The 47776-nt window shown below is 73.2% G+C and carries 47 protein-coding genes and 1 pseudogene (1 of these 48 cut by a window edge); 29 read left to right on the forward strand and 19 right to left on the reverse strand.

The genetic code is table 11. The features are described from left to right. A protein-coding gene (locus tag RM779_RS31030; RefSeq protein ID WP_311621119.1) for a hypothetical protein crosses the window boundary here: on the reverse strand, nt 1–172 show its 5' portion. Its footprint begins 161 nt before the window's first position; 172 of the gene's 333 nt are visible here — the first part of the coding sequence; the start codon lies at nt 170–172; its stop codon lies off the left edge, out of view. A 71-nt stretch (nt 173–243) separates the two neighbouring features. Between RM779_RS31030 and RM779_RS31035 the strand changes: the two genes are divergently transcribed. Beyond that, nucleotides 244–423 (forward strand): hypothetical protein, encoded by a 180-nt coding sequence (locus RM779_RS31035; RefSeq protein ID WP_143659474.1) that lies wholly within the window; start codon nt 244–246, stop codon nt 421–423. 20 nt (nt 424–443) lie between these two features. Here RM779_RS31035 and hutH read toward each other — a convergent pair whose 3' ends face one another. The 5 genes from hutH to RM779_RS31060 form a co-directional block, all read right to left on the reverse strand. Then, complete coding sequence (gene hutH, locus RM779_RS31040; protein ID WP_394813434.1) at nt 444–1991, reverse strand: histidine ammonia-lyase; 1548 nt, start codon at nt 1989–1991, stop codon at nt 444–446. A 17-nt stretch (nt 1992–2008) separates the two neighbouring features. Then, nucleotides 2009–3178 (reverse strand): GGDEF domain-containing protein, encoded by a 1170-nt coding sequence (locus RM779_RS31045; RefSeq protein ID WP_311621121.1) that lies wholly within the window; start codon nt 3176–3178, stop codon nt 2009–2011. A 146-nt stretch (nt 3179–3324) separates the two neighbouring features. After that, nucleotides 3325–4119: an enoyl-CoA hydratase/isomerase family protein gene (locus RM779_RS31050; protein WP_311621122.1), complete on the reverse strand. Its 795-nt coding sequence runs from the start codon at nt 4117–4119 to the stop codon at nt 3325–3327. Between the two features lie 11 nt (nt 4120–4130). Next, entirely contained in the window at nt 4131–5159 is a 1029-nt protein-coding gene (locus tag RM779_RS31055) for an adenylate/guanylate cyclase domain-containing protein (RefSeq protein ID WP_311621164.1), read from the reverse strand. Nucleotides 5160–5448: 289 nt separating this feature from the next. Then, nucleotides 5449–6300, reverse strand: a complete 852-nt coding sequence (locus tag RM779_RS31060; protein ID WP_311621123.1) for a biotin--[acetyl-CoA-carboxylase] ligase — start codon at nt 6298–6300, stop codon at nt 5449–5451. Here RM779_RS31060 and RM779_RS31065 point away from each other — a divergent pair. The 5 genes from RM779_RS31065 (at nt 6299) to RM779_RS31085 (ending at nt 11790) form a co-directional block, all read left to right on the forward strand. After that, nucleotides 6299–7981: an acyl-CoA carboxylase subunit beta gene (locus tag RM779_RS31065; protein WP_394813430.1), complete on the forward strand. Its 1683-nt coding sequence runs from the start codon at nt 6299–6301 to the stop codon at nt 7979–7981. The genes RM779_RS31060 and RM779_RS31065 overlap by 2 nt on opposite strands. Nucleotides 7982–8006: 25 nt before the next feature. After that, entirely contained in the window at nt 8007–8216 is a 210-nt protein-coding gene (locus RM779_RS31070; protein ID WP_311621125.1) for an acyl-CoA carboxylase epsilon subunit, read from the forward strand. A 280-nt stretch (nt 8217–8496) separates the two neighbouring features. After that, nucleotides 8497–8622 (forward strand): morphogenic membrane protein MmpB, encoded by a 126-nt coding sequence (mmpB, locus tag RM779_RS31075; protein WP_311621126.1) that lies wholly within the window; start codon nt 8497–8499, stop codon nt 8620–8622. A 34-nt stretch (nt 8623–8656) separates the two neighbouring features. After that, a complete protein-coding gene (locus tag RM779_RS31080; RefSeq protein WP_311621127.1) occupies nt 8657–9274 on the forward strand; it encodes a nucleoside triphosphate pyrophosphatase in 618 nt (205 codons plus the stop codon). Between the two features lie 740 nt (nt 9275–10014). Continuing rightward, on the forward strand, nt 10015–11790 hold the full coding sequence (locus RM779_RS31085) for an ATP-binding protein (RefSeq protein ID WP_311621128.1): 1776 nt from the start codon (nt 10015–10017) through the stop codon (nt 11788–11790). A gap of 243 nt (nt 11791–12033) precedes the next feature. Here the strand turns inward: RM779_RS31085 and RM779_RS31090 are convergent, their stop codons facing one another. Beyond that, nucleotides 12034–12966, reverse strand: a complete 933-nt coding sequence (locus tag RM779_RS31090) for a DeoR/GlpR family DNA-binding transcription regulator (protein ID WP_394813435.1) — start codon at nt 12964–12966, stop codon at nt 12034–12036. A gap of 168 nt (nt 12967–13134) precedes the next feature. Then, nucleotides 13135–14574 carry an NAD(P)H-quinone dehydrogenase gene (locus tag RM779_RS31095; protein WP_311621130.1) on the reverse strand — a complete coding sequence of 480 codons (1440 nt, stop codon included), beginning with the start codon at nt 14572–14574 and terminating at the stop codon, nt 13135–13137. A 96-nt stretch (nt 14575–14670) separates the two neighbouring features. On the opposite strand from RM779_RS31095, the gene RM779_RS31100 reads away from it, so the two are divergent. The 6 genes from RM779_RS31100 to RM779_RS31125 all read left to right on the forward strand — a co-directional run bounded on the left by RM779_RS31100 (nt 14671) and on the right by RM779_RS31125 (nt 21154). Then, a complete protein-coding gene (locus RM779_RS31100) occupies nt 14671–15120 on the forward strand; it encodes a gamma-glutamylcyclotransferase (protein WP_311621131.1) in 450 nt (149 codons plus the stop codon). A gap of 133 nt (nt 15121–15253) precedes the next feature. Beyond that, complete coding sequence (locus RM779_RS31105) at nt 15254–16054, forward strand: purine-nucleoside phosphorylase (RefSeq protein ID WP_311621132.1); 801 nt, start codon at nt 15254–15256, stop codon at nt 16052–16054. 83 nt (nt 16055–16137) lie between these two features. Continuing rightward, nucleotides 16138–17895 carry a phospho-sugar mutase gene (locus RM779_RS31110; RefSeq protein WP_311621133.1) on the forward strand — a complete coding sequence of 586 codons (1758 nt, stop codon included), beginning with the start codon at nt 16138–16140 and terminating at the stop codon, nt 17893–17895. An 88-nt stretch (nt 17896–17983) separates the two neighbouring features. Further along, entirely contained in the window at nt 17984–18970 is a 987-nt protein-coding gene (locus RM779_RS31115; RefSeq protein WP_311621134.1) for a phosphotransferase, read from the forward strand. Nucleotides 18971–19371: 401 nt separating this feature from the next. Continuing rightward, nucleotides 19372–20667, forward strand: coding sequence for a Cmx/CmrA family chloramphenicol efflux MFS transporter (locus tag RM779_RS31120; RefSeq protein WP_394813431.1), 1296 nt, complete (start codon nt 19372–19374; stop codon nt 20665–20667). A gap of 10 nt (nt 20668–20677) precedes the next feature. Then, nucleotides 20678–21154: an HIT family protein gene (locus RM779_RS31125; protein WP_311621136.1), complete on the forward strand. Its 477-nt coding sequence runs from the start codon at nt 20678–20680 to the stop codon at nt 21152–21154. A gap of 24 nt (nt 21155–21178) precedes the next feature. Here RM779_RS31125 and RM779_RS31130 read toward each other — a convergent pair whose 3' ends face one another. Then, the gene (locus RM779_RS31130; RefSeq protein WP_311621137.1) at nt 21179–22039 is read right to left on the reverse strand and encodes an SDR family NAD(P)-dependent oxidoreductase; all 861 of its coding nucleotides are present in this window, start codon (nt 22037–22039) and stop codon (nt 21179–21181) included. Nucleotides 22040–22165: 126 nt separating this feature from the next. Between RM779_RS31130 and RM779_RS31135 the strand changes: the two genes are divergently transcribed. Together RM779_RS31135 and RM779_RS31140 are read left to right on the forward strand one after the other, a co-directional pair. Then, nucleotides 22166–22807, forward strand: coding sequence for a TetR/AcrR family transcriptional regulator (locus RM779_RS31135; protein ID WP_311621138.1), 642 nt, complete (start codon nt 22166–22168; stop codon nt 22805–22807). 110 nt (nt 22808–22917) lie between these two features. After that, complete coding sequence (locus RM779_RS31140; protein ID WP_311621139.1) at nt 22918–23034, forward strand: YciI family protein; 117 nt, start codon at nt 22918–22920, stop codon at nt 23032–23034. 161 nt (nt 23035–23195) lie between these two features. On the opposite strand, the gene RM779_RS31145 is transcribed toward RM779_RS31140, so the two are convergent. The 3 genes from RM779_RS31145 to RM779_RS31155 form a co-directional block, all read right to left on the reverse strand. Further along, entirely contained in the window at nt 23196–23834 is a 639-nt protein-coding gene (locus RM779_RS31145; protein WP_311621140.1) for a PH domain-containing protein, read from the reverse strand. Between the two features lie 43 nt (nt 23835–23877). Continuing rightward, nucleotides 23878–25017 (reverse strand): hypothetical protein, encoded by a 1140-nt coding sequence (locus RM779_RS31150; protein WP_311621141.1) that lies wholly within the window; start codon nt 25015–25017, stop codon nt 23878–23880. 300 nt (nt 25018–25317) lie between these two features. Next, nucleotides 25318–25839 (reverse strand): SigE family RNA polymerase sigma factor, encoded by a 522-nt coding sequence (locus tag RM779_RS31155; RefSeq protein ID WP_311621142.1) that lies wholly within the window; start codon nt 25837–25839, stop codon nt 25318–25320. Nucleotides 25840–25975: 136 nt separating this feature from the next. On the opposite strand from RM779_RS31155, the gene deoC reads away from it, so the two are divergent. The 3 genes from deoC (at nt 25976) to RM779_RS31170 (ending at nt 29358) form a co-directional block, all read left to right on the forward strand. Beyond that, nucleotides 25976–26929: a deoxyribose-phosphate aldolase gene (deoC, locus tag RM779_RS31160; RefSeq protein ID WP_311621165.1), complete on the forward strand. Its 954-nt coding sequence runs from the start codon at nt 25976–25978 to the stop codon at nt 26927–26929. 16 nt (nt 26930–26945) lie between these two features. Further along, the gene (locus tag RM779_RS31165; RefSeq protein WP_311621166.1) at nt 26946–28376 is read left to right on the forward strand and encodes an aldehyde dehydrogenase family protein; all 1431 of its coding nucleotides are present in this window, start codon (nt 26946–26948) and stop codon (nt 28374–28376) included. Nucleotides 28377–28473: 97 nt separating this feature from the next. Then, nucleotides 28474–29358: an aldehyde dehydrogenase family protein gene (locus RM779_RS31170; RefSeq protein WP_394813436.1), complete on the forward strand. Its 885-nt coding sequence runs from the start codon at nt 28474–28476 to the stop codon at nt 29356–29358. Nucleotides 29359–29538: 180 nt separating this feature from the next. Here the strand turns inward: RM779_RS31170 and RM779_RS31175 are convergent, their stop codons facing one another. Next, nucleotides 29539–30261, reverse strand: coding sequence for a SigE family RNA polymerase sigma factor (locus tag RM779_RS31175; protein WP_077059410.1), 723 nt, complete (start codon nt 30259–30261; stop codon nt 29539–29541). Between the two features lie 186 nt (nt 30262–30447). Between RM779_RS31175 and RM779_RS31180 the strand changes: the two genes are divergently transcribed. From RM779_RS31180 to RM779_RS31195, 4 genes are all read left to right on the forward strand, one after another. Continuing rightward, the gene (locus RM779_RS31180; RefSeq protein WP_171987700.1) at nt 30448–31125 is read left to right on the forward strand and encodes a response regulator transcription factor; all 678 of its coding nucleotides are present in this window, start codon (nt 30448–30450) and stop codon (nt 31123–31125) included. Next, nucleotides 31122–32687: a HAMP domain-containing sensor histidine kinase gene (locus RM779_RS31185; protein ID WP_311621143.1), complete on the forward strand. Its 1566-nt coding sequence runs from the start codon at nt 31122–31124 to the stop codon at nt 32685–32687. Before RM779_RS31180 ends, RM779_RS31185 begins: the two co-directional genes overlap by 4 nt. Beyond that, nucleotides 32684–33274, forward strand: a complete 591-nt coding sequence (locus RM779_RS31190; RefSeq protein WP_311621144.1) for a hypothetical protein — start codon at nt 32684–32686, stop codon at nt 33272–33274. Before RM779_RS31185 ends, RM779_RS31190 begins: the two co-directional genes overlap by 4 nt. 158 nt (nt 33275–33432) lie before the next feature. Further along, nucleotides 33433–34071 (forward strand): VanZ family protein, encoded by a 639-nt coding sequence (locus tag RM779_RS31195; RefSeq protein WP_311621145.1) that lies wholly within the window; start codon nt 33433–33435, stop codon nt 34069–34071. Nucleotides 34072–34122: 51 nt separating this feature from the next. Here the strand turns inward: RM779_RS31195 and RM779_RS31200 are convergent, their stop codons facing one another. Continuing rightward, complete coding sequence (locus RM779_RS31200; protein ID WP_311621146.1) at nt 34123–34512, reverse strand: winged helix-turn-helix transcriptional regulator; 390 nt, start codon at nt 34510–34512, stop codon at nt 34123–34125. 92 nt (nt 34513–34604) lie between these two features. Between RM779_RS31200 and RM779_RS31205 the strand changes: the two genes are divergently transcribed. Beyond that, nucleotides 34605–35000: a PPOX class F420-dependent oxidoreductase gene (locus RM779_RS31205; protein WP_311621147.1), complete on the forward strand. Its 396-nt coding sequence runs from the start codon at nt 34605–34607 to the stop codon at nt 34998–35000. A 90-nt stretch (nt 35001–35090) separates the two neighbouring features. Here the strand turns inward: RM779_RS31205 and RM779_RS31210 are convergent, their stop codons facing one another. From RM779_RS31210 to RM779_RS31220, 3 genes are all read right to left on the reverse strand, one after another. Beyond that, on the reverse strand, nt 35091–35468 hold the full coding sequence (locus tag RM779_RS31210) for an ATP-binding protein (RefSeq protein ID WP_311621148.1): 378 nt from the start codon (nt 35466–35468) through the stop codon (nt 35091–35093). A 178-nt stretch (nt 35469–35646) separates the two neighbouring features. Further along, nucleotides 35647–36825 (reverse strand): adenosine deaminase, encoded by a 1179-nt coding sequence (locus RM779_RS31215; RefSeq protein ID WP_311621149.1) that lies wholly within the window; start codon nt 36823–36825, stop codon nt 35647–35649. Nucleotides 36826–36902: 77 nt separating this feature from the next. Then, nucleotides 36903–37916: a LysR family transcriptional regulator gene (locus tag RM779_RS31220; protein WP_311621150.1), complete on the reverse strand. Its 1014-nt coding sequence runs from the start codon at nt 37914–37916 to the stop codon at nt 36903–36905. A 93-nt stretch (nt 37917–38009) separates the two neighbouring features. Between RM779_RS31220 and RM779_RS31225 the strand changes: the two genes are divergently transcribed. Next, complete coding sequence (locus tag RM779_RS31225; protein WP_311621151.1) at nt 38010–39296, forward strand: MFS transporter; 1287 nt, start codon at nt 38010–38012, stop codon at nt 39294–39296. 401 nt (nt 39297–39697) lie between these two features. Next, nucleotides 39698–40804 carry a methyltransferase domain-containing protein gene (locus RM779_RS31230; protein WP_311621152.1) on the forward strand — a complete coding sequence of 369 codons (1107 nt, stop codon included), beginning with the start codon at nt 39698–39700 and terminating at the stop codon, nt 40802–40804. 36 nt (nt 40805–40840) lie between these two features. Here the strand turns inward: RM779_RS31230 and RM779_RS31235 are convergent, their stop codons facing one another. Beyond that, the gene (locus RM779_RS31235; RefSeq protein WP_311621153.1) at nt 40841–42169 is read right to left on the reverse strand and encodes an aspartate aminotransferase family protein; all 1329 of its coding nucleotides are present in this window, start codon (nt 42167–42169) and stop codon (nt 40841–40843) included. 89 nt (nt 42170–42258) lie between these two features. On the opposite strand from RM779_RS31235, the gene RM779_RS31240 reads away from it, so the two are divergent. The 4 genes and pseudogenes from RM779_RS31240 to RM779_RS31255 form a co-directional block, all read left to right on the forward strand. After that, the gene (locus RM779_RS31240) at nt 42259–43227 is read left to right on the forward strand and encodes a LysR family transcriptional regulator (RefSeq protein ID WP_311621154.1); all 969 of its coding nucleotides are present in this window, start codon (nt 42259–42261) and stop codon (nt 43225–43227) included. A gap of 45 nt (nt 43228–43272) precedes the next feature. Beyond that, nucleotides 43273–43692 (forward strand): helix-turn-helix transcriptional regulator, encoded by a 420-nt coding sequence (locus RM779_RS31245; protein ID WP_311621155.1) that lies wholly within the window; start codon nt 43273–43275, stop codon nt 43690–43692. Between the two features lie 9 nt (nt 43693–43701). Further along, complete coding sequence (locus RM779_RS31250) at nt 43702–44115, forward strand: VOC family protein (RefSeq protein ID WP_311621156.1); 414 nt, start codon at nt 43702–43704, stop codon at nt 44113–44115. Between the two features lie 79 nt (nt 44116–44194). Next, nucleotides 44195–44369, forward strand: a pseudogene (locus tag RM779_RS31255) (RidA family protein); the annotation flags it as partial. A 33-nt stretch (nt 44370–44402) separates the two neighbouring features. Here the strand turns inward: RM779_RS31255 and RM779_RS31260 are convergent. Continuing rightward, entirely contained in the window at nt 44403–45851 is a 1449-nt protein-coding gene (locus tag RM779_RS31260) for an Nramp family divalent metal transporter (protein WP_311621157.1), read from the reverse strand. Between the two features lie 303 nt (nt 45852–46154). Between RM779_RS31260 and RM779_RS31265 the strand changes: the two genes are divergently transcribed. Continuing rightward, nucleotides 46155–47654 (forward strand): MFS transporter, encoded by a 1500-nt coding sequence (locus tag RM779_RS31265; RefSeq protein WP_311621158.1) that lies wholly within the window; start codon nt 46155–46157, stop codon nt 47652–47654. The last annotated feature ends 122 nt before the right edge of the window (nt 47655–47776 follow it).

The following is a 47776-nucleotide window of genomic DNA, read 5'->3' on the forward strand; positions in this document are numbered from 1 at the left end:
CCTGCGCCGCCTGGTCCCGCTCCTCCGGCGGCATCAGCGCGTCGCCCTCGATGCGCGCCCACGCGGCCCTGATCAACTCGTCGGGCTCCGTGATCTCCAGCACCATCTCCACCCGGACACGGACGCGCCGCGTCTCCTCGCCGGGTTCCCCACTGCTCAGTTCATCACTCATGCCCCGGAGGGTAAGGCGCCCGGCCGTCACCTCTTCCCCGCGACCCGCACGGGCCCGTAACATCGCTCCCCATGGACGGTCACCCTCACCGCCCGGACCGCCGCCCGCTGATATGCAGCGCCGTGGCGGCCGGCGTGCTCGGCCTCGTCTGGCTGCTGCCTTCGGCCCACGCCGACGGGGACGACGCCGACGGCACCTCGGGCGTCATGCCGGTCGAGCACACACAGCCGCACGTCGAGCCGGATCAGTAGCCGACCCGCCGCCCCCGCGTTCAGGCCAGCGGCCCGGCCGCCGACTCGGCCGCCTCGATCAGCCCTCCGCCCCGCACGAAGCGCTCCGCGGCCGCCAAATCCGGCGCCAGATAACGGTCCTCCCCCCGCCCGGCCACCCCCGCGGCGCGGGCCGCGCCGATGACCGCGAGCGCCGCGGGCCCCGGGCGCAGTCCCCGGCCCGCCAGGCCCTCCCTGAGCTCCAGCGCCCGCGTCGCCGCGTACAGCTCGACGGCCACCACCCGCCCGAGTCCGTCCACCGCGGTCCGCAGCTTGCGGGCGGCGGCCCAGCCCATGGACACGTGGTCCTCCTGCATCGCCGAGGACGGGATCGAGTCGACGGACGCGGGCACCGCCAGCCGCTTCAGCTCACCGACCAGCGCCGCCTGCGTGTACTGGGCGATCATCAGCCCCGAGTCGACCCCCGCGTCCTCGGCGAGGAACGGCGGCAGCCCGTGCGAACGGTTGCGGTCGAGCAGCCGGTCCGTGCGCCGCTCGGTGATCGAGGCCAGGTCGGCAGCCGCGATCGCCAGGAAGTCCAGCACGTACCCCAGGGGCGCGCCGTGGAAGTTCCCGTTGGACTCCACCCGCCCGTCCACCACCACCGGATTGTCGACGGCCGCCGCCAGCTCGCGCTCCGCTACGGTCCTGGCGTGCGCGAGGGTGTCCCTGGCCGCCCCCGCGACCTGCGGCGCGCAGCGCACCGAGTAGGCGTCCTGGACGCGGGGGGCGTCGTCCTGGTGGTGCCCGGTGAGACCGGAACCGGCCAGCACGCGCAGCATGTTGGCGGCGCTCGCGGCCTGGCCCGGGTGCGGGCGCAGGGCGTGCAACTCGGGGGCGAGCACGCGTTCCGTGCCGAGCAGCGCCTCCAGGGTCAGTGCGGCGGTCACGTCGGCCGAGGTGAGCAGGCGGCCGAGGTCGGCGCAGGCCATGATCAGCATGCCGAGCATGCCGTCCGTGCCGTTGAGCAGCGCGAGCCCCTCCTTCTCCCGCAGCTCGACCGGGGCGATGCCGTGCGCGGCGAGCAGCGGGCCCGCCGGGCCCACGGTGCCGTCCGGCCCCTCGGCCTCCCCCTCGCCGAGGAGGGTCAGCGCGCAGTGGGCGAGCGGCGCGAGGTCGCCCGAGCAGCCGAGGGAGCCGTGCTCGTGGACGACGGGGGTGAGCCCCGCGTTCAGCACGGCGGCCATCGTGGCGGCGACCTCGGGGCGCACGCCGGTGTGTCCCGAGGCGACCGTCTTCAGCCGCAGGAACATCAGCGCGCGCACCACTTCACGCTCGACGCGCGGCCCGAGCCCCGCGGCGTGCGAACGGACGATGTTGCGCTGGAGCCGCTCGCGCAGCTCGGGCCCGATGTGGCGCACGGCGAGCGCGCCGAAGCCGGTCGAGACGCCGTAGACCGGCTCGGGCCCGGCGGCGAGCCCGTCGACGACGCGCCGGGCCGCGGCCATGGCGGCGAGCGCCTCGTCTGACAGGCCGACCCGGGCGCCGTGCCGGGCCACCGCGATGACGTCGTCGAAGGAGGTGCCGGAGGGACGCACCAGGATCTGCATGGACATATTCAGGGAGCCTAAGGAGTGAATCGGCATCCGTCATCACCGGGGCGTGGGGAACGGGCCGCCGGCCGCCCGCGGAAGCGGCGGCGCTGCGGTCCGCCCGCGCCCGGAGCGTCCGCCAGGGCGACGACCACGTCGCGCGCCCCGCCCCGGCCCGCGACGACGGGCGCCGTGGAGCCCGCGGCCTTCGCCTGGTACTGCGCGGCGTCCGCGAGCCGGAACAGCCGGCGCGCCGAGCGCAGCGGCCCGATCGCGTCCCCCGTCGACGCCATTCCGCAGGCGACGCCCTCCCCGATGTCCAGCTCGCGCGCCCTGCGGCAGATCTCCGCCGCGGCCCGCTCCACCTCCGCGGCCTCCGGGCCCACCGCGAGCAGGCAGAACTCGTCCCCCCCGAGCCGCGCGGCCAGCGCCCCCGGCACCGCCGCACCGCACAGCGAGAGCACCGTGCCGAACCGTTCGAGCAGCCGGTCGCCCATGGCGTGGCCGTAGGTGTCGTTGACCCGCTTCAGGCCGTTGATGTCGCACACCACCAGGCTGACCCGGGCACCCGTGAGCCGGTGCTCCTCCAGGGCCTCGTCCAGGCGTATGTCCACCGCGCGGCGGTTGGCGAGGCCGGTCAGCGGATCGGTGAACGCCAGCCGCCGCGCCTCCGCCAGCCGCTCGTACTGGACGAGCCCGGCCGCGATCACGGCCGCGAGCACCGACGCGAAGTCGGCGTCCGCCCGCCCGAACACGGCGGCCCCCCGGCCGCGCTCCACATACAGCTCGCCCCACGCCCGCCCGTGCAGCACGATCGGCGCCACCACGCACGAACCGCGCCCGCGGCGGCGCAGCGCCGCCGCCCGGCGGCTGCCGCGCGGCCCGGACGCCGACTCCACCCAGGCCCGCTCCTCGCCGCCACGCGCCCAGCGCTCGTGCAAGAACTCGGTGATCTCGGGGAAGTCCCGCACCGGATACGACTCGTCGGCCGGGAACTCCTCCTCCCCCTCCCCCAGCTCCCCGGTGTTCACCAGGACCCGCAGCCGCCCGCGTTCGCGCTCCCAGACGGACATCGCCGCGAACGTCCCGCCCAGCGCCTCCCTTGCCCCCGCGGCGGCGGCCTGCGCCACCTCGGGAAGACCGTGCGCGGCCGCCATGCTCTGCGCCAGCTCCAGGACGGCCCGCAGCCGGCTCTCGTCACCCATACGCCCAGGCTAGGAGCGTTCCGCGCGCTTTGGAGCCTTCAACTACTCCCTGCCCCTTTCGTACGAGCGCGAGCCGCCGCCCAGCGCGGCCCGGCGCCCGCGCGCGCCGGTGCGGCACCACCGGCACGTGCGCCGGAGCCCGCCCGCTACTCGCCCGGCCAGTCGGGCGTGCGCTTCTCGTTGAACGCCGCCACGCCCTCCGCCCGGTCGGGCGAAAAAGCCACCGTGCGCCAGGCCGCGTCCTCCACTTCGAGCCCCGCCTGGAGCCCGAGCCCCGAGCCGGTGCGCAGCGCGCGCTTCGCGGCGCGCAGGCCCACCGGCGAGTTGGCCGCGATCCGCGCGGCCAGGGCCAGCGCCGCCGCCCGCGCACCGCCCGGCTCCGTCAGCTCGTCGACCAGGCCGAGCCGCCGCGCCTCGTCCGCCGCCACGCGGCGCCCGGTGAAGATCAGCTCCGCCGCCCGCGCCGCCCCCACCCGCCGCGGCAGCAGCTGCGTGCCGCCGCCGCCCGGGATGACGCCCACGGTCACCTCGGGGAGCCCCACCACGGCCGTCGGGTCTGCGACGATCAGGTCGCAGGACAGCGCCAGTTCGAACCCGCCGCCGAGGGCGAAGCCCGCCACCGCGGCCACCGCGGGCACCGGCAGGTCGAGCACCGCCGTGAACGCGGCCCGCAGCACCGTACGGTGCCGGCCGAACTCGGCGTCGCTCAGCCCGTTGCGCTCCTTCAGATCGGCACCCACGCAGAACGCCCGCTCCTGCGTCGAGGCCAGCACCACCGCCCGCACCGAACGGTCGGCCGCGAGGTCGGCGCAGGCGGCCGTGAGGCGCCGGGCCAGCTCGGTGGAGATCGCGTTCATGGCCCGTGGCCGGTCGAGACGCACCTCCGCCACGTGACCGTCCCGCTGGACCACGACCCATTCCCCGTACCGGCGCGTCTCCATGGCCCGTCAGACTACCCCCGCCGGGCGAGCAGCCACGGCTCGACGATGCCGAGGCCGCGGACCGGGCGCTGGTACAGCGGCTGGAGCGCGAAGCGGTACGCGGCGGCGCGGCCCTCGTCCGTGTCCGCCGCCTTCTCCGACTGCGGCGCGAGCCCCGCAGCCGTCAGCTCGTCCCGCAGGGCGCCGTCCACCAGGACCATGTTCTTGGGCGCTATCGAGGTCAGCCGGCTGGCGAGGTTGACCGTGGTCCCGAAGACGTCGCCCATGCGCGTCGTCACCGTGCCGAAGGCGATGCCGACCCGCAGCTCCGGCATCATCGGGTCGTCCCCGAGCGTCTCCACCAGCCGCAGCCCGATGTCGGCCGCGGTGCCCGCATCGTCGGCCGCGAACAGCACCTCGTCGCCCAGCGTCTTGATCAGCCGCCCGCCCTGCGCGGCGACCTGGTCGGCCGCGGTCGTCTCGAACGCCTCCACCAGCTCGCCGAGCTGCTCCTCCTCCAGGCGCCTGGTCAGCCGCGTGAAGCCCACCAGGTCGGCGAAGCCGACGGCGAGCCGCCGGTCCACCATCTCGGCGTCATCCTGCGCCTGCACCACCCGGCCGCTGGCCGCGGCGAGCTGCCGCCGCCACACGTAGATCAGGAACTCCTCCAGCTCCGGCAGCAGCAGCTCGACCAGCGGATAGGTCACCTCGCTGCGCGTCATGCCGGGCTCGGGCGGCTCGGTCAGCCCTTCGAGGAACGAGTCGATCTGCCAGTCCGCGAGCCTGGCCGTCGTCTGGCCCGTCGAGCGGGCGACCTGGATGGCCATGGACTCGCTCAGCAGCCCGGCCTCCACCAGACCGGCCAGCCGCCGCAGGGCCAGGACGTCCGACTCGGTCAGCACCCGGGCCTGCCCGATGTCGGGGAAACCCATCGCCCGCCAGAAGCGCGAGGCGAGGTCCATGGGTACGCCCGCGGCGCGGGCCGCCTGGAACGGGGTGTACTGCCGTTCCGCACCGAGGATCAGCTCCTCGATGCGCAGTGCGATGTTCTCGGCGTCCACGGTGTCGTTCGTGTGCTCCGCGTCCGTTTGCGCGCCCGCGTCCGCGTCCGTATCCGTATCCGAGTCCCTGTCCGGGGCCGCCGCGGGCCCCGGCGCGGACGTGTCCGGATCACCCTCGGCCACGGCCACCCGCCCTAGGAGAAGAGAATCCTCCGCTGCGCACTGCCCTACCGTTCCGCTCAGCCGCGCCCGTCACTCGCGGACCTTCCCGCAAGCTTCTCCGCCCGGGCCACCGGGCTGGAGGCGTCGCTCGTCATGAGGCCCAACCCTACGGCAGGTGTGCCCTATGTCACGTCGCGCGGAGATGGATGATGTCGGCCGCTGCCACTTCCCGGCGGGCACCGTCGTCACCCTCGATGACCAGCCTGCCCTCGCCGTCGACCGCCGCCGCCGTGCCCCGCGCCTCGCCGCCGCCCGGCAGTTCGGCCCGCACCCGGCGGCCGAGCGTGGCGCAGCCCGCCGCGTACGCGTCGAGGAGGCCCGCGGCCGCCGGGTCGCCGCCGGCCGCGGTCCACCGCGTGTACCAGTCGGCCAGGGAACGCAGCACCGCGCGCAGCAGCGGGTCGCGGTCCGTCGAGACGGCTCCGGCCAGCAGCAGCGAACCGGCCCCGGGAACGGGCAGCTCCGCCGCGCCCAGCGACACGTTCAGCCCGATGCCGAGCACCACGGTGCCGCCCTCGGCGCGCTCCGCGAGGATGCCGCCGAGCTTGCGCTCCTCGCCGTCCACGGTCACCAGCACGTCGTTGGGCCACTTGAGCGCCGTGTCCACGCCCGCGGCGCGCGCCAGCGCGGTGGCGGTGGCCACGCCGGCCAGCAGCGGCAGCCAGCTCAGCCGCTCGTCCGGCACCTCGGGCCCGGTCCGCAGCAGCACCGAGAAGAACAGCCCGGAACGCGGCGGCGCGCTCCAGGTCCGGTCCAGACGCCCCCGGCCGCTGTGCTGCTCCTCGGCGACCAGCACGGTGCCCGCGGCGGCACGGCCGGCGCGGACGGCGGCGGTCAGGTCGGCGTTCGTCGACCCGGTGCGCGGCACGACGTCCAGGCGGGTCCACAGCCCGTCGGGCCGGATCAGCGCCCTGCGCAGGGCCCGCTCGTCGAGCGGGGGGCGGTCGAGGTCGGACCAGCGGCTCGACGGTGGAGTCATGCGGCCAGCCTACGGTGTGGCCAACGCCGCACCTGCGCCAGAACGCCGCGCCGCTAGCCTACGGATCAGCAGCCGCCGACTACATGGAGGAGCCGCTTCCGTGGCCGAGAACATCCACACCACCGCGGGGAAGATCGCCGACCTCGGGCACCGGGTCGCCGAGGCCACGCACGCGGGATCGGCGCGCGCCGTGGAGAAGCAGCACGCCAGGGGCAAGCTCACCGCGCGCGAACGGATCGGACTGCTGCTCGACGAGGGCTCGTTCACGGAGCTGGACGAGTTCGCCAGGCACCGGGCGACCGGCTTCGGCATCGAGCACAACCGCCCCTACGGCGACGGCGTGGTGACCGGCTACGGCACCGTGGACGGCCGGCCGGTGGCCGTGTACTCGCAGGACTTCACCGTGTTCGGCGGCTCGCTCGGCGAGGTCTACGGCGAGAAGATCGTGAAGGTCATGGACTTCGCGCTGAAGACCGGCTGTCCGGTCATCGGGATCAACGACGGCGGCGGGGCGCGCATTCAGGAGGGCGTGACGGCGCTGGGGCTGTTCGCGGAGATCTTCCGGCGCAACGTGCACGCCTCGGGCGTGGTCCCGCAGATCTCGCTGATCACCGGCCCGTGCGCGGGCGGCGCCGTCTACTCCCCGGCGATCACGGACTTCACGGTGATGGTCGATCAGACCTCGCACATGTTCATCACGGGCCCGGATGTGATCAAAACCGTCACCGGCGAGGACGTCGGCTTCGAGGAGCTGGGCGGCGCCCGCACGCACAACACCCTGTCCGGCGTGGCACATCACATGGCGGGCGACGAGAAGGACGCGTTCGAGTACGTGCGGGCGCTGCTGTCCTACCTGCCGTCCAACAACCTGACCGACCCGCCCGCCTTCCCGCGGGAGGCCGATCTGGCGGAGTCCGCGGAGGACGCGGAGCTGGACGTGCTGATCCCGGACTCGGCGAACCAGCCGTACGACATGCACGAGGCGATCGAGCACGTGCTGGACGACCAGGAGTTCCTGGAGACGCAGCCGCTGTTCGCGCCGAACGTCATCACCGGCTTCGGCCGGGTCGAGGGCCACCCGGTCGGCGTGGTGGCCAACCAGCCGCTCCAGTTCGCGGGCTGCCTGGACATCAACGCCTCGGAGAAGGCCGCCAGGTTCGTGCGGACCTGCGACGCGTTCAACCTGCCGGTGCTGACGTTCGTCGACGTGCCGGGCTTCCTGCCGGGCACCGACCAGGAGTACAACGGCATCATCCGGCGCGGGGCCAAGCTGATCTACGCGTACGCGGAGGCGACGGTCCCGCTGATCACCGTGATCACCAGGAAGGCGTTCGGCGGCGCCTACGACGTGATGGGGTCCAAGCACCTGGGCGCCGACCTCAACCTGGCCTGGCCGACGGCGCAGATCGCCGTCATGGGGGCGCAGGGCGCGGTGAACATCCTGCACCGGCGCACGCTCGCGGCGCTCGAATCGGACGAGGAGCGCGAGGCGACACGCGCCCGGCTCACGGAGGAGTACGAGGACGCGCTGCTCAACCCGTACGCCGCCGCGGAGCGCGGCTACGTGGACGCGGTCATCAGGCCGTCGGAGACCCGCCGGCACGTGGTGCGGGGCCTGCGCGCCCTGCGGAACAAGCGCGAGCAGCTGCCGCCGAAGAAGCACGGGAACATTCCGCTGTGAGCCCTGGCCGTCAGGAGGACGTCCGTTGATCAAGGTACTGCGGGGCAACCCCACCCCCGAGGAACTCGCCGTCGCCATCGCCGTGGTGCGGGCCAGGGCCGCCGCGGCGGCGGCCGCGGAAACGCCAGGGCCGCCCGCCGCGCGCGCCGCCTGGTCCGACCCGGCCAGGACCGTGCCGCGCGCCCCGCGCACGCCGGGGCCGCACGCCTGGCGCACCAGCTACTGGCCCGCATGACCGGGCGCCCGCCCAGGCGCCCGCGTCTGCACCGCGCCTGGAGCGCGGCCGGGCGCCCGCATGGCAGCGCGGTGGAGAACGGCGGGAGAACGGGGCGCCCGCCCGCGGGGAATCGCTGGAGCGCCTGTGGCCACCCTCCTGTCCGGCGCCCGGCATGGCACAACTGACGGGCGCAACCGACCGGCACAACTGACCGGCGCAACCGACCGGCACAACCGACCGGCACATCTGAGTACGTGTACTCAGGCGCGCGGCGGGTCCCCTGCCGCACCATGACCCCATGCGGTGGTCGGACATGCGGGAGAGGCCCGACGAGGAGGCCAGGGCAGCGCAGGCCATGCTGGCCCGCCTCGGCTGGGTGCTCGCGGCGGCGATGGGCCTCGTCGTGCTGCTGCTGGCCCGCTGACGCCGCGGCGCCGGGCGCCGTTACGCTGGCGCCCATGAGCCACGCGTCACCCACCCCGGCCAGGCGGCTGGTCCTCGCCTCCCAGTCCCCCGCGCGCCTCGGCCTGTTGCGGCAAGCCGGGCTCGCCCCCGAGGTGATCGTCAGCGGCGTGGACGAGGACGCGCTGACCGCGCCATCCCCCGCCGAGCTGGCCCGGGTGCTCGCCGAGGCCAAGGCCGCGGCCGTCGCGGAACGCGGAGCGGCCGCCGGGGCCCTGGTCGTGGGGTGCGACTCGGTGCTCGACATCGACGGGCAGGCGTTCGGCAAGCCCGCCGACGCCGAAGAGGCCACCACGCGCTGGAAGTCGATGCGCGGCCGGAGCGGGGTGCTGCACACCGGGCACTGCGTGATCGACACCTCGGACGGCGCGCGCGCCGCCGCCACGGCCTCGACGACCGTCAGATTCGGCTCGCCCTCCGACGCCGAGATCGCCGCCTACGTCGCCTCAGGCGAACCGCTGCGCGTCGCCGGGGCGTTCACCCTCGACGGCAGGTCGGCCCCGTTCATCGACGGGATCGACGGCAACGCCGGGACCGTCATCGGGCTGTCCCTGCCCCTGCTGCGCACCCTGCTCGCCCGGGTCGGGGTCGCCATCACCGACCTGTGGGCCTGACCCGGCCGCGGGGCCCGCGTCCTCGGGGGGCGGGTACAGCGTCAGCGTCAGCATGACCAGCCCGAACACCACGATCAGCACCGCGAACGCGGCCCAGCCCACGAGCCCGACCGCCAGCGCCCCGAGCACCGCGTGCAGCACCGCCGCCGCGGCCAGCGCCGCGCGGGCCACGCGGCGCGGCGCCACGTCGCGGATCGCCGTGCGGGCCAGCAGCGCCCCGCACAGCAGCAGGTAGGCGGCCAGCGCGGCGCCCGCCGACCAGGCGCCGGCCCTGATCGCCGTCGGCGACACCCCGCCGAGGGACATCTCCTGGCGGTCCGCCGCCAGTCCCAGAATCCAGTGCACCAGCCCGAGGACCGCCGCACCGCCCGTCACCACGACCGCCGCCACCGCGGCCACGCTTCGTCTGCCCCGGTTCACCCCGCGCACGCTACTGCCGGGTAACGCCCGCGACAACCCTGGTGGACAGCCCGCCGTCCGAAGAGCAAAGAATCTTTGACCTGTTTGTCAGGTCTCCACAACCACCCCCGGTACAGCCTGTGTCAGGCCACCGGAGGTGGAAGGCATCTGCCCACGTCTAAGGTGAACCTCAGCGAGGTGCGTACCTTGGGACAGCAAGGCAGCCGGACGACGAAGTGGTCGGCCCTCACAGTCCGTGTGGGCAAGGTCACCCCTGAGGGCGACTCGTTGCGGGGTGTCGCCAGTACATAAACTCGCCCTGTTCCAAGGAGGGAGCCATCGTGCGCAAGGTGCTCATCGCCAACCGCGGCGAAATCGCGGTCCGGGTCGCCCGGGCCTGCCGGGACGCCGGTATCGCCAGTGTGGCCGTCTACGCCGAGCCGGACCGGGACGCCGTGCACGCGCGCGCCACCGACGAGGCGTTCGCGCTGGGCGGTGACACTCCGGCCGCCAGCTACCTGGACTTCGACAAGGTCCTCAAGGCGGCGGCCGACGCCGGGGCGGACGCCGTCCACCCGGGATACGGATTTCTTTCCGAGAACGCCGACTTCGCGCAGGCGGTGATCGACACGGGTCTCACCTGGATCGGTCCGCCGCCCGCCGCGATCCGGGCGCTCGGTGACAAGGTCGCCGCGCGGCACATCGCGCAGCGCGCGGGCGCCCCCCTGGTCGCCGGCACCACCGACCCCGTCTCCGGCGCCGACGAAGTCGTCACGTTCGCCCGCGAACACGGGCTGCCGGTCGCCATCAAGGCCGCCTTCGGCGGCGGGGGCCGCGGCCTGAAGGTCGCCAGGACGCTGGAGGAGATCCCCGAGCTGTACGACTCGGCCGTCCGCGAGGCGCAGGTGTCGTTCGGCCGCGGCGAGTGCTTCGTCGAGCGGTACCTGGACCGCCCGCGGCACGTGGAGACGCAGTGCCTCGCCGACACCCACGGGAACGTGGTGGTGGTCTCCACCCGCGACTGCTCGCTCCAGCGGCGCCACCAGAAGCTCGTCGAGGAGGCGCCCGCGCCCTACCTGAGCGAGGCGCAGAACGCCGAGCTGTACGCGGCGTCGAAGGCCATCCTCAAGGAGGCGGGCTATGTCGGCGCCGGCACCTGCGAGTTCCTCGTGGGGCAGGACGGCACCATCTCCTTCCTTGAGGTCAACACCCGTCTCCAGGTGGAGCACCCGGTCACCGAGGAGATCAGCGGCATCGACCTGGTCCGCGAGCAGCTGCGCATCGCCGAGGGCGAGGAGATCGGATACGACGACCCCGCGCTGCGCGGCCACTCCATCGAGTTCCGCATCAACGGCGAGGACCCCGGGCGCAACTTCCTGCCCGCGCCGGGCACCGTCACCACGTTCGCCCCGCCGCACGGGCCCGGGGTGCGGGTGGACGCCGGTGTCGAGTCCGGCTCGGTGATCGGCCCCGCCTGGGACTCGCTGCTGGCCAAGCTGATCATCACCGGCGCGGACCGCAAGCAGGCGCTGGAGCGCGCGGCGCGCGCGCTGGCCGAGTTCCACGTGGAGGGCATGGCGACGGCGCTCCCGTTCCACCGCGCGGTGGTGCGCGATCCGGCGTTCGCGCCGGAGCTGGACGGCGGCAAGGGGCCGTTCAGCGTCCACACCCGGTGGATCGAGACGGAGTTCGTCTCGGCGATCCCGCCGTTCGACGCGTCGGCGGGTGCGGACGGCGAGGAGGGCCACGTCCGCGAGACGGTGGTCGTCGAGGTCGGCGGCAAACGGCTCGAAGTCTCGCTGCCCGCGACGCTGGCCATGCCGCTGGCGCGCGCCGCGGTCGCGGGGGGCGCCCGCCCGGCGCGGCGCAAGCCCGTCAAGCGTGCCGGCTCCGGCGCGACGGGTGAGGCGCTGGCCTCGCCCATGCAGGGCACGATCGTGAAGGTCGCCGTCGAGGAGGGGCAGCAGGTCGAGGAGGGCGAGCTGATCATCGTCCTGGAGGCGATGAAGATGGAACAGCCCATCAACGCCCACCGCTCGGGCACGATCGTGGACTTGAAGGCCGACGTCGGCGCCTCCGTCTCCTCCGGCGCCACCATCTGCGAGATCAAGGACTAGGGAAGTAGCAGGGAAGGGCCGAGGAAGGGCCGAGGGAGAACGCCGCCCGAGCAGCGAGCGGTCCCACCTCTCCGGGGGCACCTCCCCGGGGGTGCCAAGCCCCGAGGACCCCGTACCGCGAACGGGCCGCGCGGCACGGACGCGGCGAACCGCACCGGCGCGGGCCGGAGTCGGGTGGACGGCCCGGCTCCGCCCCGGTGGGGGGCGGAGCCGCCGGTGGCCTTCCCGACCGGCCTTGAGGCACTACCGACGGCGAGTCGGCGCCAGGTCGGTCATGCGCTGGCCGAGCGGCGCGGACGCCGCGAGGCCGGGGTGCACCGCGCCGCGCGGCGCGGGCAGCGGAACGTCCCGCCGCGCGGCCTCGGTGCCGCGGTCGGTCCGCTCGGCGCGGTCCGTCCGCTCGGCGGGCCCCGCCTTCCCCCCCGCCACGGCGGGGGCGGCCACCGAGATCCGCACGCCCTGGTCGGCCAGGGCCTCGATCTCCGTGCCCGCCCGTTCACACTCGGGCGGCGGCTGATCCGTCACGAGCTGCGTGATCAGGTCCGTGGGCACGGTCTGGAAGGCCGTCTCCGCGCCGAGCTTGGTGTGGTCGGCCAGGACGACCACCTCGGCCGCCGCCCGCACCAGCGCGCGGTCCACGCTCGCGGCCAGCATGTTGGACGTGGACAGGCCGCGGTCGGCCGTCAGTCCGGAGCCCGACAGGAACGCCCGGCTGACACGCAGCCCGACGAGCGACTGCTCGGCGCCGCTGCCGACCAGCGCATAGTTGGAGCCGCGCAACGTCCCCCCCGTCATCACCACCTCCACGCGGTTGGCGTGCGCGAGCGCCTGGGCCACCAGCAGCGAGTTGGTGACGACGGTCAGCCCCGGCACCCGGGCCAGCCGGCGGGCCAGCTCCTGGGTCGTGGTACCGGCGCCCACCACGATGGCCTCGCCCTCCCGGACCAGGCCGGCCGCGTACTCCGCGATGGCGGTCTTCTCCGCCGTCGCGGCCATGGCCCGCTGGGGAAAGCCCGACTCCCGGGTGAACCCACCCGGCAGGACCGCACCACCGTGTCTGCGATCCACCAATCCTTCTGCCTCCAAGGCGCGTACATCGCGCCGCACGGTCACTTCCGAGGTCTGGACAACGCGGGCGAGCTCCCGGAGCGACACGGCTCCGTTGGCGCGCACCATTTCGAGAATCATCTGACGACGTTCTGCAGCGAACACGGAACCGACAGTAACCCCAACGACCATCTTGTTTCAGCCGGTTGCGAGGAATTACCGAAGTTGACTATGCGTACGCCCCCGGCGTGATATATGCCAGGGGCGCATTCGCGTGATACCAGTGGTGACCAGTGCCTACTGTTCTTCAGCGAGTTTCCGGGTATGCAGCTGCCGGGCCGCCTCGGCGATCGACCCGGACAAAGACGGGTACACGGTGAACGCTTTTGCGATCTGTTCCACCGTCAGACTGTTGTCGACCGCGATCGATATGGGGTGGATCAGCTCGCTGGCGCGCGGCGCGACGACCACGCCGCCGACCACGATCCCGGTACCGGGACGGCAGAACAGCTTGACGAAGCCGTCCCGCACGCCCTGCATCTTCGCCCGCGGATTGCGCAGCAACGGCAGCTTCACCAGCCGGGCGTCGATCCGCCCCTCGTCCACGTCCTCCTGCGTGTACCCGACGGTGGCGATCTCGGGGTCGGTGAAGATGTTGCCCGAGACGGTGTTGAGATCCAGCGGTGCCACCGCGTCGCCCAGGAAGTGGTACATCGCGATCCGGCCCTGCATCGCCGCCACCGAGGCCAGCGCGAGCACCCCGGTGCAGTCCCCCGCCGCGTACACGCCGGGGGCCGTCGTCCTGGAGACCTTGTCGGTCCAGATGTGACCGGAGTCCTTCAGCTTGACCCCGGCCTCCTCCAGGCCCATGTCGCTCGTGTTCGGCACGGCGCCGACCGCCATCAGGCAGTGCGTGCCCGAAATGGTCCGCCCGTCGGACAGCGTGATCTCCACCCGGCCGCCCGCACGTTTCACGGCGGCGGCGCGCGAGCGCGCCATCACGTTCATCCCGCGGCGGCGGAAGACGTCCTCCAGCACGGCCGCCGCGTCCGGGTCCTCGCCCGGCAGCACCCGGTCACGGGAGGAGACCAGCGTGACCCGGGACCCCAGCGCCTGATAGGCGCCCGCGAACTCCGCGCCCGTCACCCCGGACCCGACCACCACCAGCTCCTCGGGCAGCTCCCCGAGGTCGTAGACCTGCGTCCAGGTGAGGATGCGCTCCCCGTCCGGGCGGGCGTCGGGCAGCTCCCGCGGCTGACCGCCGGTGGCGATCAGCACACAGTCCGCCTCCAGGTCCTGCGCCACGCCGTCGGCACCGGTGACGGCGACCCGGCGCGAACCGTCGGACGCCGGATTGGGCATCAGCCGCGCGCGCCCGCGCAGCACCCGCACGCCGGCGCGCGTCACGGAGGAGGTGATGTCGTGCGACTGCGCGAGCGCGAGACGCTTCACCCGCCGGTTGACCTTGCCGAGGTCGACGCCGATGCCGCGCACCTCGTCGCCGATGCCGTCGCCGTCATGATCGATCTCGATGCCCAGCTCCTCCCGCGAGGAGTCGAATCCGGTCATCACCTCGGCGGTCGCGATCAGGGTCTTGGAAGGGACGCAGTCGGTGAGCACCGACGCGCCCCCGAGGCCATCGCGATCCACGACGGTCACCTCCGCGCCGAGCTGCGCCGCCACCAGCGCCGCCTCGTAGCCGCCGGGTCCGCCACCAATGATCACGATGCGAGTCACCTTTCCAGTGTCTCGTACGACTCGTCCGTTCTCGCCTTTGGCCCCCGGCGGGCCGGATCTGCCTGCCACGCCCGCCACTCCCGTACGCTCGGGGGCATGTCGCTCTACGCCGCTTACGCCGGTAACCTCGACCCCCGGTTGATGGCCCGCCGCGCACCGCACTCACCTCTGCGTGGCACCGGCTGGATCACCGGCTGGCGGCTCACGTTCGGCGGTGAGGAGATGGGCTGGGAGGGTGCCCTGGCGAGCGTCGTGGAGGACAACGGCGCGCCGCCCGGCTCCGACGTGTTCGTCGCGCTCTACGACATCGCCCCCATGGACGAGGACGCGATGGACCGCTGGGAGGGCGTGAGCCTCGGCATCTACCGCCGCACCCGCGTCCAGGTCCACACGCTGGACGGTACGGCGGCCGCCTGGGTCTACGTGCTGAACGCGTACGAGGGCGGCCTGCCCTCGGCCCGCTACCTCGGCGAGATCGCCGATGCGGCGGAGGCCGCGGGCGCACCCCACGACTACGTGATGGAGCTGCGCAAGCGCCCCTGCTGACGGCGCGGCCCGCCCGCCCCTGCGCGCCCTCCGCCGCCGGAGGCGTGAGCGGGCGCACGGTGGATGGCTGTTATGCGCCCCTGGGAACGTCCCGCGTCTACGCGCGTAGGCCGGAACCCGTTAGGCTCGGCGCGTGAACGCTTCTGAAATCGAGGACTCGGCGGACGCCGCGGCTGCACGGGTCCGGGAGTTGACCGGTGTGGCAGCCCACGACGTCGCGCTGGTCATGGGCTCGGGATGGGTCCCGGCCGCCGATGCGCTGGGGGAACCGCAGCACGAGTTCCACGTGACCGAGCTGCCCGGCTTCCCCCCGCCGGCCGCCGAGGGGCACGCCGGCAGAGTCCGTTCCCACCGGGTGGGGAACAAGCGTGCGCTCGTCTTCCTCGGCCGCACCCACTACTACGAGGGGCGCGGCGTGGCCGCCGTCGCGCACGGCGTGCGCACCGCCGTGGCGGCGGGCTGCAAGACCGTCGTGCTCACCAACGGGTGCGGCGGCCTGCGGGAGGGCATGCGCCCCGGGCAGCCCGTGCTGATCAGCGACCACATCAACCTCACGGCCGCCTCGCCCATCGCCGGGGCCAACTTCGTCGACCTGACGGACCTCTACGCCCCGCGGCTGCGGGCGCTCTGCCGGGAGATCGACCCGACCCTCGAAGAGGGGGTCTACGTGCAGTTCCCCGGGCCGCACTACGAGACACCCGCCGAGATCCGCATGGTCCGCGCGATCGGCGGGGACCTGGTCGGCATGTCCACCGTTCTCGAAGCCATCGCCGCCCGTGAGGCGGGGGCCGAGGTGCTGGGCATCTCGCTGGTGACCAACCTCGCGGCCGGTCTCACCGGCCAGCCGCTGAGCCACGAGGAAGTCCTGCGCGCGGGCCGCGACTCCGCGACGCGCATGGGCGCCCTCCTGGCCCGGCTCCTGAGCCGCATCTGAACGTCCCCGCCCCGCACGCCCACGAACGACGAGACGAACGACGACGACACGAACGACGAGACGAACGGGACAGTCGAGACGCGATGGCGAACGAGCTGATCACGCGGGCCCGCGCCTGGCTCGCCGAGGACCCGGACCCGGAAACCCGCGCGGAGCTGGCCGCTCTCATCTCCGAGGCCGAGTCGGAGGAACGGCCCGCCGCCGACGCGCCCGGCGGCGGCCCCGGCGGCGGGCCGGCCACCGCGGAGCTGGCCGCGCGGTTCTCCGGCACGCTCCAGTTCGGCACGGCCGGCCTGCGCGGCGAGATGGGCGCGGGCCCGATGCGCATGAACCGCACCGTCGTCATCCGGGCGGCGGCCGGCCTCGCCGCGTACCTGCGCACCCACGCGCGGAACGCCGAGGACGCGGCCGCCGGTCCTGGACTCGTTGTCATCGGCTACGACGCCAGGCACCGGAGCGCCGACTTCGCCAGGGACACGGCCGCCGTCGTCACGGGCGCCGGGCTGCGCGCGGCGCTGCTGCCGCGCCCGCTGCCGACGCCGGTCCTCGCGTTCGCCATCCGCCACCTCGGAGCGGTCGCCGGGGTCGCCGTGACCGCGAGCCACAACCCGCCGCGCGACAACGGGTACAAGGTCTACCTCGGCGACGGCAGCCAGATCGTGCCGCCCGCCGACGCCGCCATCGCGGACGAGATCGCCGCCGTCGGCGCGCCCGCCGACGTGCCGCGGCCCGCGGCGGGCTGGGAGGTCCTGGGCGAGGAGATCGTGGCCGCGTACCTGGCCAGGACGGCGGCGGCACTCGCGCCAGGCTCGCCGCGCGCCGCCACGGCGGTGTACACGCCGCTGCACGGCGTCGGGCAGTCCGTGCTGACCGCCGCGTTCGCCGGGGCCGGTTTCCCCGCGCCGGTCGAGGTGCCAGAACAGGCGGCGCCCGACCCGGACTTCCCCACCGTCGCGTTCCCCAACCCGGAGGAGCCCGGCGCCATGGACCTGGCGCTGGCGCGCGCCCGCGCGACCGTTCCGCGGCCCGATCTGCTGATCGCCAACGACCCGGACGCGGACCGCTGCGCCGTCGGCATCCCCGACCCGGGCGCGGACGGCGGCTGGCGCATGCTGCGGGGTGACGAGTTGGGCGCGCTCCTCGCGCACCACCTCGTGCGCCGGGGCGTGCGCGGTACGTTCGCCACGTCGATCGTCTCGTCCTCCCTGACGAGCCGCATCGCCGAGGCGGCCGGGCTGCCGTTCCGCGAGACGCTGACCGGCTTCAAGTGGCTCGCGCGCGTTCCCGGGCTCGGCTTCGCCTACGAGGAGGCGCTCGGCTACTGCGTCGATCCGGCCGGGGTCCGCGACAAGGACGGCATCACGGCGGCCCTGTGCGCCGCCGAACTGGCCGCCGGGCTGAAGGCGGAGGGCCGCACGCCCGCCGACGTACTCGACGAACTGGCGCTCGCCCACGGGCTGCACGCCACCGACCAGCTGTCGGTGCGCGTCCAGGACCTGTCGCTGATCGCCGGGGCGATACGGCGGCTGCGCACCCGGCCACCTCGCGAGCTGGCCGGTCTTGCCGTCACGCGCGCCGAGGATCTGGCGGCGGGCGCCGGCGGGCTGCCCCCGACGGACGGGCTGCGCTACACGCTGGCCGGCGGGGGCGAGGTCTCCGCGGCCCGGGTGGTCGTGCGGCCCAGCGGCACGGAGCCGAAGCTGAAGGCGTACGTCGAGGTGGTGCTGCCGGTGTCCGCGCGCGAGGACCTGCCGGCGGCCCGGGCCGCGGCCGCCGCGGTGCTGCGGCGCGTGTCGGAGGACCTGCGCGACGCGCTGGGCCTGGTGCCGCCCGCCGGGTGACACGACGGGGCCGTTCGTTCGGGCGGGGCCGTTCGCGCAGGTGAGGCCGTTTCGACAGGACGCGCCGTGGCGGGGCAGGATCGCCCGCATGGCATCCCCCACATCCCAGGTACCCGTCGCCGCCGTCGGCGCCGTCGCCGCGCGGCGCACCGAGCGGGCCGTGCGCCTGGCCACCGCCGCGGGCCGTGAACTCGGCCTGCGGCCGAAGGACCCGCGCGTGCTGTACGACGTCTTCAACGTGCTGGTGCACCTCGCCCCGGAGCCCGTGGTCGTTCGGGTGCCGTCGCTCGTGCTGTCCTCCGCGGAGGAGCAGGGGGTGAAGCAACGGCGCGAACTGGCCGTCGCGGGCTGGCTCGCCGACACCGGCGCCCCGGTCGTGCGCCCCAGCCCGCTGGTGCCGCGGGAGCCCGTGGTGTGCGAGGGAACCTCGATGACGTGCTGGGAGTTCGTCGACGAGAAGTACCGGCTCACCGTCGAGGAGATGGCGGCGACCGGCCCGGAGCGGCTCGCGGGGCGGTTCGCCGAGGGGGCGGGCTGGGCCGCCGGGCTGCACGAGCGGCTCGCCGCCTATCCCGGGGCGGATGACCTGCCCATGCTGACGCCGCTCGTTCCCGGCACCGGCACGATGCTGGCCGAGCTGCGGAAGCGGCCGCAGTTCCTCACCGCCGCCGACCTCGACCGGGCGGCGGCGGAGTACGCGGCCGCCGAGGACTTCGTGGCGGACCCGGCCGCGTACTTCCCCGGCGTGCGGCTCCAGCCCCTGCACGGCGACGCGCCCGGCTACAACGTCCTGCGGACCGCGGACGGTTATCTCTTCTGCGATTTCGAGGACGCCACGTACGGGCCGGTGGAGTGGGACCTCACCCAGGTGGGCGCCACGGGCGTCGAGGCGTACGAACGCGCCTCCGGCGTGCGCCTCGACCGTGCCCTGCTCGACCTGCTGGAGGGGGCCCGGCTGCTCCAGACCGTGGGCGCGCTGGCGCTCGTGCCGATGATGCCGGAGCTGGCAGCGATGCTCGAACCGGCCATCGAGCAGTGGCGGGCGCGCGAGCCGCTGACGGTGGTGAGGGCGTGACGCCGGGCGCACAAATGCGTGGACGCGGCCGACCGGGCCTGGTTAGGCTGCGCCCATGTCCAGCCCCGAGGCGTCAAGACGCTAGCCACCGGCCGTCCGGTGGCTGCTCGTCCGTCGCGCACGCCATGGCGCTGAGGCACCGCCGCCCCTGAGGGCCGCGGTGCCGGGCACCGCGTTCCCGCGTCCTTCCGCCACCGGATCGCCGGCCTGCGGGCTGTTTCCGACCGGCCGACGTCGTGCCTCACGACGACGGCGGGTTTCTTCGCGCGGCAGTCGCGCGCGCCCGCGTCAACGGCCGTCTGCCCCGGGGACGTTCGTGTGCCGTCTCCTCCTACCGTGCTTTCCGTGCCGTTGCCGTTGCCGGCGTCGATGTGTGCCTGCCGCTGCCCTGTCGATCCACGATGTGGTTGCGGAGCCATTTCACGCCTTTTACCCTTTATCTGCTCGGACTTGCGGTGTGTGCACAAGGCACGTCCGAGTTCATGCTGTCGGGCCTCATCCCCGGCATCGCCGACGACCTGAACGTCTCCGTTCCGGCCGCCGGCTCGCTGACCTCGGCCTTCGCCGTGGGAATGGTCGTCGGCGCCCCGCTGATGGCCGTTCTCAGCCTGCGCTGGTCGCGGCGGCTCGCGCTGCTCGCGTTCCTCGTCGTCTTCCTGCTCGTGCACGTGATCGGCGCGCTGACCACCAGCTATCACGTGCTGCTCGTCACCCGCGTCGTCGGGGCGCTCGCCAACGCCGGGTTCCTCGCGGTGGCCCTTGCCACCGCGACCGCCATGGTCGCGCCGAACGCCAAGGGGCGCGCGACCTCGGTGCTGCTCGGCGGCGTCACCGTCGCCTGCGTGGCCGGCGTCCCCGCCGGAGCATGGCTCGGTCAGCTGTGGGGCTGGCGCGCGGCGTTCTGGGCCGTGGCCCTGATCTCCCTGCCCGCGATCGCCGCGACGTTGCGGTCCGTGCCCGCGGGGGCACCGGACGGCGTTGCCGCGCCGCGGGCGCGCCGCGAACTGCGCGCGCTGCGCAGCCCGCGCCTGCTGGTGACGCTGCTCCTCGGGGCCCTGGTGAACGGGGCGACGTTCTGCGTGTTCACCTATCTCGCGCCGCTGATGACCGAGGTGACCGGCTTCGGGGAGGGCTGGGTGCCCGCGGTACTGGCGATGTTCGGGCTCGGCTCGCTCCTCGGGGTGACGATCGCCGGGCGGGTCGCGGACGTGCGGCCCGTCCGGCTGCTGGCCCGGGGCGGAGCGGCGCTGCTGGCGGGCTGGGCGCTGTTCGCGCTGGTGGCGGGGAACGCGGTCGCGGCCCTCGTGCTCGTCCTGGTGCAGGGCACCCTGTCGTTCGCGGTCGGCTCCACGCTGATTTCCCAGGTGCTCTACGCGGCGGCGGAGGCGCCGACCCTGGCCGGTGGGTTCGCCACCGCCGCGTTCAACGTGGGGGCGGCGATCGGCCCGTGGGCGGGCGGCCTCGCGATCGGCGCGGACCTCGGCTACCGCTCCCCGCTGTGGGTCGGCGCGGGGCTCGTGGCCCTGGCGCTCGCCGTCGCGGGCACGGCCACAGGCCTGCGGCGGCGCGCCCGGCCGGGGAACGGCGGGCACGGCGGGCACGGCGGGCACGGCGGGCACGGCGGGCACGGCACAACGGCCCGCCCGGCGACGGCGGTTGCCCGCGCGGAACGGGGGGCGCGCGGCGGACCGGCCTAGACTTGGGCGCATGGAGGCACCCCGGGTCGGCTGCTACGCCTGCGAACAGGAGACCGGCTTGGGCGCACTGCCGCCGCGCGAGGCCGTCGCGTCCGACCGCCACTGGCGGGTGGCGCACGCGCTGGGCACGGCGCTGCCCGGCTGGCTGGTGCTCCTGCCGCGGCGGCACGTCACGGGCGTGGACGAGCTGACGGACGCGGAGGCGGCGGCGCTCGGGCCCTGGCAGGCCGCTCTGTCGCGGGCGCTGCGCGAGGTGACGGGCTGCCCCAAGACGTATGTGGCGCAGTTCGGCGAGCAGGGCGGCTTCGCCCACCTGCACTTCCACGTGATTCCGCGCGGCGCCGACCTGCCCGCCGCGCGGCGCGGGCCCGGGATCTTCGACCTGCTGCGGCGGCCCGCGGCGGAACGGGTGCCGGACGCGGAGGCCGACCGCATCGCGCGCGCCGTCGGCCGCGCCCTCCGGCACAGGCCGGCGGGCGACGGCTGAACGCGGGCGGCACAGCCCGACCGTTCAACGCTGCGGCTGCGGCTGCGGCTGCGGAATGGCGTGCTCGGCCGCGCGGCTGGTCTCCTCCCACGCCGCCCATGTCCGCAGCCGCGCGTTGCTGACCTCCACGGCCATGTCGTAGACGGCGCTGCCGAGCAGCAGGCGCAGCGGCGGCTCCTCGCTGTCGACCAGCTTCATCAGGGCCTCCGCGGCGAGCCGCGGGTGGCTGTCGACGGAGCCTTCCGCCCACTGCTTCTCCAACTCGGCGCGCAGCCCCGCGTACGACGGATCGGCGGTGGCGGTGTGCATGGCCGTGTACAGGTCGGTCCAGTAGCCGCCCGGTTCGACGATGGTCAGCCGGACGCCGAAGTGCGCGGCCTCGGCGGCGAGCGCTTCGCTCATGCCCTCAAGGGCAAACTTGCTCGCGCTGTACAGGCCCGTGCTCGGGTAACCGCCGAGGGCGCCGATGCTGGAGATCTGCACGATGTGGCCACCATGCTGCTCGCGCAGGACGGGCATGACGGCCTGGCCGACCCACAGGGCGCCGAAGAAGTTGGTCTCCATGGCGGCGCGGGCCTCCGCCTCGCTGAACTCCTCGATCATGCCCATCGCCATCGTCCCCGCGTTGTTGACGACGATGTCCAGGCGGCCGAGGCGCCTGGCCGCCTCCTCGACCGCCGCGAAGACAGCGGCGCGGTCGGTGACGTCGGCGGTGAGCGTGATCAGCCGCCCGTCGTGGCGGGCACGCAGCTCGTCCAGGGAGGCGGTGGTGCGCGACACCGTGGCCACCCGGTCCCCCGCGTCGAGTGCGGCTTCGGCGAAGGCGCGGCCGAGGCCGCGGCTGCCGCCGGTGATGAGCCAGGTGCGGCTGGATTCGGTGCGCATGGACGCCTCCCGGGTGGGGCTTCGGAACGAGACGTTGCGTCTCGCTGACTGCCCCGAAGCTTGCCCGCCGGGCGGCGCCTTGTCAAGACGGACCGTCTCGTATCGCATCTTGCTAGTCTGGCGGCCATGACTCCACGGCAGCAGAACCGGCCCAACCCCGCGCGCCGCAGCGAAGCATCCCGGCAGGCCATCCTCACCGCGGCGTTCGACCTGGTCGGCGAGGTCGGCTACGCCAGGCTGAGCATCGAGGGCATCGCCGCCAGGGCCGGCGTCGGGAAGCAGACGATCTACCGCTGGTGGCCCTCCAAGGGAGCGGTGCTGTTCGACGCGCTGCTGGCCCTCGCCGCCCAGGGCTCGGACGACGCCGCCGGTGCCGCCGGCGCTGCCGACGCCGCCCTGCCGGACACCGGAGATCTGGAGCAGGACCTGAAGACGGTGCTGCGCGCGACCGTCGAGGAGCTGACCGACCCCCGGCTCGACGGCATGATGCGGGCACTGTCCGTGGAGATCATCACCGACCCCGCCCTCGCGGCGCTCTACGCGGAACGGCTCGACGGCCCCATGCGGGAGCTGAAGCTGGCGCGGCTGCGCAGCGCGCAGCAGGCAGGCCAGCTGCCGCAGGACGCGGATCTGGACCTGGCGGTGGACATGCTGTGGGGCGTGCTGCGCACCACCTGGCTGGAGCGCAGCCGCCCCCTTACGGCCGAGTACGCCGATCTCCTGGTGCGGACCGCGCTGAACGGCCTCCGCGGCCCCGCACACCCCTGACCCGCCGCGTCCGCCGGTGAACGCCCGAACCGTACGCGTGCGCGACGGCGTTCCCGCCACCATGGACGGGCCGTACGGGGGAGGCCAAGGAACAGCTCGCCGGATTCTTCGTGCTCGACTGCGAAAGCCCGGAGCGCGCGGCCGAGGTCGCGGCCCGTTTCCCCGATGCCCGGCTGTCCGCCGTGGAGGTGCGGCCCATCATGGACGGCTCCGGACAGGAGATGTGACCCGTACCGGATGAACGCCGACGCCGGAACCGAGAGCAGGGCATGGAAGGCGAACGGATCGGCAAGCGCGGCCGACCGGACACCGGCCGCCCCGAACCGGCGTCGCATAGGCCCACACCGGCCTCGCCCAAGCGGACCGCCACGGAACCCGGGTCAGCCGATCAGCCGGTCAGCCACATGACGGCCAGGCCCACCGCGCCCACGGCGAGCGGCGCCAGGATCTCGTAGCTCCAGCGCACGCCGACCGTGCCGCCCTGCGTCTTCTCCCCGTGGCGCTCCGCCAGCTCCCGCAACTCGGCCACGGCCGCGTCGCCCGGCGGGACGCGCGGCCCGGTGTCCTGCGAGCCGGCCATGCCGCCCCCGCCGAAGCTGAGGCCCATCAGACCGCCGCGGGCCGGCCGCCCGGAGGCCACCTGGTCGTTGTGCCGTGTTGCCTTCGAACGGGCCCGCATCGACACCGGGATCGCCCACATCTGATACTTCGTGCCGCCGGCCAGCACCTCCGTGGAATAGCTGGACCTGATCGTGTCCACCGCGCCCCAGGGGGCGGTGATGGTGCGGAACGGATTCCGCACGCGCAGCCGCTCGTCCGAGGCGAAGACGGCCGGACGCAGAGTGAAGGCGACGACCAGCGGCACCACGAACAGCAGGGTGGATGCCGCCGTCAGCGGCGTCCTGTCCTCACCGCGCAGGATCGCGTCTCCGCCCAGCCACCCGGCCAGACCGAGCAGCAGCACACCTGCCGCGATGGCGGACCCGGAGCGGTAGATGCGGTCGGCATACTTCTGGGGCTCACTCATGCCTCCGATTCTGCCGGAACGGCCCGCATGCCGGTGCGGCCCGCTACCCCTGGCCCGGAATTCCCTCCTCGGCGGAGTCGTACAGCACCTCCCCGTCCGCTCCGTATCCCTTGAGCACAGGGCTGCCGCCCGGCGCGTCCTCGCCCATGCCCGCGACCGCGAAGTACCCAGCCTCCACCACGGCCTCCTCCGTGGCACCCGCGTACTCCACGGTGACCCGCACGACCTCAGGGTCCAGCGTGCCGAAGTGAGCCCAGCGGAAGGGCGTCGTCCATTCGCCCATCATCGGCGCGAGGTACCGGTCGGCGCCCGGGTCGGGGCGCACCGCAGGCCCCGGGTCCGAGGGTGTGTCCGTGCTGGTCTGCATGCCGACGGAGCCGGCCGCCTCCCCGCGATCCGCGCACACCAGCTGGAAGTGGGGCTCCGCCGAGGGGTCGTCGCTGACCGCAAGGACCTGTCGTATCGGCTCCGCTCCCCGATTGTCGTCGCCCTGGGAGACCCAGGCGAGGAGGATGCGCAGATCGCCGACCTCGATGTCCGTCTGCTCCCGCTCCGGTACCTGCTCCTGGCCCTCCCACTCCCCCGACATCTGCCCCTGCCCTTGGAAGGCGGACATGCTGCCCCAGTCCGCTATGCAGCGGGCCAGTGAATCGGCGGCCTGCTCGAACGTGACCCCGTCCAGGAGCTGCCGCTCCGGGTCGGAAGGCCCGGCCGGGCGGCCCGGTGACATCTCCGACTCCTCACCCGCAGCGGACTCGGAGGGCGAACCGGACGGTGATGCCGCGACGGACGGGCCCTCGTCATCACCCAGCCAGTCCTGCTGCGCCCCGATGGCCACGCCGGGCACCGCGATCAGGACGGCGGCCCCGGCCCCCAGCAGTGCCCGGCTGCGCCGCCGCGCCCAACGGCCGCGCCGCACGATGGAGTCGTACGGCGCCTCCTGCGGTGTCGTGCCCGCCGCCCGCTCCGCGAGCATCCGCCTCAGCTCCGCCTCGACGGCGGTGACGTCCCCCGCCTCCTCACCGCCCGCCCCCGTGGTGCGGGCGGCGGACGGCCCGCCGCCTCCGCGGCCGTCCGGGGCCCGGCTGCCGCCGTCCTCCCGTCGGCGCGCTTCTCGGCCGCCGCGGCGGTCTGCCGGCGCATCGCCCCCGGGCCCCGCGGCACCGGTGCTTCTGTCGGTCATGACGTGTACCTCGGTCTCTCTCTGTCTTCTCTTCCGCATTGCCTTTTGCGTTGTCTTCCGGGCTCTGTTCCACGGGCCCTGTTCCGCTGGGACGTTCCGCGCGCTCCGTTCCGGTCCCGCGTCCGCGTCCCTGTCGGGGTGTTCTCCCGGCCTCTCGCCCCGGGGTCGCTCCGTCCGCCACATCCGCTCCATCCACCTGATGCACGCCCCACGCCCGCCTGCCTGCCGGGCCTGCCGGGCCTGCCGGGCCTGCCGATGGCCGAACGCCGGTCATGCGGCGGGATCGTGGAGGCTCGGCGGTCAGAAGGGTGCGGGCACCGCGCTCTGGCCGAGGACGGCTCTAAGCTTGCTCAGCGCCTTGGACGCTTGACTCTTGACCGTGCCGACCGAGCAGCCCAGCGTCTGTGCCACCTCCGACTCGGACAGGTCCTCCCAGTACCGCAGGATCACGACCAGCCGCTGCCGTTTCGGCAGGCCCGCGAGGGCCGCCGCCAGCACCTCCCGCTCATCCGCGCGCGCCATATCGTCCGTGGCCGCCACCGCGTCGGGCGGCACGTCCGTCAGATGCTCCGGCACCCTCCGCTTGCGGAAGCGGTCCTTGTGGCAGCTGATCAGGATGCGCCGCACGTAGGCATCCGGATTGTCGCTGCGCTGCACCCTCGCCCACGAGCGGTACGCCTTGGCGAGCGCGGTCTGCGCGACATCCTCCGCCAGGTGGCGGTCGCCGGTGACCAGGAACGCCGTCCTGACCAGGCTGGGCCACCGGCTCCGCACAAACGCTTGGAACGCCTCCTCCGGCGTCTCCGAGTCCTCAGTTCTCATCCGGGCACCCCCTCACCTTCCCGACCACCGTTCACCGGCTCCAGGTTGCCCACCCGCGGTCCGCAGTTTTCCCGTTCTCTCCGTGGCTCTTCCCGTGACAGGCGACTACGCGCGTAGATATGCTGATCTGGTGAGCATGCCATCCACAGCACCGGCGCTGCCGCTGGCGGACGTGACCGTGTCCGATGCCGCGCTGCGCCGCTTCCTGCACGGGCTGCCCGGAGTGGACGCGGTAGGGCTCGAGAGCCGCGCCGCCGCCCTGGGGACCCGTTCGATCAAGACAACGGCCAAGTCCTACGCCATCGATCTGGCGATTTCGATGATCGACCTGACCACCCTCGAGGGCTCCGACACCCCGGGGAAAGTGCGGTCGCTGTGCGCGAAGGGCGCCGCGCCCGATCCGTCGGACCGTTCCGCCCCCGCGGTCGCCGCCATCTGCGTCTACTCGGACATGGTGCGCGAGGCCAAGGAGGCCCTGCGCGGCACCGGGATCGCGGTCGCCTCGGTCGCGACCGCGTTCCCCGCCGGGCGTGCGGCCCGTTCCGTCAAGCTCGCCGATACGCGGGAGGCCGTGGCCGCGGGTGCCGACGAGGTGGACATGGTCATCGACCGGGGGGCGTTCCTCTCCGGCCGCTACCTCCAGGTGTTCGAGGAGATCACCGCCGTCAAGGCCGCCTGCGGCGAGGCCCATCTGAAGGTGATCCTGGAGAACGGCGAGCTGGCGACGTACGACGCCATCCGCCGCGCCTCCTGGCTGGCGATGCTGGCGGGCGCCGACTTCATCAAGACGTCGACCGGCAAGGTCGCGGTCAACGCCACCCCTGCCAACACGCTGCTGATGCTGGAGGCGGTCCGCGACTTCCGCGCCGCCACCGGCCGCCAGGTCGGCGTCAAGCCGGCCGGCGGCATCCGCACCGCGAAGGACGCGCTGAAGTACCTGGTGCTGGTGAACGAGACGGCGGGCGACGACTGGCTCGACCCGGCCTGGTTCCGGTTCGGCGCCTCCAGCCTGCTGAACGATCTGCTGATGCAGCGTCAGAAGCTCACGACCGGTCGCTACTCCGGCCCCGACTACGTAACGGTGGACTGAAGGCCCCATGACCGCGATGAAGTTCGAGTACGCACCCGCACCCGAGTCCCGTTCGACCGCCGCGATCGCCTCGTCCCACGGGCTGTTCATCGACGGCGAGTTCCGGCCCGCCACCGGAGGCAAGGTCTTCAAGAGCATCGCGCCCGCCTCCGAAGAGGTGCTTTCCGAGGTGGCGCACGCCGGCACGGACGACGTGCACGCCGCCGTGGAGGCGGCGCGCAGAGCGTTCCCGCGCTGGTCGGGGCTTCCGGGCGCCGAGCGCGCGAAGTACCTGTTCCGGATCGCGCGGCTGATCCAGGAGCGCTCCCGTGAGCTGGCCGTGCTGGAATCGCTCGACAACGGCAAGCCCATCCGTGAGTCCCGAGACGTCGATCTCCCGCTGGTGGCCGCGCACTTCTTCTACTACGCGGGCTGGGCGGACAAGCTGCCGCACGCCGGCTTCGGCCCCGACCCCAAGCCCCTCGGCGTGGCCGGACAGGTCATCCCGTGGAACTTCCCGCTGCTGATGCTCGCCTGGAAGATCGCGCCCGCGCTCGCCACGGGGAACACGGTGGTCCTGAAGCCGGCCGAGACGACCCCGCTGACCGCGCTCCGCTTCGCGGAGATCTGCCGCCAGGCCGCGCTGCCGCCCGGCGTCGTCAACATCGTGACGGGCGACGGCACCACGGGCGCCGCGCTCGTCGAGCACCCGGGCGTCGACAAGATCGCGTTCACCGGCTCCACGGGCGTCGGCCGGCGCATCGCCCGCACCGTCGCCGGCACCCGCAAGAAGCTGACGCTCGAACTGGGTGGCAAGGCCGCGAACATCGTTTTCGACGACGCGCCCCTCGACCAGGCCGTCGAGGGGATCGTGAACGGCATCTTCTTCAACCAGGGGCACGTCTGCTGCGCCGGGTCCCGCCTCCTGGTTCAGGAGTCCGTCGCCGAGGAGCTGCTGGGCGCGCTGAAGCGCCGCATGGCGACGCTGCGCGTCGGCGACCCGCTTGACAAGAACACGGACGTCGGCGCCATCAACTCCGCGGCGCAGCTGGCCCGCATCCGCGAGCTCGCAGACGTGGGCAGCGCGGAGGGCGCGGAACGCTGGTCGCCGCCGTGCGAACTGCCCGCGGACGGTTACTGGTTCCCGCCGACGCTGTTCACCGGCGTCACGCAGGCCCACCGCATCGCCCGCGAGGAGATCTTCGGCCCGGTGCTCTCCGTGCTGACGTTCCGGACCCCCGAGGAGGCGGTGGCCAAGGCCAACAACACGCCGTACGGGCTGTCCGCGGGCATCTGGACCGAGAAGGGCTCGCGCATCCTGTGGCTCGCGGGGCAGCTGCGCGCCGGGGTCGTGTGGTCCAACACCTTCAACAAGTTTGATCCCACCTCGCCGTTCGGCGGCTACCAGGAGTCCGGCTACGGCCGCGAGGGCGGACGGCACGGTCTGGGGGCCTACCTCGATGTCTGACCCGATGTCCGACTCGACGTCCGACTCGACGTCCGACCCGATGTCCGACCCGATGTCCGAGCAGCCGCATACCCCCGAGAGGACGGACGGATCTGCGATGCCGATGCCGGAGCACGCCACGCCCCTTGCGGTCCTCAAGACCTACAAGCTGTTCATCGGGGGCGCGTTCCCCCGCTCCGAGAGCGGACGGGTGTACGAGGTGACCGATCCCCAGGGCAACTGGCTGGCCAACGCGCCCCTCGCCTCCCGCAAGGACGCCAGGGACGCGGTGGCCGCCGCCCGCAAGGCGTTCCCGCGCTGGTCGCGAGCCACCGCCTACAACAGGGGCCAGGTGCTCTACCGCGTCGCCGAGCTGCTCCAGGGGCGCCGCGACCAGTTCCGCGCCGAAGTCGCCGCCGCCGAGGGCCTGTCGAAGGCGCGGGCGCGCGCGGCCGTCGAGGCGGCGGTCGACCGCTGGGTCTGGTACGCGGGCTGGACCGACAAGGTGGCGCAGATCGCCGGTTCCTCGAACCCGGTGGCGGGCCCCTACTTCAACCTCTCCTCGCCCGAGCCGACCGGCGTGGTCGCCGTGCTGGCACCGCAGGACTCCTCCCTGCTCGGCCTGGTCTCCGTCCTCGCCCCGGTGCTCGCGGGCGGCAACACGGCGGTGCTGGTCGCCGGGGAACGCACGCCCCTGCCCGCCCTGTCCCTGGCCGAGGTGCTGGCCACCTCGGACGTGCCCGCGGGCGTGGTCAACGTGCTGTCCGGCCGCACCGCGGAGCTGGGCCCGCCGCTCGCCGCGCACCAGGACGTCAACGCGATCGACCTGACCGGTGCCGCGGACCCGGCGCTGGCCGCCGAGTTGGAGGCGACGGCCGCGGAGAGCCTGAAACGTGTCCGCCGCCCGGCCGTGGACGCCGAGGACTGGACGGCCGACCCCGGCACGTCGCGCCTGCTGGCGTTCCTGGAGACGAAGACGGTGTGGCACCCCATGGGGGTGTGACCCCGCCGCCGACGACACCACGCGGCGGGAACGAGGGCGGAACGCGGCGAAGCGGGGCCCGGCCGAACCTCCCGGCCGGCCGAGCCCCGCGACGCTTCCCCGTTCCCCCGGTCCCCCGTTCCCCCTGATCCCCCTCGTTCCCCCGTATCCCCGCCCCCTCGGGCGGCGTCCCCCACGCGTTCAGGCCACCAGCTCGCCGAAGGACTCCTCCTGGTCCTGGCCGAGGCTGAGGGCCCGGTCCTCGCGCAGCCGGCGCAGAGTGCGCCAGATGCTGCTCTTCACCGTGCCGACGCTTATGTTCAGCGTGTCCGCGATCTCCGGGTCGGTGCGGCCTTCGTAGTAGCGCAGCACCAGCATGGTGCGCTGCTGCTCGGGCAGCCGCGCCAGCGCCTGCCAGAGCACGGTGCGCAGCTCGGTGCCGCGCATCGTGTCGTGCTCGCCGGGCGCCTCGGGCAGCTCCTCGGTCGGGTACTCGTTCAGCTTCCGCCGCCGCCAGGCGCTGATGTGCAGGTTGGTCATCGTTCGCCGCAGGTATCCGCCGACCGCCGCCTTGTCGCTGATCCGGTCCCAGGCGCGGTACGTGGACAGCAGCGCGCTCTGGAGCAGGTCCTCGGCCTCGTGCCGGTCGCCGGTCAGGTGGTAGGCGGTGGCGTACAGGGAGGCGCGGCGCTCTCGCACGTAGGCGGTGAACTCCGCCTCCGTGGCCCCCTCGCGCCGCACGCTCCCGTTCCGCCCCCCAGGCGCACCCACCGCGGTCAGGTGTGGGCGCTGGTGCCCGATGCCGCGCCGGCCCCCCAGCCGGTTGGCCGCACCGGACTTCTCCCCGCACCGGACGGGAACCATCGCGGTGGTCGTGCGCGTCTCGCTCACCGCCGTGCCAGTGACGCTGTGCACTGCGCTCATCTCCGCTCCCCCTCGTTCACGCCGTCCGTGTTCGTTGGGGAATACATTGCCGGGCCAGTTTCATGGGGTGGTCCCCCAACTGTCACAGCGGTGTCACAGGCCCTCCGGCCGCCTCCACACCTGACGGGAACGCTTCAATGGCAGGAGAGTCGAACTCCCGAGGGTCCATAGGCCACAATGACCCGCGTGGCTTTCCTGTTGCTGATCGAGGACGACGAGGCGGTTCGCACGGCCCTGGAGATGAGCCTGACTCGCCAGGGACACCGTGTCGTGACCGCCGCGACGGGTGAGGACGGCCTGAAGCTTCTGCGTGAACAGCGGCCGGACCTCATCGTCTTGGACGTCATGTTGCCCGGTATCGACGGTTTTGAGGTGTGTCGGCGCATCCGCCGCACCGACCAGCTGCCGATCATCCTGCTGACCGCGCGCAGCGACGACATCGACGTCGTCGTCGGCCTCGAATCGGGAGCCGACGACTACGTCGTCAAGCCCGTCCAGGGCCGCGTCCTCGATGCCCGCATCCGCGCGGTGATGCGCCGCGGGGAACGGGAGTCCAACGACTCGGCCACCTTCGGCTCCATCGTCATCGACCGGGCCGCCATGACCGTGACGAAGAACGGCGCCGACCTCCAGCTCACCCCCACCGAGCTGCGCCTTCTCCTTGAGCTGAGCCGGCGGCCGGGCCAGGCCCTGTCCCGGCAGCAGCTGCTGCGCCTGGTCTGGGAGCACGACTACCTCGGCGACTCGCGCCTGGTCGACGCGTGCGTCCAGCGCCTGCGGGCCAAGGTGGAGGACGTGCCCTCCTCGCCCAAGCTCATCCGCACCGTGCGCGGTGTGGGCTACCGGTTGGACGCCCCCGCGTGAGCGATGCCAGCGACGGCCGGGTGCGCGGCTGGCTCCGGGCGCTGCTGCGCCTGACCAGCCTGCGGCTGCGCCTGGTCACCGTGTTCGCGCTGGTGGCTCTCGTGGCGGCGGTCTCGGTGTCCGGCATCGCCTACTGGCTCAACCGTGATGCCGTCCTCACCCGCGCGCAGAACACGGCGCTGCGCGACTTCCGCAAGTCGCTGGGTGACCGGGCGACCACGCTCACCGAGAGCCCGATGTGCAACGATTTGCACAGTATGGCCGCCGGAGTGGCGGAAAACACACTCGACTACCAGGTCGTGCTCATCGACGAGGCGTCGGACGGGCAGATATGCCAGGCCGAGTCCGACCCTGGCCGGTTCAACCTGGACATGGTTCCGGCCTCGCTGATCGAGGCCGTGCACGACCGGCGCGACGGCGACGGCTCCGCCGAGTACCACCTCTACTGGCAGCGCATCTCCCTCGACGGCGACCCGTTCCTCATCGGCGGCACCCGCGTCATCGGCGGCGGCCCCACCGGCTACATGCTGGCCTCCCTCTCCCCCGAGCAGGACGACCTCAACTCCCTGGCCTGGTCCCTCGGCATCGCCACCGCGCTCGCGGTCGTCGGCTCCGTCCTCCTCGCCCAGGCCGCCGCCACCATGGTGCTGCGGCCGGTGCAGCGTCTCAGCGACGCCGCCCAGCGCCTCGGCGAGGGCAAGCTCGACACCCGCCTCGAAGTGCGCGGCGCCGACGAACTCGCCGAGCTGACCCGCACGTTCAACAGCAGCGCCGCCTCGTTGGAGCAGCGTATGCAGGACCTCAGCGCCCGCGAGTCCGCCAGCCGCCAGTTCGTCGCCGACATGTCGCACGAGCTGCGCACCCCGATGACGGCCATCACCGCGATGACGGAGGTCCTGGAGGACGAGGTCGACAACCTCGACCCGATGATCGCCCCCGCCGTGCAGCTCGTCGTCAGCGAGACCAGGCGGCTGAACGACCTCGTGGAGAACCTGATGGAGGTCACCCGCTTCGACGCCGGCACCGCGCGCATGGTGCTCGACGACGTCGACATCGCCGACCAGGTCACGGCCTGCATCGACGCCCGCGCCTGGCTCGACGCCGTCGAGGTGAACGCGGACCGCGGCATCATCGCCGAGCTCGACCCGCGCCGCCTTGACGTCATCCTGGCCAACCTCATCGGCAACGCCCTCAAGCACGGCGGCTCCCCGGTCCGCGTCACCGTCCGCGAGGAGCGGACCGCCGCCGCCGGCGGCGGGCACGACGTGCTCGTCGAGGTCGCCGACCAGGGGCCCGGCATCCCGGATGCCGTCCTGCCGCACGTCTTCGACCGCTTCTACAAGGCCAGCGCCTCCCGCCCGCGCTCCGACGGCAGCGGACTCGGCCTCTCCATCGCGATGGAGAACGCGCACCTGCACGGCGGCGACATCGACGTGCACAACGCACCGGGCGGCGGCGCGGTGTTCACGCTGCGGCTGCCGCGCCAGGCGAGGCTGCCGGAACACGAGGCGGCCGGCGCGGAGCACCGCGGTGGCGCCACGGCGGCAGGAGGTGCCGGATGACGAGGGCCGCGCGCGCGGCGGGCGTACTGCTGCTGACGGCCGCGACCGTCGGCTGCGGCATCAGGGCGACGGACGTACCCGTCGACGCGGGCCCCGCGCCCAGCCGCGCCGCCTGCGACACGACGCCCGAGGCCGAGGAGTCGGCGGCGGACACCGAGGTGTACCTGCTGTGCGGCTCGCACGTCGAGTCCGTCGCCCGTCCCGTCGACCTGCCCGCCGGTTCCGAGGACCGGGTCGGCGCCGCCAAGGCGCTGCTGGACGCGTTGCAGACCGACCCGAGAAACGAGGAACGGGCCGCGGGCTTCACCAGCGAGGTCCCGGACGACCTGGAGGTCTCCGGCCCGGTGGCCGACGACCCGGCCCCGGCGCTGCGGCTGAGCCAGGGCCCCGCCGACCTCACCGCCGCCGCCCTGGTGCAGATCATCTGCACCTTCGCCAGCAGCGACCAGATAGCGGGCAACGGGCAGACGGTGATGCTCGGTGGCCCGGCCGGGGCAACGGCGGAGCACGAACCCCGCGTCTATGCCTGCACGAACGCGATGCGCACCACCCCGGAGGCGGCCCACTCGGCCCTCCCGCCACCCTGAACGCTCCGCACGCCGCGGCGTCGCACACGTGGCGGAGGCGCATGTAGCGGTGGCGCCCGCGGCGGTGGCGGTGGCGCCCGCGGCGTGCCGGACCCGGATAAGACGCAGGTCACATCGAGCGACGGAACCGGCCAGTAGCCTTCGGCGTCCTGATCCCCGTGCAGCATCATCCAGCGGGCTCCCCCGAGCCCGGTGCCGGCCCGCGCCTGCGGGTTGCGGCTCTCGCCCTCCTCACGGTCTACGTGATCGCCATCGCCTGGCTCGCACTCCGGCCGCTCGAAGTGCTCTGGGTCTCCCCGGCCAACGTGGAGCCGTTCGCCACCATCCGCGCGGACATCGACCGGGGCCCCGAGGAGGCCGTCCGCACCATCGGCGCGGGGATGCTGCGCCTCGTCCCGCTCGGCGTTCTGCTGCCGCTGCTCGGCCGGTACCTGGGGGGCACCAGGTTCGCCTCACTGGCCCGCACTGTCTTCGCGGGCGGCATGATCTCGCTGATCCTCGAATACCTTCAGTCGCTGGTCCCGAGCCGTGTCGCGGACGTCGACTCGATCATCCTCAACACCTTCGGCATCGCCGTCGCCCACCAACTGGCTTACGGCCGCCTGCGGGCCCTCGTCTTCCACGAGCCGCGCCCCACCCCGCGCCGCCCGGTGGCGCGGCGGCTGTCGCCGCGCGCCGCCGCGGCCCCCGAGCAGCACTTCCACCAGGCCCGCCGGGTTCGCACGGGCCCGCGCGTCTGGGCGGCCCCCGGCCCGGCCGACCGGGACGCGCCCGCGCTGTCGTCGTTCCGCGGCTGAACCCGCCAGCGCGCCGTCAGCGCCCCCGCCAGCGCGCCGTCAGCGCCCCTGTCAGCGCGCCGCTGCCGCCTCGTCGAAGGCGGCGCGGGCGGCGGCGACGGTGTCGCGGTGCCGTTCGGCCCACTCGGTCAGCCCGGACAGGTGCGCGTGCAGTTCGCGCGCCATGTCGGTCGCCGCGTACTCCACCCGCGGCGGCACGGTGGGGTGGACGGTCCGCACGAGGAAGCCGTCGCGTTCGAGCTGGCGCAGGGTCAGCGTCAGCATCCGGCGGCTGATCCCGTGGATCGCGCGCTCCAGTTCCGTGAAGCGCATCGGCCGGCGCGCCGTCTCCAGCAGCACGACGATGCTCCACTTCCCGCTCACCCGCGAGATCACTTCGAGCAGCGTGCACGCCTCCTGCTCGTCGGCCCGCTCGGGCACACGCGTGTTCCGCTGTGACATAGAAGTGCCTTCTTCCCGCCCGCCGTCGACTCGCCCATCATGGCGACCGTAGCAAGGGGAACGGCCCCTGACCGGACGACGAGGAACGGCTCATGACCACCGCCTTCGACGACACGACGCGTGCGCTGCTCGACGGCACGAACGTCGCCACCCTCGCCACGCTGAACCCGGACGGCAGCCCGCAGACGTCCGTGGTGTGGGTGATGAGCGACGAGGGCACCGTTCTGCTGTCCACCACCGCCGCCAGGCAGAAGGCGAAGAACATCGCCAGGGACCCGCGGGTCGCCCTGACGGTCTTCGACGCGGCGAACCCCTACCTCTCCCGCGACATCCGCGGCACCGCCGAGCTGACCGGGGACCCGGACAAGCTGCTTGGCAGGCGGCTTTCGCACAAATACCTCGGCCAGGACCCGCCGTTGGAGCCCGACGACGTGGTCCGGCTCGTCGTCCGCATCACTCCGACGCGGGTGCTCGGCTTCGCCGGGTGAGGGCGGGCCGCGGCGGGCCGCGGCGGTACGGCGAAGGGGCCGCCCCTTCTCGGGAACGGCCCCGGGCGCCGAACGGGCGGGCGCGGGCGGTCACATGGCGAGCTGCACGCCATCGAGGAGTTGGCCGGTCGGCAGGCCGAGCTTCTCGGTCGGGTCCACCGGCAGCCCGCCGAGCAGGTCGAGCGCCGGCTCGGTGAGCTTCTCCGTGGCGGAGCCCTCGGTGGTGTGGGTCAGCGTTTCCGTCAGCGCGGGCAGGGCATCCGACTCGCCGGACAGCAGGGTCTTCCCGGTGCCGACCACCTCGCCGGTGCCGCCGGGCAGCGCGCCCGCCGCCTCGTCGAGCGAGGGCAGGGTGCCGGCCACCTTGCCCGCCGTCTGGCCGACCGCGTCGGGGACTGCGGCGGAGGCGGCACCCGCTCCGGCGGCGGTGAGGGCGGCGCCGAGCGCGACGACCCCGAGACTCTTCATCGTTGCCTGCTTCATCTGTGACTACGTCCTTGAGTGGGTTTCGAGCGGCGCCCCGAAGGTAACCGCTGGAAAGTGCCGCCGCAATGAATCGAAATGCGCGCCGTTACCCGTGACCCGCCCGGCGCACCCGGTCGTACCGGCCACCGCCGCACCACACTTCGCCTGCTCAACCCGCAGGTCAGGACGTTGAGGAACCCTTTTGCCTGAACAGCCATTCGGAGCGTAGCGCGGCGTACCCCGGTTTGATGACCTCGTTGATCATCGCCAGACGTTCATCGAAAGGAATGAACGCGGATTTCATCGCATTGACCGTGAACCACTGGAGGTCGGCCAGCGTGTACCGGAATGTGCGCACCAGATGGGTGAATTCGGCGCTCATGCTGGTGCCGCTCATCAGCCGGTTGTCGGTATTCACCGTGGCGCGGAAGTGCAGCCGCCGCAGCAGACCGATCGGGTGCTCCTCGTACGAGTCGGCGGCGCCCGTCTGGAGGTTGGACGTGGGGCACAGCTCCAGCGGGATGCGCTTGTCGCGGACGTAGGCGGCCAGCCGCCCGAGGGTCACGGAGCCGTCCGCGCCGACCTCGATGTCGTCGATGATCCGCACCCCGTGTCCGAGCCGGTCGGCACCGCACCACTGGAGCGCCTGCCAGATCGACGGCAGGCCGAACGCCTCGCCCGCGTGGATCGTGAAGTGGTTGTTCTCCCGCTTCAGGAACTCGAAGGCGTCCAGGTGCCGGGTGGGCGGGAACCCGGCCTCCGCGCCCGCGATGTCGAACCCGACGACCCCCAGGTCGCGGTAGCGGTTGGCCAGTTCGGCGATCTCCAGCGCGCGTGCCGCGTGCCGCATCGCCGTCAGCAGGGCGCCGACGCGGATGCGGTGGCCCGCGGCGGCGGCGAGCCGCATCCCTTCGCGGAAGCCCTCGTTGACGGCCTCGACCACCTCTTCGAGCCCGAGGCCGCCCTGCAGGTGCTGCTCGGGCGCGTACCGGATCTCCGCGTACACGACGCCGTCCGCGGCGAGATCGAGGACGCACTCGGCCGCGACGCGCCGCAACGCCGCCGCGGTCTGCATCACGCCGACGGTGTGGGTGAACGTCTCCAGGTAACGTTCCAGCGAGCCGGAGTCGGCCGCCTCCCGGAACCAGGCGCCCAGGCGCTCGGGATCGGTCTCCGGCAGCCGGTCGTAGCCCTGCTCGCGGGCGAGTTCGGCGACGGTGGCGGGCCGCAGCCCGCCGTCGAGGTGGTCGTGCAGCAGCACCTTGGGGGCGCGCAGGGTCTGTTCCGGGCTCGGCGGTGTCTCGGTCGCTGTCGTCGGTGTCGTCGGTGTCGTCGCTGTCGTCGCTGTCGTCGGAGTCACGGGGGCACCCTAACGCCTACGCGCGTAGATCACCGGGGAGTTCACGCCGCGCGGGGTGGGGCGAGGCGGGCGCACGGTCAGTGCTCCACGCCCTGGTCGGCGGCGGGCGGCGGGCCGGCCAGGCGTCCGCGGCGGCCGAGCAGGAACCGCTTGAAGTCGGCCACCGGACGCGTGTCGGAACGGCCCGCCATCCACGCGACGCCGATCTCGCGCACGGCGCGCGGCACGCTGACGGCCAGTTCGCGGACACCGGGACGGGCAACCGTCGGGGGCGGCAGCAAGGCGACGCCGAGGCCCGCGGCGACCAGGCCGCGCAACGTCTCCGGCTCCTCACCCTCGAACGCCACCCGCGGCCTGAACCCCGCCTGCTCGCATAGCGCTTCGGTCAGCCGCCGCAGCCCGTACCCCGGTTCGAGCGTGACGAACGGCTCCTCCGCGGCCTCCGCGAGCCGGACGCGGCGGCGCGCGGCGAGGCGGTGGTCGGCGGGGACGACGAGCAGCAGGCGCTGCTCGTCGAGGCGGCGCGTGACGAGGTCGGGCGCCTCTGGAACGGGCGAGGTCAGGCACAGGTCCAGCTCCCCCGCCCGCATGCGCTCGATCATGTCCTCGCCGTAGCTCTGCACGAGCGCGAAGCGGACGCGAGGGTGGTCCTCGCGGAACTCGCGCAGCAGCGCCGGAACCGTCTCCGGGCCCATGGTGTGCAGGAAGCCGAACGCGACCTTCCCCGCCGCCGGATCGGCGTCGGAGCGGACCGCGTCCACGGCGCGCTCGACCTCCCCGAGGGCGCGTTCGACCGAGCGGGCGAACGCCCGGCCGGCGGGCGTGAGGGCGACGGTGCGTCCGCGGCGCGCGAGGAGCGCCATGCCGAGGTCGGCCTCCAGCCTGGCCATGGCACGGCTGAGCGTGGGCTGCGGAACGGACAGGTCGCGCGCGGCCTGGGTGATGTGTTCGTGGCGGGCGACCCCGGCGAAGTACGCGAGGCGCGGCGCCAGCAGCGCGGCCCAGGAGCCGGGTGAGATGTCCGCCCGGGGCGACGTGACCGAGGCGCCCGCCGTTACCGGGAAGTCGTTTTCGTTACGCGGAGATGACATGCCGCCCCTTCACCTGTGCTTATGCTCCAGCATTATATAGAGCCGCCGGTTCATGCATTGGACGCATAAAAAGGGTCGGCGTACGTTTGCAGTATGCCCAGCCCAGCAACGGGGGCTCCCGCCACCGCGGGGGCCTCTCCCTCGCCTTCCTCGGCCGCTACCCCGGCCCGTTCCTTCTCCCTGACTTCCCTCTCTTCGCACGTGCGCATCAACCTCGCGCTGTTCGCGATCGGCCTCGCCACCTTCGCGATGCTGTTCTCCACGCAGGCCCTGCTGCCGGACATCGCCACCGCCTACGGCATCAGCCCCGACCGGGCCAGCTGGACGGTGTCGGCGACCACCATCGGCCTGGCCGTCGCGGTGCTGCCGCTGAGCACGCTCTCCGAACGGTTCGGGCGGCGGCAGACGATGACCGCCTCCGTCGCGGTCGCCGTGGCCCTGGCCGTGGTGATCCCGTTCGCCCCCGACCTGTCCACACTGATCGCGCTGCGGGCGGTGCAGGGCATGGCCATAGCGGGCATCCCCGCCTCCGCGGTGGCGTACCTCTCCGAGGAGCTGGACGGGCGGGCGACCGTGGGCGCGGTCGGCCTCTTCATCGCGGGCAACAGCGTGGGCGGCATGTCCGGCAGGGTGCTGACCGGCTGGGTGGCCGAGGGCTTCGGCTGGCGGGCCGCGCTCGGCGCGGTCGCCGTGCTGGGAATCGCCGCCGCCGTGCTCTTCCGGGTGCTGCTGCCGCGCTCGCGCAACTTCACGCCCGCGTCCCTGCGCCCGCGGCTGGTGCTGCGCACGGTCCGCGACCACCTGGCCAGGCCGCTGCTGCTGCGCCTCTACGTCATCGGGATGCTGCTGATGGCCGCGTTCAGCGCGGTGTACACGGTGATCGGCTTCCGGCTGGTCGAGGAGCCGTTCAACCTCTCGGCCGGCCTGGCCGGTTCCGTCTTCGTCATCTACCTCGTCGGCACCGGCTCGTCCTCCGCGACGGGACCGCTGATGGAACGGCTCGGGCGGCGCGGTGCGCTGTACGTCGCGATCGGTACGGTGACGGCCGGGCTGCTGCTGACCCTCGCCGACCACCTGGTGGCCGTGCTGACCGGCCTCGTCCTGATCACGGCGGGCTTCTTCTTCGGGCACGCGGTGGCCTCCGGCTCCGTGAGCCGTACCGTCACACACGGCAAGGCGCAGGCATCGGCGCTGTACCAGGTCGCCTACTACCTGGGGGCGAGCATCGGCGGCACGGCGGGCGCCATGATCTTCCACCACGCGGACTGGGCGGGACTCGTCGCCTCCGCCCTGGTCGCCCTGCTGGCGACGGCCGCCATCACGCTGTACGCCACGCGCCGCGCGCTCGTCGAGCGCCGGACGCTTGCCACGGCCGCCTGAGGCGTCGCATCCACTGGGAGAACGAGAGGGAATCACTCTCGGTGAGGAGGAGGTTCCTTACTTTCGTCTCCTGTGCGGGGGCGGGGGCGGGGGGCATGCTGGACGCGTGAACACATTCTCGCTCCGCGTGACCGCCGTAGTCCGTCTCGTGATCGGTTCCGGAGCTAGGGCGGGGCGGGCGCCGCGCGCCCCCTCTCACACCAATCGCCCCTGCCCGGCACGCTGTCCGCCGTCGCACCATGAGTACGACCGTGCAGCGTCTGGGGAGGGCGAGGATGGGACAGCACAGCAAGCCGGAGCCGGACCCGGGAGAGGGCACTCCCCCACCGGAAAACGCGGACAGCCAGGTCCCGGTGCCGCCGGCACCGGAGGGCAAGCACAAGAAAGAGAAGAGGAAGTAGGTGTGCCGGTTCGGGGAGCGGCAGCACCGGCTTGCGGCCGCGATGGCCGACTCCGGGAGCTGGCCCGAGGACTCGCCGTGGATTCGGGAGGCCGTTGCCGCCCTGCCGCGGCACCTGTTCGCCCCCGACCGGCTGTGGCACTGGGACGGCCGGGCATACACGCCGGTCGACCGCGCGGCGGACCCGGAGCGCTGGGCCGACCAGGTCTACGCGGGCCCGGATCAGCCGGCGGTGACGCAGGTCGCGGGCGGGTTGCCGACATCCAGCCTGTCCTGCCCGTCCATGGTGGCGGACATACTCGACTCGCTGGACCCCGAGCCCGGCCACCGCATCCTGGAGCTGGGCACCGGCACCGGGTGGAACGCGGCGCTGCTGGCCTGGCGTGCGGGCCCGGGCCGGGTGATCAGCCTGGAGGTGGACGAGGAGATCGCCCGGGCCGCGGAGCGGCGGCCCACGGGGGCCACCGTCGTCGTGGCGGACGGCACCGCGGGCTGGCCACGGGGCGCCCCGTTCGACCGGATCATCGCCACCTATGCGGTGGAGCGGATTCCCTGGGCCTGGGTGGCCCAGACCCGCCCGGGCGGCCGGATCGTCGCGCCCTGGGGGTGGCTGGGCCATGTGGCCCTCACGGTCGCCGAGGACGGCCGGTCGGCGGCGGGCTGGATACAGGGCCTCGCCACCTTCATGCCCGGCCGGGGCGCCGCCCCCGCCCGGTCCTGGCGTGACGTCCGCGGCTCGGCGCCCGCCCCGGAGCAGTCCCCCGCGGCCCGTGACCCCAGACCGCTGCACGACGACGCCCACCTGCTGTTCGGCCTGCGGGTCCTGCTGCCCGACGTGCGGATCGCCACCGACTCGGGGCCGCGCGGCATGACGGCGTGGCTCCACGACGGTGTGGCCTCCTGGGCCATCCTCACCGCCCCGCCCGAGGCCCCGCCTTCGGTGCGCGGAGCGGGCCCGCGCGTCCTCGCGGACGAGGTGTCCGCGGCCTGGGACAGGTGGCTGGCCCTCGGCTCGCCCCAGTTGTACGACTTCGGTGTGACCGTCACCCCGCGTGCCCAGCACGTCTGGTGCCGCACCCCGGCCGCGGACGCCGGCTGGGCCGTGTAGCTCCCCGGTCCGGGCCGCGGTGCGGCAGGCGGGCGGTCAGGTGGCGAGGTACCGCGGGGTGACCTCGCCGATGGCTCGGTCGAGGATCTCCAGACCGAGATCCAGTTCCTCCGTGGTACTGGTGAGCGGCGGGGCTATGCGGAAGGTGCCCGCGGTGCCCGGGAGTTGGACGATGTTCATGTGCAGCCCCAGCTCCAGGCAGCGCCGGGTGACCAGGGTGCCCATCTCGTCCGAGCCCTGCTTGCTGGTGCGGTCGAGGACCAGTTCGAGGCCCTGGAGAAGTCCGCGGCCCCGGACGTCGCCGATGGCCTCGTGTCGCTTCTGCATCCCGAGCAGGCCGTCGCGCAGGTGGGTCCCCAGGCGCGCCGCGCGCTGGTCCATCTCCTCACGGACCAGGACGTCGAGCACCGTGTTGCCGACGGCGGCGACCAGGGGGTCGGAGACGTGCGTCGTGAGGAAGAGGAAGCCACGGTCGTGGGCCTCCTGTTCGATCTCTGGCGAGGTCACGACGGCGGCCAGCGGCAGTCCCGCGCCCAGCGTCTTGGAGAGGGTGAGGATGTCGGGAACGACGCCGTCCCGTTCGAAGGCGTACCAGGTGCCGGTGCGGCACAGCCCGGTCTGGGCCTCGTCGAGGATCAGGAGCATGCCGCGCTCCTCGCACTTCCGCTTCAGTGCCGCGAGGTAGCCGAGGGGGAGTTCGATGACGCCGCCGGTGCTGAGGATCGGCTCGACGATGCAGGCGGCCAGGCTGCCGGTGGACTGCGCGTCGATGAGTCCGAAGGCGTGGTCGAGTTGCTTGCGCCAGTCGAGGGTGCCGTCGGGGGTGGTGAAGTCGGGACGGTAGGCGTCGGGGGCGGGGATGGCGAAGTTGCCGGGTGCGGACGGCCCGTATCCCTTACGGCCCGCGCTGTACGTGGCGTTCGCGGCGGCTTGCGTCATGCCGTGCCAGGAGCGGGCGAAGGAGACGATCTCGTGTCTGCCGGTGACGAGCTTGGCCATGCGGATGGCCGCCTCGTTGGACTCGGCCCCGGTCGTGAGCAGCAGTGTCTTCTCCAGCGGGGCGGGGAGCGACTCGGCGAGCCGGCGGCACAGGTCCACGACGGGACGGGAGAGCATGCCGCTGAAGAGGTGATCGAGCGTGGCGGCCTGCCGCCCGAGGGTGGCGACGATGTCCGGGTGGGAGTGGCCGAGTATCGCGCTCATCTGGCCGGAGGTGAAGTCGAGCAGTCGGCGGCCGTCGGCGGTGTGGACGTGGCTGCCGGCGGCGTGGGTGATGATCCGCGGGGTGAAGGGGGTGCCGTAGCGCAGGACGTGCCGGTCGACATCCGTCCAGAAGGCTTGGGTGTCCGCTTCGGTGTCGGTCATGACCGGACCGTAACGAGATCGGATCGGCCGGGTCCATCGCGCATTTCCGCGCATGCTGTTCGGCCACCGCGAACAATTACGCTGGAGTGATGCCTCTGAACCCGTGGCGGCTGCAACTGCTGGACGCCTTCGGCCGGCTCGGCACGGTCCGGGCGGTGGCCGCGGAGCTGAATATGAGCCCGTCCAGCGTCTCCCAGCAACTGACGGCCCTGGAGGCCGAGACCCGCACCCGTCTGCTGGAGCGCGTGGGCCGGCGGCTCGTTCTCACCCCCGCCGGCGCCCTGCTCGCCGAGCGGGCCCGCGACGTGCTGGAGCGGCTGGACGCCATCGAGGGCGAGCTGGCCGAGCTGCGCTCGCAGCCCGTCGGCCGGCTGCGCGTGTCCAGCTTCGCCAGCGGCGTGCTGCCGCTTCTGGTGGCGGCCGCCACGGCGCTCGCCAGGACGCATCCGCGCCTGGATCTGGAGCTGCTCGAAGTCGAGCCGCACGAGAGCATCCCGGCCCTGCTGGCCGGCTCGTGCGACATCGCGGTGACGGTGGACACCGGGGACGACCCACCGGTGCCCGGTATCCGCACCGTGGGACTGGCCACCGATCCGCTGCTCCTCGTCCTGCCGCCCGGGCACCGGCTGGCCCGGGCCCCCGTCCTCACCCTCGCGGAGCTGGCGCGGGAGCGGTGGGCCCTCGACCGCCCGGGTACGTACCTCGGCGAGCTGGTGCCGCGGCTGTGCCGGCGGGCCGGGTTCGAGCCGCTGGTGGCGGGCCGCTTCCCGAGCCACCACATCCTCGTCGGCCATGTGGCCGCCGGTCTGTCGGTCGCCGTGCTCCCCGGCCTCGCGGTCGCGCCGCGGGCGGCGGTCGTCACCCGGACCCTGGAGCCGCTCGGCGAGCGCCGGATCGTTGCCGCGGTGCGACGAGTCACCGGGCGCCGCGCGGCGACCTCGGCGGTGCTCACGGCCCTCGGGGCCGCCGCCGCGCAGGCCGCGGGTGCCGGGCCACCGCCGCGGCCTCGGCGGCGGCCCGGCGGCGGCCCGGCGGCGGGGGCTGACGGCGGGGGCTGACGGCGTGCACCGGAGGCGGGCCGCCACCGTGCGATGCTGGTGTGCATGACCCTGGAGGACCTGGTCCGGCTGCGCCGCGCCCGGGACGTGATGGACCGCGACTACGCGCGGCCGCTGGATGTTCCGGCGCTGGCGAACGTCGCCCTCATGTCGCCCGGGCACTTCTCCCGCAGCTTCCGCGCCGCCTTCGGGGAGACGCCCTACGGCTATCTGATGACCCGCCGTGTCGAGCGGGCGAAGGCACTGCTGCGGCGGGGCGACCTGAGCGTCACGGAGGTCTGCGTCGCGGTCGGATGCACCTCGCTCGGGTCGTTCAGCTCGCGCTTCACCGAGCTGGTCGGCGAGAGCCCCAGTGCCTACCGGTCCCGCCGCCACGAGGCAGGCGCCCCGATCCCCGCATGCGTCGCCAAAATCCACACGCGACCGGTCAGGATCGGAGAAGCGAAATCCGCCACCGCCTCATAGCGTCGAGGCATGACCATCAAGCTTTCACAGTGCTTCATCGCAGTCGACGACCATGACAAGGCGCTCACCTTCTACCGCGACGTCCTCGGTCTTGAGGTGCGCAATGACGTCGCGTTCGAGGGGATGCGCTGGGTGACCGTCGGCTCGTCCGCGCAGCCGGACGTGGAGATCGTCCTCGAACCGCCGCTCGCCAACCCCAACGCCTCGCCGGCCGACAAGCAGGCGATGGCCGAACTGCTGGCCAAGGGCATGCTGCGCGGCGTGATCTTCGCCACCGACGACTGCGACGCCACCTTCGAACGCGTCCGGGACGGCGGCGGAGAGGTGTTGCAGGAGCCCATCGACCAGCCGTACGGCGTTCGCGACTGCGCCTTCCGCGACCCGGCGGGCAACATGCTCCGCTTCACCCAGCCCCGCACATAGCAGGACCGGGCGCCCGGTGAGGATGGCGGGCGTCGCACCTGCGGCCAACTGCGCGCACGTCGTCCTCGGCACGGGCACCTTGACGTACCGCGTGACCGGCGTCGCCCACCTGCCCGCGGTGCGCGCCGCACGCGATGACGCGCTGGGCGCCGGGGCGCTGCCCGCGAGCACCGCGGTGCGGGTGGGTGGCGGCGCTGTTCCGGCCGGAATTCCTGCTGGAGGTCGAGGCGTTCGCCGTGGCGGACGGCGCCTGAGAGGGACGCGGCGCGATCCTTCTTCGGGCGGAACTATTCGAAAAGTTTGCGGACTTGCTCATTGAAGGTGAGCGCGGCGAGCACGCCGAACAGCAGGATCGACCAGACCAGCGCGGCCAGCCGGAAACCCCTGATGCGGATGGCCTTCGGCAGCATCCGGCGGTTGATCGCGATGAGCAGCCCGGAGTAGATGAACATCATCGTGCCGCCGCTGCACGCCGCGATGATGGCGAGCGTCAGCGGCTGCGTCATGCCCGCGAGGATCACGACGATGCCGATGAGCGCGAGTCCCCAGACCAGCACGGCGTAGAGCTTGCTCTCCGACATCTGCGGCAGATAGCTGGTCTTGAGCACGTCGGCGGCCAGCCTGCTGGTGTAGTCGACGATGCCCAGCGCGGCGGCGAACATCGACACGGCACCCACCGCCCAGAAGAACGTGCCGAACCAGGGCCCGACCGACTCCTTCAGCGCGTTGCCCTCGATTTCGAGGAACGAGACGTCGTTGCTCAGATCGGGGCGGCCGTAGACCGTCACGTAGGCGAGCAGCGACATGAAGGTGATCGAGAGGAAGGAGATGAGGACGAACGTCGAGAGCTGTTCCCGGTTGGCGAAGCGCCACCAGCCCCGCCAGTGGGCCAGATTCTCCTCGGTGGGCCGGAAGATGAACCCGGCCCGGCCCCGGGCCTCCGGCTCGTGCGTCACCGGCGAGACGATTTTCGGAACGTAACGCCCCATGCCGAAGCCCTTGTCCCTGATCCAGTTGCTCTGCACCAGGTTCTGCCCGCCGCCCGCCCCGGCGAACGCCAGCGCGCCGAGCAGCACGGCGAAGCCGAGTTCGGAGGGGAAGCCGGGCTCCGTGACGATCTTGCGCGCGTCCGCCCAGTCGGAGCCGCCGAACGCGAAGACGGCGGTGACCAGGAGCAGGACCAGCAGGGCGGCGATTTTGATCATCTGTGCGCGTTCCAGCGCGTTGTAGACGACCGGTGCCAGCGTGAGGATGAGCGCGACGATGATGAGAATGACCGTGGCGATGACCGCCACGTCCCCGCCGAAGAGGTAGGTCACCAGCGTCGCGGAGCTGGTGGCCCAGGCGGGCCAGAGGTTGGCGAAGTAGGCGAGCGCCGCGAACACCAGGCCCCAGTGCTTCCACAGGCGGCTGAACCCGGTGATCGCCGTCTCCCCGGTGGCGAGCGTGTACCGCTCGATCTCCATGTTGAGGAAGTACTGGGTGACCAGCCCGATCAGGGCCGCCCAGACGAAAACCAGCCCAACCTGCGAGGAGATGTAGGGAAAGAGGATGAACTCGCCGCTGGCCATGCCCACGCCCGCGGCGACGATGCCAGGTCCGATGTAGCGCCACTGCCCGGTCGGCGGCGGCGGCAGATCGCGCACGGTGGGGCGGGGAACGTACTTCGAGGGGAACGCGTCGGACGGGTCGGACGGGTCGGCTTCGGCCGGGCCCCTGTCGTGTGCGTCGTTCATGGGAATGCCCTTTCCCTTGCGGCTCCGACGGGAGGTACGGGCAGTGCGTCAGCGCTGTACGGCGGCCCTGGCCGGCAACGGCCTTCTCCGGGGAGGGGACGAACGGCCGCGACGGCGTACCGAGTTCGCGGGTGGGGTGGGGCGGGCGGGGTGTGCAGGGGGAGACCCGCGTGCGGAACCGACTCAACCACCGCGTCGTCCGCGAGGGCAAGATATGCGACCGGGGACCGAGGACCTGCGTCCGACGGGCGTCCCCGCCCCCTGCCCGATCCGTGCCGCGGGCCGGCGGAGGAGGATGTCCTGGTGACTGACATACGCCAGCCTCCCGGCTCGGTCACGGGCGGAGGCCGCACCTGGGCGATCGTTCTCGCCTCGTGCATCGGACAGTTCCTGGTCGTTCTCGACGTCTCGGTGGTCAACATCGGGCTGCCCAGCATGCGCGACGACCTCGGCCTCGGCGGCTCGGCCATGCAGTGGGTCGTCAACGCCTACGCCCTGACGTTCGCCGGATTCCTGCTGCTCGGCGGGCGGGCCTCCGACCTCTTCGGCCGCAGGAACGTGTACCTGCTCGGACTCGGCCTGTTCACCGCGGCCAGCCTGGTCGGCGGTCTGGCCCAGAACGGCGGCACGCTGATCGCCGCGCGTGCGGTGCAGGGTGTCGGGGCCGCCGCCCTGGCGCCGGTCACGCTGTCGCTGCTGACCAGCACGTTCGCCGAGGGCCCCGCCCGCACCCGCGCCATCGCCGCGTGGACCGCGGTCGGCGCGGCCGGCGGCGCGGCGGGCGGCCTCATCGGCGGGGCGCTGACCGACTACACGTCCTGGCGCTGGGTGCTCCTGATCAACGTCCCGATCGGCCTGGCCGTCGGCGCCGTCGTCCTCGGCTGGCTGCGCGAACCCGCCGGGACCAGGGCCAGGCCGCGCCTCGACCTGCCCGGCGCGGTACTGGTCACGGCGGGCGTCGCCGGGCTCGCCTACGGCGTCAGCCGCAGCGAGACGGACGGCTGGACCTCGCGCTCCGCGCTGCTGCTGATACTGGGCGGGCTGGTGACGCTGGCGGCATTCGTCGCGGTCGAGGCGCGCAGCGCCCAGCCGCTGATGCCGCTGCGGCTGTTCCGCATCCGCAGTGTGGCCGTCGGCAACGTCGTGATGCTGGTCAGCATGAGCGGCAGCTTCGCGATGTGGTACTTCCTCACCCTGTACATGCAGAACGTGCTCGACTACAGCGCCGTGCGCACCGGCCTGTCGTTCCTGCCGCACACCGCGGCGATCATCCTCGGCTCGCAGCTGGCACCGCGGCTGATGGCGCGCTTCGGCAGCCGCACGATGGCCATGGCCGGCGGGCTGCTGATGGCGGGCGGATTCCTGTGGCAGAGCGCCGCGCTCACGGCGGACGGCACGTTCGTGACCGCCGTGCTGGGGCCCGCCCTGCCGATGGCCGCCGGGGCCGCGCTGATGCTGACCCCGCTCACCGACACGGCGACCTCGGGCGCGTCGGCGCAGGACGCGGGCGGCGTGGCCGGGCTGATCAACACCTCACGGCAGATGGGCGCCGTCCTCGGCCTGTCCGTGCTGTCGGCGGTCGCCGCCTCGGGCGCGGCGGGCGAGCCAGGCGCGGGCGCCGCCGCCCTCGCGGACGGCTACGGGCGGGCGTTCCTCACCGCGGGCCTCGTCGTCACGGCCGCGACCGTCCTGGTGCCCCTGCTGCCGCGGCCGCGCCGAACGGCCGACGGGCCACGCGACGAGACGGACACCGGTCGGCACCCGCACACCCACGAGGCCCCGGCCCCCAGCGCCACCGCCTAGGTGTGTTGTCCCGGGACGTTGGTGACACGCGTGTTGGGTGCTTGAAATGGGTGAGGGCCTTCTGGCTCGGTGTGGATTGCGACATCTACGTCCGACCGCAGGAGGCCCTCGTGTCCCACCGT

Source organism: Streptomyces johnsoniae (genome assembly GCF_031845565.1).
Classification (GTDB): Bacteria; Actinomycetota; Actinomycetes; order Streptomycetales; family Streptomycetaceae; genus Streptomyces; species Streptomyces johnsoniae.

What these genes read in the sequence shown, in the direction of transcription:
- RM779_RS31035 (WP_143659474.1), top strand. Translation starts at nt 244, where the DNA reads ATGGACGGTCACCCTCACCGCCCGGACCGCCGCCCGCTGATATGCAGC.
- hutH (WP_394813434.1), bottom strand. Translation starts at nt 1,991, where the DNA reads ATGCAGATCCTGGTGCGTCCCTCCGGCACCTCCTTCGACGACGTCATC.
- RM779_RS31045 (WP_311621121.1), bottom strand. Translation starts at nt 3,178, where the DNA reads ATGGGTGACGAGAGCCGGCTGCGGGCCGTCCTGGAGCTGGCGCAGAGC.
- RM779_RS31050 (WP_311621122.1), bottom strand. Translation starts at nt 4,119, where the DNA reads ATGGAGACGCGCCGGTACGGGGAATGGGTCGTGGTCCAGCGGGACGGT.
- RM779_RS31065 (WP_394813430.1), top strand. Translation starts at nt 6,299, where the DNA reads ATGCGGCCAGCCTACGGTGTGGCCAACGCCGCACCTGCGCCAGAACGC.
- RM779_RS31060 (WP_311621123.1), bottom strand. Translation starts at nt 6,300, where the DNA reads ATGACTCCACCGTCGAGCCGCTGGTCCGACCTCGACCGCCCCCCGCTC.
- mmpB (WP_311621126.1), top strand. Translation starts at nt 8,497, where the DNA reads ATGCGGTGGTCGGACATGCGGGAGAGGCCCGACGAGGAGGCCAGGGCA.
- RM779_RS31080 (WP_311621127.1), top strand. Translation starts at nt 8,657, where the DNA reads ATGAGCCACGCGTCACCCACCCCGGCCAGGCGGCTGGTCCTCGCCTCC.
- RM779_RS31090 (WP_394813435.1), bottom strand. Translation starts at nt 12,966, where the DNA reads ATGGTGCGCGCCAACGGAGCCGTGTCGCTCCGGGAGCTCGCCCGCGTT.
- RM779_RS31100 (WP_311621131.1), top strand. Translation starts at nt 14,671, where the DNA reads ATGTCGCTCTACGCCGCTTACGCCGGTAACCTCGACCCCCGGTTGATG.
- RM779_RS31110 (WP_311621133.1), top strand. Translation starts at nt 16,138, where the DNA reads ATGGCGAACGAGCTGATCACGCGGGCCCGCGCCTGGCTCGCCGAGGAC.
- RM779_RS31115 (WP_311621134.1), top strand. Translation starts at nt 17,984, where the DNA reads ATGGCATCCCCCACATCCCAGGTACCCGTCGCCGCCGTCGGCGCCGTC.
- RM779_RS31120 (WP_394813431.1), top strand. Translation starts at nt 19,372, where the DNA reads ATGTGGTTGCGGAGCCATTTCACGCCTTTTACCCTTTATCTGCTCGGA.
- RM779_RS31125 (WP_311621136.1), top strand. Translation starts at nt 20,678, where the DNA reads ATGGAGGCACCCCGGGTCGGCTGCTACGCCTGCGAACAGGAGACCGGC.
- RM779_RS31130 (WP_311621137.1), bottom strand. Translation starts at nt 22,039, where the DNA reads ATGCGCACCGAATCCAGCCGCACCTGGCTCATCACCGGCGGCAGCCGC.
- RM779_RS31135 (WP_311621138.1), top strand. Translation starts at nt 22,166, where the DNA reads ATGACTCCACGGCAGCAGAACCGGCCCAACCCCGCGCGCCGCAGCGAA.
- RM779_RS31145 (WP_311621140.1), bottom strand. Translation starts at nt 23,834, where the DNA reads ATGAGTGAGCCCCAGAAGTATGCCGACCGCATCTACCGCTCCGGGTCC.
- RM779_RS31150 (WP_311621141.1), bottom strand. Translation starts at nt 25,017, where the DNA reads ATGACCGACAGAAGCACCGGTGCCGCGGGGCCCGGGGGCGATGCGCCG.
- RM779_RS31155 (WP_311621142.1), bottom strand. Translation starts at nt 25,839, where the DNA reads ATGAGAACTGAGGACTCGGAGACGCCGGAGGAGGCGTTCCAAGCGTTT.
- deoC (WP_311621165.1), top strand. Translation starts at nt 25,976, where the DNA reads ATGCCATCCACAGCACCGGCGCTGCCGCTGGCGGACGTGACCGTGTCC.
- RM779_RS31165 (WP_311621166.1), top strand. Translation starts at nt 26,946, where the DNA reads ATGAAGTTCGAGTACGCACCCGCACCCGAGTCCCGTTCGACCGCCGCG.
- RM779_RS31170 (WP_394813436.1), top strand. Translation starts at nt 28,474, where the DNA reads ATGCCGATGCCGGAGCACGCCACGCCCCTTGCGGTCCTCAAGACCTAC.
- RM779_RS31175 (WP_077059410.1), bottom strand. Translation starts at nt 30,261, where the DNA reads ATGAGCGCAGTGCACAGCGTCACTGGCACGGCGGTGAGCGAGACGCGC.
- RM779_RS31190 (WP_311621144.1), top strand. Translation starts at nt 32,684, where the DNA reads ATGACGAGGGCCGCGCGCGCGGCGGGCGTACTGCTGCTGACGGCCGCG.
- RM779_RS31200 (WP_311621146.1), bottom strand. Translation starts at nt 34,512, where the DNA reads ATGTCACAGCGGAACACGCGTGTGCCCGAGCGGGCCGACGAGCAGGAG.
- RM779_RS31205 (WP_311621147.1), top strand. Translation starts at nt 34,605, where the DNA reads ATGACCACCGCCTTCGACGACACGACGCGTGCGCTGCTCGACGGCACG.
- RM779_RS31210 (WP_311621148.1), bottom strand. Translation starts at nt 35,468, where the DNA reads ATGAAGAGTCTCGGGGTCGTCGCGCTCGGCGCCGCCCTCACCGCCGCC.
- RM779_RS31220 (WP_311621150.1), bottom strand. Translation starts at nt 37,916, where the DNA reads ATGTCATCTCCGCGTAACGAAAACGACTTCCCGGTAACGGCGGGCGCC.
- RM779_RS31225 (WP_311621151.1), top strand. Translation starts at nt 38,010, where the DNA reads ATGCCCAGCCCAGCAACGGGGGCTCCCGCCACCGCGGGGGCCTCTCCC.
- RM779_RS31235 (WP_311621153.1), bottom strand. Translation starts at nt 42,169, where the DNA reads ATGACCGACACCGAAGCGGACACCCAAGCCTTCTGGACGGATGTCGAC.
- RM779_RS31240 (WP_311621154.1), top strand. Translation starts at nt 42,259, where the DNA reads ATGCCTCTGAACCCGTGGCGGCTGCAACTGCTGGACGCCTTCGGCCGG.
- RM779_RS31245 (WP_311621155.1), top strand. Translation starts at nt 43,273, where the DNA reads ATGACCCTGGAGGACCTGGTCCGGCTGCGCCGCGCCCGGGACGTGATG.
- RM779_RS31250 (WP_311621156.1), top strand. Translation starts at nt 43,702, where the DNA reads ATGACCATCAAGCTTTCACAGTGCTTCATCGCAGTCGACGACCATGAC.
- RM779_RS31260 (WP_311621157.1), bottom strand. Translation starts at nt 45,851, where the DNA reads ATGAACGACGCACACGACAGGGGCCCGGCCGAAGCCGACCCGTCCGAC.